The organism is Nocardia sp. 852002-51101_SCH5132738 (assembly GCF_001665695.1).
In the GTDB taxonomy this organism is placed as follows: Bacteria; Actinomycetota; Actinomycetes; order Mycobacteriales; family Mycobacteriaceae; genus Nocardia; species Nocardia nova.
The window spans coordinates 1-56582 of record NZ_LZML01000058.1 but is presented as its reverse complement, the minus strand read 5'-3'; the positions used below and the strand labels follow the sequence as shown (position 1 = coordinate 56582).

The following is a 56582-nucleotide window of genomic DNA, read 5'->3' as shown; positions in this document are numbered from 1 at the left end:
CTGCCAGAGTTCGAGCCATGTTCACTTGGTATGTCGCACTGCTCGCGATCAGTGGGATCGTCATGATCGCCATGGCGTCGGTGAAGCAGGGGCAGAGCAGCGCGTCACGATCCTTCAACGGCATCTTCGGCGGCATCTTCCTCGGCTACGCCTTCTACCTCGCCTTTCTCTTCGACGGCGGCTCGTACCTGATCTTCTTTCACGCCTTCATCGTTCCGGTGACGATGGTGGTGAACTTCTTCCGCAACCGCACGCCCCGCCCGAAGCTCACCGACACCCAGAAGGCCTGGCGCGAATTCCACCGCTGACCGAAATCGGGCCAGACTGCACGCATGGGTGAATACATCGACGCGGGCGGGTTGCGGACCTACTACGAGGTGCACGGGGACGGTGAGCCAGTGGTGTTGTTGCACGGTGGGCTCGGGACGGCCGAATCGTGGGGACAGCAGGTGGACGAGCTGGCTCGGCACTATCGGGTGTACGTGCCGGAGCGGCGCGGACACGGCAGGACCGCCGATGTGCCCGGGCCGATCACCTATGCGGCGATGGCCGAGGATACGGCCGCCTGGCTGGACGCCATGGCGCTACGCGGTGCCCATCTGATCGGGTGGAGCGACGGGGGCGCGGTAGCGGCGCTGGTTGCCATCGCGCGGCCGGAGCTGGTCGGCAAATTGGTGGTGATCGGCCAGTATTTGTCGCTGGACGGCGAGTGGCCGTCGTCGCGGGCGGCACTGGACGATCTTGCCGAGGATGCCGGCACCCGTGCCATGTTCGAAGGATTGCACGCACCGCTGTCGCCGGACGGCCCGGACCACTTCCCCGTCGTCTACGACAAGATCATGCGAATGTGGCGCGAGGAGCCGGAGATTCCCCTCGGCGACATCGCCCGCATCACCGCACCGACACTCTTCCTGCAGGGTGACGGCGATTGGGTGCGAGTCGAGCACAGCGCACTGCTCGCCCGCACGGTCGCCGATGCGCAGCTGGCCGTCGTTCCCGGCACGTCGCACGCGCTACCGCTGGAAAAGCCCGAGCTGGTGAACCGGTTGCTGCTCGACTTTCTCGCCGACGAGCAGGTCGCCCGCTTCCTGCCGGTCGGACACGAATAGCTGCTGTCCCGAAAGGTGCTGTCGAGGAAGCGATTCGAGGCCACTGGTTGGTCAGCGTCGGGCGGATACCAGGTCGGGAGCGAACGAATTCAGCCCCATCCCTTTGTATTTCGAGACCAGCTTGCGATAGCGGCGCCGGTTGCGCGCCAAGGCGGTATCGGTCACCGCGGCCGGCAGCGCGTGGTAGGCCAGGCGCAGTACCGTTGCGAGGGCGCGGAATTCGCGCTCCTGCCGCGGAGTCCACGGGTACGGCATGAGCTCGCGCACCTGGGGATGCATGATCCCGCAACCCAGCACGATGATCACGTGCCGGATGAACGGCGCGACCATCCGCCACAGCGGCTCGGCGAGCGGCGGCAGGAAGTCCGGCCGCGGCGCCGCGTCGATCGCGCCGGTGGCCGCGGTCAGCGTGGGAGTGCGCCGCAATTGCTCGGCGACCACGCGGTTGTAGTGCTCGACCATCTCGCGGTAGTCGGCGAGCGGCACGGACCGGCCGGGAAGGTGCAGCGGCGCGGTGCTCGCCCGGAAGGCGTCCCAGATCGCCTGGTCGTCGGCGGCCGTCGGCCGATCGCCGGTGACCGTCCGATACGCGTGGTACTGAACGAAGAAGGCGGAGTAGAGGATCCAGTTCCACGATTCCGGCGCCAGCGCCGAATACCGCACGCCGTCGGCGCCGACTCCCTTCACATCGCGATGCAGTCGCAAGAGCCGCTCGGCCTCGGCCAGCCGGTCGGCCTCCTCCGCCTGGTACAGGATCTGATCGGCCGCCGCGGTACGCCGCGCGCGCCCCCACGGCTCGTCGCGAACCCGGCCGGTGACCTCCAGCGCGGCCGAGACGGCGGGCAGCATGGTCTGGTCGTACAGGCCGACACCGAAGAGTCCGAGGAAAACCGACCCGGCCACCCGCTCGAACCGTCGCACCGCGGCCGCCGACGCATCGGCGTGTGCGCGAGTCGTCGCGGCATCACCGGCCGAGCGCGCCGGCTCCCGCGTCGGCGTCTCATGAGACACGGGGCAGGACATCACAGAACTCCCTTGTTCCGATTAGTGTGGTGCCACGCGGCACCACAAATGATTCTGGTGTCAGAGTGCACCAAAAGAGGGCGGTGGTCAAGATCATGAATGCGGATGCGGAGTCCCGAGGTCGCGCCGTGCGCGCCTACGGCGGGATCAGCGCGGCCGAACGCCGGGAACGGCGGCGCACCGCCCTGCTCGACGCGGCATTGGACCTGCTCGCAGAGGGCGGCGCGAATGCGGTGACCAAGCGCGCGGTCTGCGCCCGTGCCCGCCTGAACGACCGGTACTTCTACGAACATTTCGCCGATCGCGACGTCCTGGTCCAGGCCCTGGCCGGGCAGCTCACCGCCGACGGCATCGCGGCCGTGATCTCGGCCACGCTGGCCGCGGGACCGGATCTGCACGAACAGGTCCGTGCCGCCGCCGACGCCGCGCTCGGATTCCTCGCCGCGGACCCGCGACGCCAAGCGCTGGTGCTGGCATCCCATTCCGATGCCGCATTGCAGAGCGGCCGGCTCAGCACTCAGCGCGATATCGCGGCCGCCATGGCCGCGTTGGTGCGGGAACTACGCCCGCCCGACCCGGCCGCCGCCCCGCTCGACCTGGATATGACCGCCTACGCCGTCGTCAGCGGCACGCTGGAACTGGTAGCGGCGTGGATTCGTGGCGAATTCCGCGCCACCCGTACCCATCTCACCGAATTGATCGCCGCCCTGCTGCTGGCCGGCACCGCCATCACCCCGGCCGCGCCGGAGGACCGCTGACTCAGCTGTTCAATTCCTTGACCAGCGCGTCCACCACCGCGACCAGATCGCCCTGCGCGGCCGCCGCCACTCGTCGCTGCCGCTGATACGACGCCCCGCGTTCGACGATATCGGGCACCCGCGCGAGCTCGTTCTCACACTGCAGCAGTTTCGCGGTGGGCTGCAACCGATCCAGCAGATCCATCAGATCGTCGGTGACCAGCCGCTCGTTGCTGTCGGAGTCGGTGATGATGATCGCGTCCAGGCCGTACCGCGCTGCGCGCCACTTGTTCTCCTGCACATGCCACGGCGGCAGGGTGGGCATGGTCTCCCCCGCCTCCACCCTGCGATCCAGATCCACGATCAGGCAGTGGATCAGGGCGACGAGCGCGGAAAGTTCGAAGCGACTGGGGATGCCGTCGCAGACGCGGACCTCGATGGTCCCCCATTTCGGCGCGGGGCGGATATCCCAGTGCATCCCGCCGAGTTGTTCGAACACACCGGTTTTCATCTGGTCGTGCACGAAAGACTCGAACTGCGACCAGTTCTCGAACTGGAACGGCAAGCCGGCGGTCGGCAGCTGCTGGAACATCAGCGCGCGATTGCTCGCGTACCCGGTATCGATGCCGGCCCACATCGGTGAGGACGCCGACAGCGCCAGCAGATGCGGATACGAGAGCAGCAGCGTGTTGAGAATCGGAAAGACCTTCTCCGGGTGCGAGACTCCCACGTGCACGTGCACGCCCCAGATCAGCATCTGGCGGCCCCACCACTGGGTGCGGCTGATCAGCTCGTCGTAATGCTCGGAGCGAGTCAGCTGTTGCGTCGACCACTGGGCGAACGGATGGGTGCCCGCGCAGAACAGGTCCACACCGACGCGGTCGGCGGCCGCGCGCACGGTGTCCATCGTGGCGTGCATCTCGTCGACCACCTCGCCGACGGTGTCGTGGACACCGCTGACGAGTTCGACCGTATTCTTCAGCAGTTCCTTGGTGACATGCGGCGGGCCGTTGGGCGCCCGCAGATCACCGACCTGATCGAAGACCGCGGCGGCCGTATTGGAGAGATTGCGCGTCTGCTTGTCGACGAGCGCGATCTCCCATTCGACGCCCAGCGTCGGGCGGGGCGAGCCGTTCCAGGGAACCGTTCGAGAGCCAGCCCAACCCATGACGAATCCGCTCTTACCCGATGACGCCGCAGGCGACCCGGCCGCCCGCGTCGCCGGTTGCCAGAGTCTCGGCATCGGGTCCGGGCGCGCCACCGTTGGCCTGCAGGTAGCGGTTCGGGATGTTGCCGAAGTTGTCGGCGCCGGCGTGGATCATCAGCGCCTTGCCCTTGACCTGGTCCAGCGTCACGGAGTCGGTGGTGGTCACCAGCTTCGCGGTGCCGTCCTTACCGACCTCGAGCGAGGTCAGATCGCCGCTGGAGGGATGGGCGTTCGACTCGCCCACCTGGAGGTGGCCACCGGCGGAGAGGAAGTTGCCCGGCGCGCCGCCGGACGGGGCGGTGGAGTTGGGCTCGCACTTGCCGTTCTGGTGGATGTGCAGGCCGTGGAAGCCCGGCTGCAGGCCGTGCGCGTCGACGGTGATCTGCAGCTTGTCGCCGGACTTGGCGATGGTGGCGGTGCCGACCTGCGCGCCGGAGGGGTCCTTCAACTGCACCGAGACCGAATCGCCGGAGGGCGGGTTCTGCTCGGCGCCGGTGCCGGAGTTCTCCGCCGGACCGGCGCTACCGGTCCATACCGGCGGGGTGGTCCCCTTGACGTCGCTCGACTCCTGGCTGTTGCTGCACGCGACCAGGCCGAAAGCCGCGATCGCCAGCATCGGGGTCACAGTCCGCCAGGAGGGGCGACGGGTTGCGGAGGGGGCCATCGGAGAACTCCTTTACGAGTACCGAGTTTACGAGTAGTGCTGGTTGAACAGATTCCTTACCGGACAAGATCTTGCCAGAGCCGTTATGCACCGCACTGGTGGGGCTCGGTTGGGTTCTAGTTACCGGTGACGATGACGATGACGCCCGGCGGCGAGTCCGCGATTCCGGCGAAACGCGGCTCGGCCGATACTCCCAGTTCATTCGCGATCGCCTGGGCGGTTTCCCGTTCGTGCGGGGAATTTCCGTAATAGACAGTTGTTTTCGCGATCACACCGCCGGGATAGTTGCCGGTCTCGGTGACGTCGAAGCCCGACGCGGTGAGCTGGCTCCCGGTGCGGGAGGCCAGGCCGGCGACGGTGCTGTTGTTCAGCACCCGGACCGGGACGGTCTTGTCCACACCGGCCGTCGTGCTGGTCGCCGCCGCGGTGGTCGTGGTGAGCGTGCTCGTCGGCGCCGCGGTGGTCGTGGCCGCCGTCGTGGTGGCGGCGGCGCGGGTGGTGGTGACCGGCGCGGCCGTCGTTTCGGTGTCCGACGAGGTCTCCGCAGCAGCGGAATCGGAACTCGAGTTCGACAGCGCCATCGCGCCGAGGCCCGCGAAGACGATGGCCAGCGCGATCAGCACCATCGCGAGTGCTCGCAGCGGCGGTCCACCGGAGGGCGGATTCGGGTTGCTCACGGTGTCGACCCTAGTCGCAGGGATGAGCGTGCGCGCGCATCGGACATCGGCCGATCAGACCTGAAAGCCCAGCCGCCGCGCCGCCCGCGATTTCTGCCGGCTGGCCCGCAACCGGCGCAGCCGTTTCACCAGCATCGGATCGGCGGCCAGCGCCTCGGGCTTGTCGACGACGGCGTTGAGGACCTGGTAGTAACGGGTGGCGGACATGGCGAACAGCTCCCGGATGGCTTCTTCCTTGGCACCGGCGTACTTCCACCACTTGCGCTCGAAATCGAGGATGTCGAGTTCGCGACGGGTGAGACCGTCGACCGCGGCCCCCTCGGGGGCGCCCTCGACCACCGCGCCGGAGGCGCCTTCGACCGCCGCGCCGGAGGCGCCTTCGACCACTGCCACGATCTCTTCGCTCGCGGAGCTGTCCTCGCTTGCGGATAGATTCCGGGCCGCTGCGCTGTCCATATCGCTCCCTCGCCGAATCAACAACGGACGACAGTCGTCGTCATTCAACCACGCGGCACACCCGTTCACCGAGGCGTCGTACGGCGTGTCGGGCCGTACACGCGGCGCCGCGTAAAGTGTGCCACCATGGCGATTCTCCCGATCCGCATCGTCGGCGATCCGGTGCTGCACAACCCGACCCGGCAGGTGTCGCAGTCGCCGGACGAGCTCGCCGGCCTGATCGCGGACATGTACGAAACCCTCGATGCCGCCAACGGAGTCGGGCTGGCCGCCAATCAGGTCGGTGAATCGCTGCGCCTGTTCGTCTACGACTGCCCCGACGTGCAGCCCGACGGTTCGGTGCAGCGGCGGCGCGGCGCGGTGATCAACCCGGTGCTGGAAACCTCCGAGATCCCCGAAACCATGCCCGATCCCGACGACGACGAGGAGGGCTGCCTCTCCGTTCCGGGTGAGCAGTTCCCCACCGGCCGCGCCGACTGGGCGCGGGTCACCGGCACCGACGAACACGGCGAGCCGGTCACCATCGAGGGCAAGGGTTTCTTCGCCCGCATGCTCCAGCACGAGGTCGGCCACCTCGACGGCTTCCTCTATGTGGATGTGCTGATCGGCCGCAACGCCCGCGCCGCGAAGAAGGCGATCAAGCGCAACGGCTGGGGCACACCGGGTCTGAGCTGGGTGCCGGGCGAGGTGCCGGATCCGTTCGGGCATGACGACTGACCGTCCCGATATCCCGCTCGGGCGCCGCGTGGTGGTGCGGTACCGCCTGCCCGAGGGTTATCCGCAGCAGTTCACGGATGTGATCGGCGAACTCGTCGCACCGGATCCGGTGCGGGTCCGCACCGCCGACGGCACCACGGTAACCATCGCACCCGATCGGGTGGTGGCGATGAAAGCATTGGGGCCGCGCCCGATCCGGATCGGTGAGATCCGCGCGCTGGAAGCGGCGGCGATCGACGGGTGGCCCGGACTCGAGCGGGCCTGGTTCGACGGCTGGTTGTGCAGTGCCGGCAACGGATACAGCCATCGCGCGAATTCCGCTGTGCCACTGGGCGAATCCGGTCGCAACGCCGCCCTCGACATGCGCACGCTGCAACGCATCGGCGAGTGGTACACCGAACACGGTCTGCCGCTGCAGCTTCGGCTCCCCGACCGCCTGGCGCCGGTGCCGCCGGGCTGGCGCACCTGGGGCGAGACGAGGGTGCTCGGCATCGATATCGCCACTTTCGTACTGCCGCAGGGTCCGTCGATGGTCCGCATCGACGAGCGGCCGCACCCGGCCTGGCTGGAACTGCACCGGCACCGCGGGGAGGACACCGTCGACGTGGCCGCGCCGCTGCCCGATACCGACGTGCTCACCGCGGTCCGCGACGGTGAACTCGGTTTCGCCGCGCTGGGCCTGCCGACTCCGCTGGCGATCGGCCGCGGCGCCCTGACCACCGCCCCCGACGGCCGACACTGGATCGGCCTGAGTTGTCTCGCGGTCGCCGCACCCCACCGCCGCCACGGCCTGGGCACCCTCGTCTGCGCCGAACTGATCAACTGGGGCTACAAACGCGGCGCCACCCACGCCTACGTCCAGGTGGAGGTGAACAACGACGCCGCCCTCGCGATGTACCGGGAGATGGGCTTCGTCGACCATCACACCTACCGCTACGCCGCTCCGGACCCCGACGCGGGCCGCCACCGCCGCGAGTGAACCCGCCGACTAACCTCGTTTCATGCGGTTGGCCACCTGGAATGTGAATTCGATTCGATCCCGAGTGGATCGGGTCGTGTCGTGGCTGGACCGCGCCGATATCGATGTGCTGGCCATCCAGGAAACCAAATGCCGCGACGACCAGTTCCCGGCCGAGCGGTTCGAAGAGGCCGGCTACGAGGTCGTGCACACCGGCTTCAGTCAGTGGAACGGGGTGGCGATCGCCTCCCGGGTGGGCATCGACGAGGTCGAGGTCACCTTCCCCGGCCAGCCCGGATTCGACAAGGACGCCGGGGCCTCGCTGATCAGCGCGCCGGTGGTGGAGGCACGGGCGATCGGCGCCACCTGCGGTGGCGTCCGGGTGTGGAGTTTGTACGTACCCAACGGGCGCACACTGACCGATCCGCACTACACCTACAAGCTGGAATGGCTTGCGGCCCTGCGTGATTCCGGCGCGGCCTGGTTGGGGGCCGACCCGTCGGCGCAGATCGCGCTGTGCGGCGACTGGAATATCGCACCCACCGACGACGACGTGTGGTCGCCGGAATTCTTCGCGCACAAGACGCACACCTCGGCGCCGGAGCGAGCCGCGTTCGACGCCGTCGTGGCGGCGGGATTCACCGATGTGATGCGCCCGTTCGCCCCCGGTCCAGGTGTCTACACCTACTGGGACTACACCCAGCTGCGCTTTCCGCGCAAGGAGGGCATGCGCATCGATTTCGTCCTCGCCTCACCCGCGCTGAGCGCCCGCGCCGTCGATGCCGGGGTCGATCGCGAGGAACGAAAGGGTAAGGGCGCCAGCGATCATGCGCCCGTGGTGGTCGAATTCTCGGACTCTCCGGCGCTTTCGGAGCGGCCGGGACCGGAGGTCAGCTCTGCCGGGTCTTGATGGCGTCGTGGGAGATGTAGACGTCGTAACTGCCGGGCATCGCGATCACCGCGTTGCCGTAGGCCGAGCGGATGAACGGTTCGGTGTACCAGCTGTGCTCGCGCATATCGGTGAAGAAGTCTCCGTCGCCGCCATTGAGCATGGTCTGGTGCTGACTCACCGCGGCACCGTCGAGCCGCTGACCGTAGAGCCGGGTCACCTTGTAGCCGGAATGGAATCCGAGCGCGTTGACCCACGGCTCCAATTCCACGATATCGGCCTGTAGCACCCACAGATCACCCTCGATCCGATAGGTCTGATGCGTCTCGTCGTGATGGCCGTCGCCGTAGAGGGTGAGCTCGATATCGAGGGTATGGTCTTTGCCCGCAACGCTTTTCGCGACGACGTGCGCGGCCTTCACCTCACCGGTCAGCCCGAGGTAGGTCTGCAGCAGGGTCACCGCCCACAGCAGGACGACCGCCACCAGCAGCACCACCAGCCCACTCGCGCCGCGCCCGATATGGCTGCGCCAGCCCGCCTTCCGGGCGCGCAGGACGGCCGTGACCAGCATCGCGATCGCGACGACGAAGAGCACCGCCAGCAATGCCTGGATCCAGCCGAAGGCCATCGGGAACACCATGCCGACAGTTGTACCCGCATTCGGGTACCGCACGCGGGCGAGTCGGACACGAATACGCCACGGCCGGCCGGGATTTCCCGGCCGGCCGTGTGCGCGGTGTGGGCTTCGAGCCTAGAAGGCGCCCTCCTCCAGCTGCATGATGTCGGTATCGAGGTTTTCCACCACGGCCCGCACACCACTCAGCAGCGGTAGCTGGTTCTTGGCGAACCACGATGCGACGCCGACCTTTCCGGCGTAGAACAGCCGATCCTTCTCCGCCGGCTGTCCCGCCAGCGCGGCCTGCGCGACCTGCGCCTGGGCCAGCAGCCGCCAGCCGATGACGAGATCGCCCACGGCGTGCAGGAAGCGCACGGAACCGAGTCCGACCTTGTAGATCTCCTCCGGCGTCTGCGCCGCGGCCACCAGATAGCCGGTGAGCGCGGTCGCCATCGCCTGCACATCCGCGAGCGCGGCGCCCAGCAGCGTCTTCTCCGCCTTCAGGGTGTCGGGCTCGCTCTCGACGAACTGCTGCACCAGTCCGGCGACATGGGCGAGCGCCACGCCCTTGTCGCGAACGATCTTGCGGAAGAAGAAGTCCTGCGCCTGGATCGCGGTCGTACCCTCGTACAGCGAGTCGATCTTCACGTCGCGGATGTACTGCTCGATCGGGTAGTCCTGCAGATATCCCGAGCCACCGAAGGTCTGCAGCGACTCGGTGAGGGTTTCGTACGCCCGTTCCGAGGCGACGCCCTTGACGATCGGCAGCAGCAGGTCGTTGACCCGCGCCGCGGTATCGGGGTCGGCGCCGAAATTCGCCTGTGCCACATCGTCGTTCTGATACGACGCGCAATACAGATACAGCGCCCGCAGGCCCTCGGCATAGGACTTCTGCAGCGCCAGGCTGCGCCGGACGTCCGGGTGGTGGGTGATGGTGACGCGCGGAGCGGTCTTGTCGGCCATCTGGGTCAGATCGGCGCCCTGCACGCGAGACTTCGCGTACTCCAGCGCGTTCAGGTATCCGGTGGACAGGGTTCCCGCCGACAGCACGCCGACCATCATGCGAGCGTTCTCGATGACCTTGAACATCTGGGCGATGCCGTTGTGCACGTCGCCGACCAGGTAACCGATCGCGGGCTTGTCGCCACCGTAGGTCAGCTCACAGGTCGGCGAGGACTTGATGCCCATCTTGTGTTCGAGGTTGGTCACCAGCACGCCGTTGCGCTCGCCCAATTCCATTGTCTGCGAATCGAACAGGTACTTCGGCACCACGAACAGCGACAGGCCCTTGGTACCCGGGCCGGCGCCCTCGGGCCGCGCCAGGGTGAGGTGGAAGATGTTGTCGGCGGTGTCGCCGACGTCACCACCGGAGATGAAGCGCTTCACCCCTTCGATGTGCCAGGTCCCGTCGGGCTGCGAAACGGCCTTGGTGCGGCCCATGCCGACATCGGATCCGGCGTCGGGTTCGGTGAGGACCATCGTTCCGCCCCAGCGGTTTTCCCAGGCGTGCTCGGCCCACCGCCGCTGTTCCTCGGTGCCCTCGCGGTACAGCACCTGGTGCATGAGCGGGCCCATATTGAAGAAGCTGGCCGAATTGTTCGCCGCCACAAGCATTTCCTGGATGGCCCAGATCAGCGGCGACGGGGCGTCGACACCGCCCATGTCCTCGGGCATACCCAGTCCGGACCAGCCGGCCTCGTTGACCGCCGCGACCGTCTTGCGCAGCGGGTCCGGCACTATGACCTCGTGCTCGGCCGCGTCGAACGAGATCGGATTGCGATCGGCGTCGACGAACGACTCGGCTACCGGCCCCTCCGCCAACCGCTGCACCTCGGTGAGCATTCCGCGTGCGGTTTCGGTATCCAGATCGCCGTACGCGCCGGCCTCCAGCAGCGCACCGATTCCCAACACCTCGAACAAGTTGAACTCGATATCCCGAAGGTTCGCCTTGTAGTGCGACACGCTCAGGGCCTCCTCGCCATCGTCGATTGTTCTCCGTCGGAGGTTGCCGTACCCGCGTTCACTTACGCAACCGTAACCGGCCGAGACTAGAGAATTCGGGGTAACTTATGCGGGCGGACCAGTCCATCCGCGATTCACTTTTCCCAATCGCGCCCCGCCTCGCGGCAATTTGCTCGGAATGTGCTCGCATTCGATATCTCGATCGGCATCCCCGATCGGCGGAGACCCGCCCGCGCGGCTGCCCTCCGCCGGTGCGATGCGACCGGCATAACCGCCCTCTACCACTGCTATCTTGTTCGCCATGGCTTCGGAATCCGCGGTACGACCGCGTCAACGGGCCCAGCATCTCGGCCCCGAACGCCGCCGCCCGCAGGTTCTGGATGCGGCGCTGCGCATCGCGGCGGACGAGGGGATCGCGGCCGTCACCATCGCCGCCGTGGCCGAACGCCTGACCGTGACCCGGCCGGTGGTCTACGCCTGCTTCGCCGATCGCGTCGAACTCATCAACGCCCTCATCCAGCGTGAGGAGGGGCTGCTGCTGGCCGGCATCATGGACGCCCTGCCGCCGCGCCGGGTGGAGGCCGACGAAGAGGTCTTCGTCGAGGGGTTCCGCGCCCTGCTGGAGACGGTCTCCAAACGCCCCGACACCTGGAAACTGCTGCACGGCAATCCCGATCCGGCGGTGGCGAGTTCGTTCGGACGTGGGCGCAGCTTCGCGGTCGAGCGCTGCACCCGCCGGTTGCGGCCCACGCTGGAGGCGTGGGGAACCGTCGACGCGGAACGCAAACTGCCCGCACTGGTCGAGTTGTGGGTTTCGGCCGGTGAGGGCGCGGTGCGAACGCTGGTGACCGAGGGCGACAAGTGGACCCCGCAGGATCTGGGCGCCTTCGTGGGCGCGGCGGTCTACCGGGCGCTGCGCTCGGCCTGAGAGCTGTCGCGAAACCGCCGCTCGACTGGTATTTCTGCCGGCCGAAGTTCGCACTCTCCGGCAATCGGTCTAGCTAAAATGGAAATCGGCGTCCATTCGACCAGCGACCCGGCGGGAGAGCGGTATGGCGTTCTATCGGCAACTGGGATTCCTACCGGCGAAGCGGCACACCCAGCATCGTGACGAACGGGGGCAGCTGCTCTACGAGGAGCTGATGGGCGAGGAAGGCTTCTCCGGCGACTCGTCGCTGCTGTATCACCGCGGCCTGCCGCCGGCGATCGTCGACTCCTCGGTCTGGCGGCCGCCGAATCCCCGGACCGTGCCGAACCATCCGCTGCGGCACCGGCACCTGCGGCTGCACGAACTGTTCCCCGAGTCCGTACTCGCGCAGACCGACGTCGTGACGGGCCGCCGCCTGATCCTCGGCAACGACGACGTGCGCATCTCCTATGTGGCGGCGCTGCGCGAATCCCCCTTGTACCGCAACGCGATCGGTGACGAGCTGGTCTACGTCGAATCCGGATCGGGCGTGGTGGATACCGTTTTCGGGCGGCTGCCGGTGCACGCCGGCGATCACGTGCTGCTGCCGCGGGCGACCACGCATCGCTGGCGGCCGCAGGGCCCGGAACCGCTGCGCGGCTACATCATCGAGGCGACCGGACATATCACCGCACCGAAGCGGTATCTGTCCGCAAGCGGCCAGTTCCTGGAGAATTCGCCGTACTGCGAGCGGGATCTGCACGGTCCCGCCGAGCCGCTCCAGGAGTCCGGCACCGAGGTCGAGGTTCTGGTGAAACATCGGCCCGGCGCCGAAATACTCGGCACCCGAATGGTGTACGCCCATCATCCGTTCGACGTGGTGGGCTGGGACGGCTGCCTGTACCCGTACACCTTCGATATCGCCGATTTCGAGCCGATCACCGGCCGGATTCATCAGCCGCCACCGGTGCACCAGGCCTTCGCGGGGACGAACTTCGTGATCTGCGATTTCGTACCCCGCAAGGTCGACTACCACCCGCTGTCGATTCCGGTGCCCTACTACCACTCCAACGTCGACTCCGACGAGATCCTGTTCTACTGCGGCGGAAACTACGAGGCGCGGCGCGGTTCCGGTATCGGACCGGGATCGGTCTCGGTGCATCCGGGCGGATATGCGCACGGTCCGCAGCCGGGCGCCTACGAGCGCAGTATCGGCGTGGACTATTTCGACGAGCTGGCGGTGATGGTCGACACCTTCCGCCCGCTGGGGCTCGGCGAGGGCGCCCTGGCCTGCGAGGACCCGGATTACGCGTGGACCTGGTCGGGCCGCGGGCCGAGTTCGGAGCGGGCGTGAACGCCACGGTCCGGCTGGAGGTGTCCGACGATGCCCCGTTCGGGCCGGACAACCTGCCCTACGGGGTGTTCGCGCCGCCCGGCGGCGATTTCCGAGTCGGCGCCCGGATCGGCTCGGATGTCGTGGATCTTTCTGTGTTGCTGGATGATTCGACGTTCGCGCGACCCGATCTGAACGCTTTCCTGGCCCAGGGGCCACGGCGTTGGCACACGGTGCGCGAACGGCTGCGGGAGGCGGTGCGCGGGCCACTGCCCGCGGCGGTGATCCATCCGCTCGCGTCGGTGCGATCGAAGCTCCCGATCGCGATCGGCGACTATGTGGACTTCTACGCGAGTATCGACCACGCCACCCGGCTCGGGCGGTTCCTGCGTCCCGGCGGCGAACCGCTGCTGCCGAATTGGCGACACCTGCCGGTGGGTTATCACGGGCGCGCGGGCAGCGTGGTGGTCTCGGGCACCCCGGTGATCCGGCCCTGCGGACAGCGCCGGACCAGCTCGGGCGCAACGGAATTCGCGCCGTCCGCACGGCTGGACATCGAGGCGGAACTCGGCTTCGTCGTCGGCGCCGGTTCCGAGCTCGGGACATCGATCGCGGTGGACGCGTTCCCCGATCATGTTTTCGGCGTGGCGCTGGTCAACGACTGGTCGGCCCGCGACATACAGGCCTGGGAGGGACAGCCGCTCGGCCCGTTCCTCGGCAAATCGTTCGCCACCTCGCTGGCGGCGTGGATCACGCCGCTCGCCGCGCTGGAATCCGCCCGGATCGCGCTGCCGGAACAAACCCCGGAACCGCTTCCCTATCTACGGGGACAACAGGATTGGGGATTCGACATCGACGTGCGCGTGCACTGGAACGGCGTCCCGGTGAGTGCGCCGCCGTATCGGGCGATGTACTGGTCGGGGGCGCAGATGCTGGCCCATCTGACGGCCAACGGCGCCGGCACCCGGCCCGGCGACCTGTTCGCCTCCGGCACCATCTCGGGTCCCCGCCGGGATCAGAGCGGATCGTTCATCGAACTCTCCGGCAACGGCGCCGAACCCGTCGACGTCGGCGGCTCCGAGCGGACCTTCCTCGCCGACGGGGATACGGTCCTGCTGACCGCGACGGCCCCTGGCCCCGGCGGCTCACCTATGGCGTTGGGTGAGGTCAGCGGCCGGATCCTGCCCTCTCGCCGCTGATCGGCGGGGTGTCACCCTCCTGGCAGACACAACCGATAATTGTGCAGCGCGACTACAATGTGAGAGACGTCACAGCACGGAGCGCGTCTTCCCCAACCGTTCGGTGCGGTGAACACCATCGGCAGCGTGGCTTACGAGGAGCAGCTATGCGCGAATACAGCCTGCCGGCCCTACAGGAAGTTCCCCCCGGCGCCACCCTCGGCGACCTTGTTCACCGCAACGCCGAAAAGTATCCCGACGTCGCGGTCATCGCTCGAAAACGCGACTCCCGATGGGAGGATCTGACCGCGGTCGAATTCCTCGCCGAGGTGCGAGCGGCGGCCAAGGGCCTGATCGCCAGTGGTATCGAGCCGGGCGATCGGGTGGCGATCATGTCCCGCACCCGGTACGAGTGGACACTGCTCGATTTCGCCATCTGGTGCGCCGCGGCCGTCACCGTTCCGGTGTACGAGACGTCCTCCGCCGAACAGGTGCAATGGATACTCTCCGATTCCGGAGCCGTCGCGGTGATCACGGAAACCGCCGCGCACACGGCCGTCGTGGGCAAGGTGCAGGAACAGGTGCCCGATCTCGCGCACATCTGGGAGATCGAGGCGGACGCCGTCGCCACCCTCGTGCGAACCGGCGCCGATGTCACCGACGCCGCGCTGGACGAACGGCGCTCCGCGATCGCCGGGGACTCTCTCGCGACCATCGTCTACACCTCCGGCACCACCGGCCGGCCCAAGGGATGCCGGATCACCCACGGCAACTTCCTCGGCGAACTGAGCAACGCGACCGCCCGCCTGCCGCAACTGTTCCGCACGGGCGAGTCGTCGGTCCTGCTGTTTCTGCCGCTGGCCCATGTGTTCGGGCGGATCGTCGAGGTGGCCGCCGCGCTCGTGCCGATCAAGATCGGTCATGTCGGCGACGTCAAGAACGTCACCGACGAGCTGGGCACCTTCCGGCCGACGCTGATTCTCGGCGTACCGCGGGTGTTCGAGAAGGTCTTCAACACGGCGCGCACGCAGGCGCAGTTGACGCATCGGGGCCGGATCTTCGACATCGCCGCGGATACGGCGATCGCCTACAGCCGCGCCTTGGATGCCGACCACGTCCCGCTGGGGCTGCGATTACGCCATCAGCTGTTCGACCGTTTGGTGTATCGCAAGCTGCGAGCCGCGCTCGGTGGCCGGGCCACGCACGCCCTCTCCGGCGGTGCTCCACTCGGCGAACGCCTGGGGCACTTCTTCCGCGGCGTCGGCTTCACGGTGCTGGAGGGTTACGGGCTCACCGAAACCTCCGGAATCGCCACCTTCAACCCGGACGACCGGCCGAAGATCGGAACCGTCGGCCAGCCGGTGCCGGGCACGACGGTTCGCATAGATGAAGACGGCGAGATCCTGCTGCGAGGTCCCCAGATGTTCCCCGGCTACTGGAACAACCCCGTGGCCACCGCGAACACCTTCCGCGACGACTGGTTCGCCACCGGCGACATCGGCTCACTCGACGACGAGGGCTACCTGGCCATCACCGGCCGCAAGAAAGAACTCATCGTGACGGCCGGCGGCAAGAACGTCGCCCCGGCGGTGATCGAAGACCGCATTCGAGCCCACGCCATCGTCGGCGAAGTCGTGGTCGTCGGCGACGCCAAACCTTTCGTCACCTGTCTGGTCACCGTCGACAGCGAGCACTTCCCGATCTGGAAGCAGCTGCACGGCAAACCCTCCGAGGCCACCCTCGAAGACCTCGATTCCGACCCGGAGCTGCTGAGCGCGATCCAGGCCGCCGTCGACGACGGCAACGCGGCCGTATCCCGAGCCGAGGCGGTCCGGAAGTTCAGGCTGCTGCGCACCGAATTCACCGAGGCCAACGGCTATCTCACCCCGTCCCTCAAACTCAAGCGCAACGTGGTCCTACGCGACTTCGCCGACGAAATCGAGGCACTGTATTCGACGTAGCAGGGCCGGTTCGACTACCGAGTCCGATTCAGGGGCCGATCGCGGGGGCAGTGACGCGCCCCACGGTCGCGCGGTACCCTCGGCCGGGTACCACATCGTGCCAACGGGGGCTCGCACCAGCGGGCTGAGAGGACGGCTAGCCCATTCGGGCGGATCGAGGGCCGTCGACCGTACGAACCTGACCGGGTAATGCCGGCGTAGGGAGGATTGAGCTCACATGTCGTCGAACCATGTCACCACCGGCCCCATTGCGGGCAGCGCAAAGCACTACGAGCAGATCGACGCCGACGGGACGACGTTGCGCATCCCGGTCCGCCGGATCAACCTGACCAACGGCGAACACTTCGACGTCTACGACACCTCCGGGCCGTACACCGACGATTCGGCGACGATCGACCTGGAGGCCGGACTTCCGAAGCTCCGCGCCGGCTGGACCGAACCGGACGTGCCGGGCCCGCGCACCCAGCTGGCCTGGGCCAGAGCCGGCGCGATCACCGCCGAGATGCGGTATATCGCTGCGCGCGAAGGTGTTTCGCCGGAATTGGTTCGCGACGAGGTGGCCGCCGGCCGGGCCGTGATCCCCGCCAACCACAACCATCCCGAATGCGAGCCGATGATCATCGGCAAGAAGTTCGCGGTGAAGATCAACGCCAACATCGGCAACTCCGCGGTCACCTCCTCGATCGCCGAAGAGGTGGAGAAGATGGTGTGGGCCACCCGCTGGGGCGCCGATACCATCATGGACCTGTCCACCGGTAAGAACATCCACGAGACCCGCGAGTGGATCCTGCGGAATTCGCCGGTACCGGTCGGCACCGTGCCGATCTATCAGGCGCTGGAGAAGGTGAACGGCGATCCGACCGAGCTGACCTGGGAAATCTATCGCGACACCGTGATCGAGCAGGCCGAGCAGGGCGTGGACTACATGACCGTGCACGCCGGGGTGCTGCTGCGGTACGTACCGCTGACCGCCAAGCGCGTCACCGGCATCGTCTCGCGCGGCGGTTCGATCATGGCGGCGTGGTGTCTGGCCCACCACCAGGAATCGTTCCTGTACACGAACTTCGCGGAGCTGTGCGAGATCCTCGCGAAATACGACATCACCTTCTCGCTCGGCGACGGACTGCGGCCCGGTTCCATCGCGGATGCCAACGACGAGGCGCAGTTCGCCGAACTGCGCACCCTCGGCGAGCTGACCAAGATCGCGAAATCCCATGGCGTGCAGGTGATGATCGAGGGCCCGGGCCACGTCCCGATGCACAAGATCGTGGAGAACGTGCGGCTCGAGGAGGAGCTGTGCGAGGAGGCGCCGTTCTACACCCTGGGCCCGCTCGCCACCGACATCGCACCGGCCTACGACCACATCACCTCGGCGATCGGCGCGGCGATCATCGCCCAGGCCGGCACCGCGATGCTCTGCTACGTCACCCCGAAGGAACATCTGGGGCTGCCCAACCGCGACGATGTGAAGACCGGCGTGATCACCTACAAGATCGCCGCGCATTCCGCCGATCTCGCCAAGGGGCATCCGCGGGCGCAGGAACGCGACGACGCATTGTCCAAGGCGCGCTTCGAATTCCGCTGGCACGACCAGTTCGCGCTCTCGCTGGACCCCGACACCGCGCGGGAGTACCACGACGAAACGCTGCCCGCCGAACCCGCCAAGACCGCTCACTTCTGCTCGATGTGCGGCCCGAAGTTCTGCTCGATGCGGATCTCCGCCGATGTGCGCGAGTACGCGGAGAAGCAGGGACTCACCGACGTGGAGGCGATCGAGGCCGGTATGGCCGAGAAGTCGGCCGAATTCGCCGAGGCCGGTGGAAAGGTCTATCTGCCGGTCGTGTCCTGACAGCGAAAGCTGTTGTGCCGTAACGGTCCGGCCGTTACGCTGCGCGCGCCGACGCCCGCTCGCCGCCAGGGCGTGCGTCGGCGCCGCAGATGTGCCGCACGCCCGCGACTCATCACTCGATGTTCGCGAGCGTCCGGATTCCGGTGAGGATCACGCGGACGCCGTGGTCGAATTCGTCGTTCGGATCGATCGAGGACAGCGTGGTGACCAAGTGGGCCGTACGCGGATAGCGATCGGGGTCCACCGCCCGGTCGAGGTGGGCGTAGGGATTGTCGGCACCGTAGTCCGCGCCCGTACGCGCCTGCTCCTCGATCACGAAGCCGACCGTGTAATGCAGGACGATCGGGAAGACCCACCCGGCCTGATCGGCGGAGAAGCCCGCGTCCTCCAGTGTGCGTAGCGTCAATTCCATTGTGCGCCACATCGATTCGTCGCTGACGTAGGTACCGGCGAGCAGTCTGCCGCCATCGCGGTGGCGCAGCATCGAACGCCGCAGCCGCCCGGCCAGTTCGGCGATCCAGTCCTGCCAGCTCTCGCCCCGGCGCGGCCCCTCCACGCGGTCGACCGCGGCGGTGAAGACCGCGCGCGCCATCACATCGAGCAGTTCCTGCTTGTTCTTGACATGCCAGTACAGCGCCGGCGCCTGCACGTTCAGCGCCGACGCCACCTTGCGCATGGTCAGCCCGTCGAGCCCGGTCTCGTCCAGCAGCTCCAGCGCGGCCGCGCCGATGACGTTGGCGTCGAGTTTCATCGCACCTCCCAGTCGATTGCTTGACAGCTTAACAACGTTCCGGTCTCCTTAACGACGTTAAGGCTTTAACAACGTTAAGGAGCGGGTCGTGCACACAACCGAGGTGGTCGTCGCAGGTGGCGGGCCTACCGGCCTGATGCTGGCGTACGAATTGCGGCTGGCCGGGGTCGAAGTGGAACTGCTGGACGCGCTGCCGGCCCGCACCGGCGAATCCCGGGCCGGAGGTATTCACGCGCGCACCATGGAGATCCTCGACCAGCGCGGCCTGCTCGACGAGCTGCTGCGTCAGGGACGCACTCTGCCGCGGGGGCATTTCGGCGGACTTCCGCTCGACTTCAGCGACTTCCACACCCGCTTCCCGTACACGCTCGCGGTGTTGCAGTCGGTGATCGAGCGCGAGTTGGACCGTCACGCGACGGCGGCCGGCGCGCCCGTTCAGTGGGATTCGCCGGTCACGGGATTTCGTCAGGACGATTCCGGGGTGGAGGTCGAGGTCGGCGGGGCCCACCCCCGCCGGATCCGCGCCGCTTACCTGGTCGGCTGCGACGGCGGGCGCAGTGCGGTGCGCAAGCTCGCGGGCATCGGCTTCGACGGTACCGACGCGACGGTGACGGGAATGATCGCCGATGTCGAACTCGCCGCTCCCCCTGCCGAGTTGTTCTTCGGCGCCCGGGGCGCTACCGGCGACTATTCCGTGATCCAGTTCGAGCCAGGGTGGTACCGGCTGATCGCCCAGTGCCACGACCGGGTGCGCGAGCGGGGCAGCGAGTTGACCTTCGACGAATTTCGCGGCGCATTCACCGAACTCGCCGGCACCGATTTCGGTATGCACAGCCCGCGGTGGGTCACCCACTACGGCGATGCCGCCCGGCAGGCCGATCGCTACCGCGTCGGCCGGGTGTTCCTGGCCGGCGATGCCGCGCACATCCATTTCCCGGCCGGTGGCCAAGGCCAGAATCTGGGTCTGCAGGATGCGGCCAACCTGGGCTGGAAGCTGGCCGCCGTCCTGCGCGGCAATGCCTCCGACGCGCTGCTGGACACCTACGAGTCCGAACGCCGGCCGATCGCCGCACGGGTACTGCAGAACACACGCGCCCAGACGGCGCTGTCACGACCTGGCGCACACGTGGACGCGTTGCGCGACAGCATGTCCGACCTCCTCGCGATCGACGAGGTCCGTCATCGCCTCGGACTCATGATCACCGCGCTCGACATCCGCTACGACTGCGATGACCACCATCCGCTGTGCGGCCGGCGTGTTCCGGATTCCGACATCGTGACTGCCGACGGCCCCGCCCGCGTCCATGAACTGCTGCGCCCGGGGCGGCCGATCGTGTTGGTGCGCAACGCAGCCGAGGTGCCCGATATCAGCGACTGGAAGGATCGGGTGGACATCGTGTGCGCACAGGATCGGGGCGCCGAATGGACCGTTCCGGGCCTCGGGCCCGTTCCGGCACCCACGCATACCCTCATCCGCCCGGACGGCTATATCGCCTGGGCCGCAGTCGATTCCAGCACCGAGGGGTTGAACGCGGCGCTCACCACCTGGGTCGGCGCGAATACCGCACTGCGGTGAATTCGACAGCTACTTCCGGGGCTGCCAGCGCGCGGTGAAATCGTCGGGTTGCGGTGCGGGGCCAGGGAGTTCGCCCGGGGTGCGCAGACCGTCGAGCAGCAGGGCGAGCATGCGATGACGCAGTTGCGTGGTCCGGGTGGGATCGGGGAGGACGATCGCCGCGCACGCCTCCAGCACCAGGCTCAGGTCGGCGACCGTCACCCCGTCGCGCACGCCGCCGGAAACCGTTGCCCGGCGCAGTATCTCCTCGTTCAATTCCGCCGAGCGCCGCACCTGAGGGGCGAAGGATTCGTCCGGCGTGAAGGTGCCGGCCAGTCGCACGGTCAGCGAATGCACATCGGCGTCGACCACCCGGCGCAGGAATTCCGCCAGCACGTCCGCATCCGCCGGCAACTCCAGCGCGGCCTCGCCCTCGGCGTTGTAGCGGCACAGCCCCTGGTAGCAGAGCGTGCGCAGCAGCGCCTCCTTACTCGGATAGCGGCGATACAGCGCGCTGATCCCCACCCCGGCCCGTTCGGCGACGGCCGAGATCGGCGCGGTCGCATCGGCGAGGAAGACCGCGCGGGCGGCGTCGAGGATGATCCCGTCGTTGCGCGCGGCCTGCGCCTTGCGGCCGGGAAGCGCCTGGTGAGCTGGGGGGTCGGCTGATTTCGGCATGATCGCAGCGTAGCACTTGAAACGGAATGATCCGTTCTGATACGGTCTGAACAGAACGAAACATTCCGTTCCAGAGGGAGACGATCATGACCATCCGCCCGTTCCACATCGACATCCCGCAGGACCGCCTCGACGACCTCGCCGATCGGCTGCGCCGGGCGCTGTGGCCGAACGAACTGCCCGGTGTCGGTGACGCCTACGGTGTGCCGGGCGATCGGGTGCGCGCGCTCGCCGAGTACTGGCTGAACGAATTCGACTGGCGCGCAACGGAAGCCCGGCTGAACGCCTATCCCCAGTTCCGCGCGGAGATCGACGGCGAGGACATCCACTTCCTGCATGTCCGCTCGTCGCGGCCGGATGCCCTGCCGGTGATCCTCACCCACGGCTGGCCCGGTTCGGTACTGGAGTACCTGGACGTGATCGAGGCGCTCACCGAACCGGAATCCCCCGACCATCCGGCCTTCCACGTGGTCGTGCCGTCGCTGCCGGGTTTCGGCTTCTCCGGCCCGACCCGCAGCACCGGCTGGGACACCCAGCGCACCGCCCGGGCCTGGGTGGAGCTGATGGATCGGCTCGGCTACCAGCGCTTCGGCGCGATCGGCAACGACGGCGGGTCGATGATCTCCCCGGAGATCGGCCGGCTGGCCGGTGATCGCGTGGTGGGGGTCCACGTGACACAGTTGTTCTCCTTCCCCTCCGGCGATCCGGCGGAATTCGAGGGCTTGTCCGAACAGGACCTGGGGGCGCTGGCGCACCTGCAGTGGTTCCATGACAACAAGATGGCGTTCAACATCCTGTGCAGCCAGCAACCGCAGACACTGGCCTACGCGCTCAGCGACTCCCCGCTGGGGCTCTTGGGCTGGAACGCACAGCTTTTCGGTGAAAGCCTCGATCCGGAATTCGTGATCGGCAATATCGCGCTGTACTGGCTCACCGGCACCGCGGCCTCCTCGATCCGGTTCTACTACGAGAACGCCCACGCCACCGCGCATCCGGACGGGCCGACCACCACCCCGACCGCGCTGGCCATGTTCGCCGGCGATTTCCGCTCGATCCGCCGCTTCGCCGAGCGCGACCACAAGAACATCGTGAGCTGGAATTCCTACGACGTGGGATCGGTGACCGGCGGACCCAACGACGCGGCCGGACACTACGCCGCGCACGAGGCACCGGAGGTGCTGGTCGGCGACATCCGGACGTTCTTCGCCCGGGTCCGGTGAATCCCCGCGGCTGAGCAGTCGGTACGACTGCTCAGCCGGGGCGCCCTACCGCTGCTTCTTCCCCGCGACCGTCGTCTCGACACCCGATGAGGTGACGCCCTTGGCCTTCTTCTCCGCTCGCTTCTCCTTCAGCGACTTGCCGGACTTCTTGGACATGGTGCTGCGCGGAGATTTATCGGACATGAGGGTCCTTCGTTTGGCAGGATCCGAATGATCCTGTTGGCTCGACCGTACGCGCCCGGACTCTCGCATCGGCGTAATGCGCCATCAGCACGGCCGCGTGGATGACCACGCTGCGGCCGCGTGCCGGCGCGTCGTAGGGTCTGTCTCGTGAAACTGCTGCCGTTGCCGGAACCGGGTGCTACGCCGGTCCGGGTGCTGACGATCGCCGGAACCGACTCCGGGGGCGGGGCCGGAATTCAGGCCGATTCGCGGACCATGGCGCTGCTGGGGGTGCACGCCTGCGTGGCGGTGGCCGCGGTGACGGTGCAGAACTCGGTGGGGGTCAGCGGCTTCCACGAGATCCCACCGCAGACCGTCGCCGATCAGGTGCGGGTGGTGACGGGCGATATCGGGGTCGCGGCCGCCAAGACGGGCATGCTGGCCTCGACCGCCATCATCGAGGCGGTGGCGCAGGTCTGCGACGAGGTCGGCATCGGACGCGACGGCACCGTGCCGCTGGTGGTCGATCCGGTGGCGGCCTCGATGCACGGCGACCCACTGCTGCATGCGGAAGCCCTGGACGCACTGCGCTCGGTTCTCATTCCGCGCGCCACGCTGGTGACCCCGAATCTGGACGAGGTGCGGCTGCTCACCGGCATCGCCGTCACCGACGATCGCACCGCCCGCAAGGCCGCCGAGGAGCTGATCGCACTCGGCCCGCGCTGGGCCGTCGTCAAGGGCGGCCACCTGCGCTCCTCCGAATTCAGCACCGATCTGCTGTTCGACGGCGAGCGCTTCCACGAGCTCACCGCGCCCCGCATCACGACCGGTAACGATCACGGCGGCGGCGACACCCTGGCCGCCGCCTCCGCCTGCGCCCTGGCACACGGCTACCGGGTACCGGAGGCGGTGGCCTTCGCCAAGGAGTGGACCACGCGCTGCCTGAAGGACGCCTACGACCTCGGCGCCGGCCACGGTCCGGTGTCGCCGCTGTGGCGGCTGCGCGAGAACTGAATTCGCTCCACGACCAGGCCGGACGAACCGGCGCGCTCCCAGGAAGCTCACAGGTCGGACGCAGCGCTGCCCAAGGCTGATCCCCGAGATTGGGATCATGACCGAGACAGCGATGGCGTTCCAGGCGGCCACCACCCCCGACTCGACGCGCACACCGGTGCTTGAGGTCGTGATCCCGGTGTACAACGAGGAGCGCGATCTCGCCGGATGTGTCCGCCGGCTGCACGCTTTCCTGCGTGACGGATTTCCGTTCTCGACCCGAATCACGGTGGCGGACAATGCCTCCACCGATTCCACGCTCGCCGTGGCGCGCGCACTCGCCGAGGAGCTGCCCGAGGTCGAGGTCGTCCACCTCGACCGCAAGGGCCGCGGGCGCGCGCTGCGTGCGGTGTGGGAGGCCTCGAAGGCACAGGTCGTCGCATATATGGACGTCGACCTGTCCACCGACCTCAACGCCCTGCTGCCGCTGGTGGCCCCGCTGGTCTCCGGACATTCCGATCTGGCGATCGGCACCCGGCTGGCGAAATCCTCGCGGGTGGTGCGCGGCCCCAAACGTGAGATCATCTCCCGCTGCTACAACCTGATTCTGCGAGCCTCGCTGCAGGCCCGGTTCTCCGACGCCCAGTGCGGATTCAAGGCGATGCGCACCGATGTGGCGCGCCGGATCCTGCCGCTGGTCGAGGACGGGGAATGGTTCTTCGACACCGAACTGCTGGTGATCGCCGAACGCGCCGGGCTGCGCATCCACGAGGTGCCGGTGGACTGGATCGACGATCCGGACAGCCGCGTGGACATCGTCGACACCGCCCGCAAGGATCTGCTCGGCGTGTGGCGGGTGGGCCGCGGCCTGGCCACCGGCGCGCTGCCGATCAACGAGCTGCGCGCCGCCATCGGGCGGGAACCGCTGGTGGACGGGGTGCCGCTGGGCATGGTCGGGCAGCTGGTGCGCTTCGGCATCATCGGTGTGCTCTCCACCCTGGCCTACATGCTCCTGTACGTGATGTTGCAGGCCGTGGTGGGCGCCCAGCCCGCGAACTTCGCCGCCCTGCTGATCACCGCGGTCGCCAACACCGCGGCGAACCGCGCCTTCACCTTCGGCGTGCGCGGCTCGGGCAATGCGGTCTCCCATCACTTCCAGGGCCTGCTGATCTTCACCTTCGCCTGGGTGCTGACCAGTGGTTCGCTGTTCGCCCTGCACCGGTGGGCGCCGGACGCGTCCGTGCACGTGGAACTGCTGGTACTGGTGGTCGCGAACCTGGTGGCGACGCTGACCCGATTCGTGGGACTGCGCTGGGTTTTCCGCAACGCGGTCGCCGGCAGCGCCGTCGAGGACATCGCCGTCGAGGACATCGCGGTCGAGGACATCCCGACGGCACAGGCCCCGACGGAACCGCGGTGACCACCCTCATCCGGCCGATGTCCCCGGACGCGTCGGCCGCCCCGCCGTCGCCGGCTACGGACCGGCCACGGTGGGAGCGGCCGGCGCTGACCGCGCTCCTGCTCACGACAGCCGTCGCCTACCTGTGCAACCTGAGTGCCAACGGGTGGGCGAATTCCTTCTATGCGGCTGCGGCACAAGCGGGTTCGGTGTCGTGGAAGGCGTTCCTCTTCGGTTCCTCGGATGCCGCGAACGCGATCACCGTGGACAAGACCCCGGCCGCCCTGTGGCCGATGGATCTGGCGGTGCGGGCGTTCGGGCTGTCCAGTTGGAGCCTGCTGGCGCCGCAGGTGCTGATGGGCGTGGGCGCGGTCGCGCTGCTGTGGGCGACGGTGCGCCGGCCTTTCGGGCCGGTGGCCGGTCTGCTCGCGGGCGCGGCGCTCGCCGTGACACCGGTGGCGGCGCTGATGTTCCGGTTCGACAATCCGGATGCGCTGCTGGTCCTGCTGATGGTGGCGGCATGCTGGGCCATGACGCGCGGGCTCGAGGACGGGCGGCTGCGATGGCTGGTGCTGTGCGGCGCCATCATCGGATTCGGCTTCCTGGCAAAGCAATTGCAGGTGCTGCTGGTGGTCCCCGCCCTCGCGATCACCTACCTGATCGCCGGCCCGCCACGTCTGGGCAAGCGGATCGCGCATCTGGGCGCCGCGGCGGCGGCCATGGTCGCCGCCGCCGGCTGGTGGATTCTGCTCGCCGAGCTGTGGCCGGCCGATTCCCGACCGTATTTCGGTGGTTCCCAACACAATTCGGTGCTGGAGCTGACCTTCGGATACAACGGCCTGGGCCGGCTCGACGGCGACGAGGTCGGCAGCCTCGGCTCACACGGCGGCGGATTCTGGGGCGAGAGCGGGATGACCCGGCTGTTCCAGCCCGCCCAGGGCGGTCAGATCGCCTGGCTGCTTCCGGCCGCGCTGATCCTGCTCGTCGCGGCGATCGTTCTGCGCGGCAGAGCATCCCGCACCGACCATCAGCGCGCCGCGCTCGTGATGTGGGGCGGCTGGCTGCTCGTGACCGCCCTGGTGTTCAGCTTCATGCGGGGCATCTTCCACCAGTACTACACGGTGGCGCTGGCCCCGGCGATCGCGGCACTCGTCGGTGCGGGGACGACGCTGCTGTGGCGGCGCCGGGAACGGCCGTGGGTCCGAGCGGTCGCCGCGGTGACGATGGCGACGACGACCGCCACCGCGTGGATGTTGTTGTCGCGCAACATCGAATTCGTACCGTGGCTGCGATGGCTGGTGCTGGTCGGCGGGATCGCGGTCACCGTCGCGCTGCTGTCGCCTGCGCCGCGGCGGATCGCTGCCGCGCTGGCGATCGCCGCGGGCCTGGTCGGCGCCGCGGGTCCGCTCGCCTATACCGTCGACACCCTCGCGACCGCGCATACCGGGCCGATTCCCAGTGCCGGGCCCCGGATGCCGATGCACGTTCGTGCGGGTACGCGGATGCCGTGGGGGCAGAACTCCGGCGCCGAGGGTTTCGGACCGGGTACGCATGGTGGCCGGGCGGGCGGTCCCGCCGCGGGCCCCCGGGGACGCGACAACCCCGGCGGCAACGCGATGCAGGTCAGCACACCGAGCGAGAAGTTGACCGCCCTGCTGGACCGCGACGGCGAGGCCTACGAATGGGTCGCGGCCACGGTGAGCTCGAACCGGGCGGCCGGATACCAGCTCGCCACCGAACTGCCGGTCATGGCGATCGGCGGGTTCAACGGCAGCGATCCCGCCCCGACCCTGAACCAGTTCCGCGACCACGTGGCGGCGCTGGATATCCACTACTTCGTCGACGGTGCTGATCGCGGGCCGGGCGACGATGCGGCGGATTCGACGGCGGCGCGGATCACCGCCTGGGTGCGGCACCATTTCACCGCACAGAACGTGGACGGGGTGACGATCTACGACCTGACGGCGCCGCGATGAGCGAGCCGACCCGCGAACGACATGTGCTCCCGGAAACGACAATGCCCGCCCTCGAAAGAGGGCGGGCATTGCGTTGTTGTAGCCCCGACGGGATTTGAACCCGCGCTACCGCCTTGAGAGGGCGGCGTCCTAGGCCGCTAGACGACGGGGCCGAGAACTTCGCTCCGGGAACCGGAGCCCGGTCAGCTTATCGGTCCCGGGCGGCGGCACCAAATCCGGTGTTCACATACCGTCGATCTCAGAACGGCTTGCCCTGGATGAGCCCGAAGATTCCGGCGATGAAGAACAACGGGATGAACAGCGCGGTCGCCACCGGGTCGCCGTTGAGATATCCCTGCCGAATACCTTCCAGAGCTGCCGCAGAACCCGAATCCATGATCGATTCCCCTCGCTCGATATCCGATGAATTTGTCCGGCTACGGTAGCGTGGCGCGGCGCTGTTCCCACCGGCGGGCATGGGTCAGTGCGGGGTGTGCAACCCCATGTGCAGGGTCGCCGCCCATTGATGCACGATCTGTTTGCGCCGGACCGAGTCGTCGGTCAGAACGTCGGCCAAGCCGAGGCCGCGTGCCATGTCGAGGGTGGCCTGCACGAGGTGGTGGGCGACCGGGTCGGAATCGTCGACGCCGAGGGCCTCGACGGCCAGGCGATGCGAGATGCGGCCGAAGTGGGCCTCCAGGGGCACGATGCGTTCGCGCAACACCGGATCCGCCGCGGCGTGGGTCCACACCTGCAGCGCCGCCTTGAACAGCGGAGTCGTATAGGACTCGACCAGCTGCGCCACCACGGCCTCGGTGCGGCCGACGCCCTGCGCCACCTCGGTCACGACCGCCGCCTCGGCCTTGGACTGCGCCATCCGGGTGTCGAACATGTACTCGAGGGCGGCGGTGATCAAATCCTCCCGGGTGGGGAAATGATGTTGGGCCGCCCCGCGCGAGACCCCGGCCCGTTCGGCGACCACCGCGACAGTGGCCGCCGCCCAGCCCATTTCGGCCAGACAGTCGATGGTCGCCTCGAGCAATCGCTGACGGGTGGCCCGGCTGCGGTCCTGCTTGGGTTCGTGCGATGCGGTCATGATCGGTTCATTCTGCCCAGCTGGGTGGGCGACGCTGGAAGAAGGCCGTCATCCCCTCGATCACCTCGGGTGTGCCGAAGAAACTGCCGGAACGTTTGGCCAGCTCATCGGCGGTGCGATCGAATTCCGCGACGATGGACGCATTCACCAGCCGCTTACTTTCGGCCAACCCCTGCGGGGACCCCTTGCGCAGTTCGCCGCACAGGCGGGCCACCTCGGCAGCGGCATCGGCGGCCGCGACGGTGATCAATCCGATCCGCTCGGCCTCGGCCGCGTCGAAGGTCTCTCCGGTCTGGTAGTAGCGGGCGGCGGCCCGGGAGGTCAGCCGCGGCAGCAGTGTGAGCGAGATCATGAACGGCGCCAGGCCCAGCCGCGCCTCGGTGAGCGCGAAACTGCTCGACGGTCCGGCGACGGCGATATCGCAGGCGCCGACGATGCCCATCCCACCCGCACGCACATTGCCGTCGACCTGCGCGACCACCGGTTTGTGCAGTTCGACGATGCCGCGCAGCACGTCGATCATCCATCCGGTGCGGATATCGGCGGCCGCGGCCGGATCGGCGTCGAGCGCCTCCTTGAGATCCGCGCCGGCGCAGAACGTATTACCGGTGTGGGTGAGGATCACCCCGCGGGCCTGCTCGTCGGCGCCGGCCTTGCGCAGTCCGTCGAGCAGCTCCCGAACCAGCTTCGAGGACAACGCATTCCGATTGTGCGGTGAATCCAGCGTGAGCACCGCGAAGCCGTCGCGCACCTCGTATCGCACGAAAGGCGTTTCGGTGCCGCCCGTTTCGGTGATCTCGGTGCCGGTTTCGGTGCCGGGGGTTTCGCTCACGTGCATTCCTCCTCGTCCGGTTCGGGTGGGTGTGCTCGGCCGGGCCGCGCAGGGGCGGCCCGGCCGGGTCACCGCTCAGTACGACTTCGGCAGACCCAGCGAATGCTGGGAGACGAAGTTCAGGATCATTTCCCGGCTCACCGGTGCCACCCGCGCGATCCGGGCCGCGCCGAGCATGCCCGCGAGACCGATATCCGCGGTCAGGCCCGAACCACCGTGCGTCTGGATGGACTGATCCAGGGCCTTGATACTCGCCTCCGCCGCGGCGTATTTCGCCATGTTGGCAGCCTCCGCGGCACCGAAGTCGTCGCCGGAATCGTAGAGGACCGCGGCCTTCTGCATCATCAGCTTGGCCAGTTCGAGTTCGATCTTCACTTGGGCCAGCGGATGCGAAATGCCCTGGTGCGCCGCGATCGGCGTCTTCCAGACCTGCCGCTCCCGGGCGTATTCGACGGCTCGGTCGATGGCGTAGCGGCCCATGCCGACCGCCATCGCCGCACCCATGATGCGCTCGGGATTCAGACCGGCGAACAGCTGCGCGATGGCGGCGTCCTCCTGGCCCACCAGCGCGCTGCCGGGCAGCCGCACATCGTCGAGGAACAGCGTGAACTGGTTGTCCGGCTCGATGATGTCCATCTCCTGGCGGTTCTTCTGGAAGCCGGGAGTATCGGTCGGGACGATGAACAGGGCCGGCTTCAACTTGCCGGTCTTGGAATCCTCGGTGCGCGAGACGATCAGCACCGCCTCGGCCTGATCCACACCGGAGATGAAGATCTTGCGGCCGTTCAGGATCCAGTCACCGCCGTCGCGCCGCGCGGTGGTGGTGATGTTGTGCGAGTTGGAGCCGGCATCGGGTTCGGTGATGCCGAACACCATCTTCGACGAGCCGTCGGCCAGCTTGGTCAGCCAGTACTGCTTCTGCTCCTCGGTGCCGTACTTGGTGATGATGGTGCCGCAGATCGCGGGCGAGACCACCATCAGCAGCAGGCCGGCGCCCTGGGCGGCCAGTTCCTCCATCACCAGCGCCAGCTCGTAGATTCCGGCGCCACCGCCGCCGTACTCCTCCGGCAGGTTCACGCCGAGGAAGCCGAGTTTGCCGGCCTCGTCCCACAATTCGTCCAGTGGTTCGTTGCGGCGCGCCTTCGCGGAGACGTAGTCGCGGTAGTTGTACTTCGCGGCGAGCTTGGCGACGGCCGCCCGCAACTGCTTCTGTTCGTCGGATTCGATGAAACTCATGGAAATTCTCCTGTTGTGGGCGGCTATCCGGCGGTGACTTCGGCCGGTGCGGAGGTGGTTTCGGCGTGGACGACCGCCAGCACGGCGCCGACGTCGACCTGTTGTCCGGCAACCACATTCAGTTCGGTGAGCACACCGGCCGCCGGGGCGGCGATGGTGTGTTCCATCTTCATGGCCTCGAGCCAGAGAATCGGCTGTCCCTTCTCGACGGCGGCGCCGACCTCGGCACCCAGCCGGATCACCGAACCCGGCATCGGCGCAAGCAACGACCCCTCGGCGACCTGGTCGGCCGGGTCCGAGAAGCGCGGGAGCCGGCGCACCGCGACCGGGCCGAGCGGCGAATCGACGGCCACCAGGTCGCCGTAGCGAGCGACCTCGAACCGCCGCCGCACCGAGCCACGCTCGCCGGGCACACCCAGGACCACCACATCCGGTGTGGCCTCGATCAGTTCGAGTCCCGCATGGCCCTCGACCTCGAGCCCGGAGCGGGTCAGGCGGTAGCGCACCTCGTGTGTCCCCGACACCCGGCTCTCGTAGGACTTGCTCTGCGCCTGCGAGGGCAGATTGCGCCATCCGCTCGGCAGCGCCGCGCCGACGCGCGCTCGCGCCCGGTTGGCGGCCGCGTCCGCCAGCGCCGCCGCGACGATGGACAGCGCCTCGTCGTCCGCCGAAACCAGCGGCGCGGCGAGATTTTCCAGTCCGTGCGTGGCGAAGAACGCGGTATCGGTATCACCGGCGAGGAAGGCCGGATGCCGCAGTACCCGGACCAGCAGGTCGCGGTTGGTGACCAGACCGTGAATGCGGGCCCGCTGCAACGCGGCCGCCAGCAGATGCGCGGCTTCCTCGCGGGTGTCGGCATAGGAGATGACCTTGGCCAGCATCGGGTCGTAGAACACCCCGACCGCCGAACCGTCCACCACACCGGAGTCCAGCCGCAGACCCGGCTCGGTCAGCACGGCGAATTCGGCTGTGCCCGGCGCGAATTCGATGCGATACACCGCACCGCTCTGCGGCTGCCAGTCGTGCGCCGGATCCTCCGCGTACAGCCGCACCTCGATGGAGTGGCCGCGCAGGGGCGGCGGCTCCTGCGGCAGCCGGTAGCCCTGCGCCACCTGCAGCTGCAGCCGGACCAGATCCAGGCCGGTGGTGCATTCGGTGACCGGATGTTCCACCTGCAGGCGGGTGTTCATCTCCAGGAAGAAGAAATCGCCCTGCTCGTCGGCGAGGAATTCGGCCGTGCCCGCACCCTCGTAGCCGATCGCCTCGGCGGCGAGGCGAGCCGCCTCGAACAGCCGCTCCCGCATCCCCTCGACCCGCTCCACCAGCGGCGACGGCGCTTCCTCGACGACCTTCTGATGCCGCCGCTGAATGGAACATTCGCGCTCGCCCACCGCCCAGACCCGGCCGTGGGTATCAGCCATCACCTGCACCTCGATATGGCGGCCGGTTTCCAGGTAGCGCTCGCAGAACACCGTCGGATCGCCGAAGGCCGATTCGGCCTCGCGCCGGGCGGTCTCGAGCTGTTCCGGCAGGTCCGCCAGCGAGCGGACCACACGCATACCGCGCCCGCCACCTCCGGCCGACGCCTTGATCAGCACGGGCAGCATGTCCGCGGTGACCTCGGCCGGATCGAGTTCGGCCAGCACCGGAACGCCCGCGGCATCCATCATCTTCTTGGATTCGACCTTCGAACCCATCTGCTCGATGGCCGCGACCGGCGGCCCCACCCATGCCAGGCCCGCATCGATCACCTGCCGCGCGAAATCCGCGTTCTCGGAGAGGAAGCCGTAGCCGGGATGGATCGCGTCGGCGCCCGCGGCACGGGCGGCCTCGATGATCAGATCGCCGCGCAGATAGGTCTCGGCGGGGGTGTTGCCGGGCAGCCGGATCGCCGCATCGGCCTCGGCCACATGCGGTGCGTTCGCATCCGCGTCGGAATACACCGCGGTCGTGGCGACGCCCATGCGCCGGCAGGTCGCGAACACCCGACGGGCGATCTCCCCGCGGTTGGCGACCAGGACGTTCGTGATCGGCCCTACTGTCATCTCAGACCTCACATCCGGAAGACACCGAAGCCCTCGGCGCCCTTGATCGGGGCATTGTGGATGGCCGACAACGCCATTCCCAATACCGTGCGGGTGTCGCGGGGGTCGATGACACCGTCGTCGTAGAGCCGGCCCGACATGAACATCGGCAGCGATTCGGCCTCGATCTGGGCCTCGATCATCGCGCGCATGCCCTTGTCGGCCTCCTCGTCGAATGCCTGGCCGCGTGCTTCGGCGGCGGCCCGGCCCACGATGGAGATCACGCCCGCCAGCTGCGCACCGCCCATGACGGCGGATTTCGCACTGGGCCAGGCGAAGACGAAGCGCGGATCGTAGGCGCGCCCGCACATGCCGTAGTGCCCGGCACCGTAGGAGGCGCCCATCAGCAGCGAGATATGCGGCACCTTCGAATTGGAGACGGCGTTGATCATCATCGCGCCGTGTTTGATGATGCCCCTCTGCTCGTATTCCTTACCCACCATGTAGCCGGTGGTGTTGTGCAGGAACAGCAGTGGGGTGTTCGACTGATTCGCCAGCTGGATGAACTGCGCGGCCTTCTGCGCCTCCTCGGAGAACAGCACGCCGCGGGCGTTGGCGAGAATGCCGACCGGATAGCCGTGCAGCTCCGCCCAGCCGGTCACCAGGCTGGAACCGTAGAGCGGTTTGAACTCGTCGAAATCGGATCCGTCCACCACCCGGGCGATGACCTCGCGCGGGTCGAACGGAATCTTCAGGTCGGTGGGCACGATGCCGAGCAGTTCCTCGGAATCGTAGAGCGGTTCGATCACCTCGGCGCGCGGGCGCGGGGCGGGTCCGGTCTTGCGCCAGTTCAGCCGTCGCACGATGGAACGGCCGATCCGGATGGCGTCCTGTTCGTCGGCGGCGAGATAGTCGGCCAGACCCGAGGTGCGGGCGTGCATCTCGGCTCCGCCGAGCGATTCGTCGTCGGACTCCTCACCGGTCGCCATCTTGACCAGCGGTGGACCGCCGAGGAACACCTTGGAGCGTTCCTTGATCATGACGGTGTAGTCGGACATGCCGGGAATGTAGGCGCCGCCGGCGGTGGAGTTGCCGAAAACCAGTGCGATGGTGGGGATTCCGGCTGCGGAGAGCCGGGTGAGGTCGCGGAACATGCGACCGCCCGGAACGAAAACCTCTTTCTGCGTCGGCAGATCGGCGCCGCCGGATTCCACCAGGCCGATCACCGGAAGCCGGTTCTCCAGCGCGATGTCGTTCATGCGCAGGTTCTTCCGCAGCGTCCACGGATTCGACGTGCCGCCGCGCACGGTCGGATCCGGGGCCACGATCATGCATTCGACGCCCTCCACGATGCCGATTCCGGCGATCACCGAGGCGCCCACGTGGAATTCGCTGCCCCAGGCGGCCAGCGGCGCCAGTTCCAGGAACGGCGAATCCTCGTCGATGAGCAGTTCGATGCGCTCGCGCGCGGTGAGCTTGCCGCGCTTGCGGTGGCGCGCCATCTTGTCCGGGCCACCGCCCGCGATGTTCTTGGCGTATTCGGCTTCGACCTCGGCCAATTTCTCGGTCATGGCGTCGGCGGCGGCGCGGTAGTCCGCCGAATTCGGGTCGATGGCTGTACGGAGAGTGCTCAAGATTGGTACCCCAATCGCTTGGCCGCGAGGCTGGTCAGGATTTCGTTGGTGCCGCCGCCGATGCCGAGGATGCGCACATCGCGGTAGTGGCGCTCCACCTCGGATTCGCGCATGTATCCCAGGCCGCCGAACAACTGAACCGCTTGGTGGGCAACCCATTCCGCGGTCTCCACCGCGGTGTTCTTGGCGAAGCACACCTCGGCGATCAGATCGGTTTCCCCGTCCGCCGCGCGTTCGGCCACATGCCGGGTGTAGACGCGGGCGACCTCGATGCGGCGCGCCATCTCCGACAGCGTGTTCTGCACGGCCTGCCGGCTGATGAGCGGGCGGCCGAAGGTCTCGCGGTCGCGGCACCACTGCAGGGTCAGATCCAGGCAGCGCTGCGCATGCCCATAGGCCTGCACCGCCAGCCCCACCCGCTCGCTGACGAAAGCCTGTGCGATCTGGGCGAATCCGGAGTTCTCCGCGCCCACCAGATTCGACACCGGCACGCGCACGTCGACATAGGACAGTTCGGCGGTATCGGAGGCCAGCCAGCCCATCTTCTCCAGTTTGCGGCTGACGGTGAAGCCGGGCCGGTCCTTCTCCACCAGCAGCAGCGAGACACCGGAGGCGCCGGGCCCGCCCGTGCGCACGGCCGTCACGACGTAGTCGGCGCGCACGCCGGAGGTGATGAAGGTCTTCGACCCGTTGACCACGTACTCGTCGCCGTCGCGCACCGCGCTGGTGGTGAGGTGGCCGACGTCGGAACCGCCACCGGGTTCGGTGATGGCCAGTGAGCCGATCTTCTCCCCCGCCAGGGTGGGCTTCACCCAGCGTCCGATCAGTTCGGCGTTGCCGGACGCGGCCATGTGCGGCACCGCGATACCGCAGGTGAACAGGGACGCGAACAGTCCGCCCGAGCAGCCGGCGTAGTGCATCTCCTCGGCCACGATCGCGGCGTCGATGCCGTCGCCGCCCGCGCCGCCGACCGCCTCCGGAAACTGGATCCCGAGCAGTCCGAGCGCGCCCGCCTTCTTGTGCAGTTCGCGGGGGATCTCGCCGGCCCGCTCCCACTCGTCCAGGAAGGGCAGCACCTCGCGCTCGGCGAAACCTCGTACGGTAGCGCGTAATTCACGCCGCTCGGGCGTCTCCCAGACACTGGTCACGGTAGTAACTCCACAGGTATGTCGAGGTGGCGGGACCGCAGCCATTCGCCGAGGCCCTTGGCTTGCGGATCGAATCGGGCCTGGTAGGCGACGCCGAGGCCGAGCAGGTCCTCGACGATGAAGTTCACCGCTCGCAGATTCGGCAGGACGTGCCGGGTGACGGTGAGCTTCGCGGTCTCCGGCAGCAGCGCCCGCAGTGTGTCGACGGTGAGGGTGTGCACCAGCCAGCGCCACTGGTCGTCGGTGCGTACCCAGACCCCGATATTGGCGTTTCCGCCCTTGTCACCGCTGCGGGCGAGAGCGATGGAACCCAGTGGGACCCGGCGGGTTTCACCGGGCGGCAGGGGCTGCGGCAGCTCGGGTTCGGCCACCTCGTCCAGTTCCCGGGTCTGCGCGGGCGGGGCGATTGCCACGCGCGAGCCGTCGGGAAGGACCGCGGTGTGCGCGACCTCGCCCGCGTCGACATAGCCCGCGGTGTAGACGCCGTAGGGCGCACCGTTTCCGGGCGGTGTGGTCATCGTGAAGCCGGGATAGCTGGCCAGTGCCAATTCGACTGCGACGCTGGAGAACGCGCGTCCCACCTTGTTCGGGTCGGGATCGCGGACCACGCAGCGCAGCAGCGCGCTGGCCTGTTCCTCGGTCTCGGCGTCGGGACGGTCCAGCCGCGCCAGCGACCAGTCGAGTTCGGCCGGACGCACCGGCAGCCAGCTTTCCAACTGCCGTTGCGCCAGTGCGGCTTTGGCCTCGATATCGAGTCCGGTCAGCACGAAGGTCATCTCGTTGCGGAAGCCGCCCAGGGTGTTCAGCGAGACCTTCAGCCGCGGCGGCGGCGCCTCACCGGTCACGCCGCCGATCAGCACGCGGTCGTCACCGTCGGCGGCGAGCCGGATGCTGTCGAGGCGGGCGGTGACGTCGGGTCCGGCGTAGCGCGCGCTCTGGATCTCGTACATCAGCTGCGCTTCGACGGTGTCGACGGTGACCGCGCCACCGGTGTTCGCGTGTTTGGTGATGACGCTGCTGCCGTCGCGGCGTACCTCGGCGATCGGGAAGCCGGGCCGGTCGAGATTCTCGATCTCGGTGAAGAACGCGAAGTTGCCGCCGGTGGCCTGGGTGCCGCATTCGATGACGTGTCCGGCGACCACCGCACCGGCGAGGGCGTCGAAATCATCTCGGGCCCAGCCGAAGTGGGCGGCCGCCGGTCCGACGACCACGGAGGCGTCGGTGACCCGGCCGGTGACGACGATATCGGCCCCGGCGTTCAGCGCCTCGGCGATACCCCACGCGCCGAGGTAGGCGTTGGCGGTGAGCGGTGCGCCCAAGCCCAGTTCCTGGGCGCGCGGCAACAAGTCGTCACCTTCGACGTAGGCGATCTTCGGGGTGAGGCCGAGCTTGCCGGCCACCTCGGCGACCCGCTGCGCCGATCCGGCCGGATTGAGTCCGCCCGCGTTCGCGACGATGCGCACGCCGCGTTCGAGAGCCAGGCCCATGCAGTCCTCGAGTTGCCGCACGAAGGTCTTGGCATAGCCGAGTGCCGGATCCTTCATCCGGTCGCGGCCGAGGATCAGCATGGTCAGTTCGGCGAGATAGTCACCGGTGAGCACGTCGAGTTGCCCACCCTCGAGCATCTCGCGCATCGCGCTCAACCGGTCGCCGTAGAAGCCGGAACAGTTGCCGATCCGGAGGACCTCCGGGTCGGCGCCGAGACTCGTCATCTGCGCGGCGCCTCCTCATGCGACGTGCCTGCCGCAGCGCCTTCGCTGCGTCGGGTTCAAGGGTCACATCGGGTATGGAAAAAATCAAGCCTGCGTGCTTGTTAATTGCGGAAACCGCAGGTAAACACGGTGCGGCGCCGCGCGACCGGTCCGAACGTGGCCCGATCGGGTACACCGCGAACCGGACCGCCGGCTCGCCCGGCGGCTACCGCGAACCGGCGGAACCGGCCGGTGTCCGAGGTCCGCGAGCCGCCGGGCAAGATGGCAGGGTGTCCAATTCCGTGATCGTCGTACTCCTGCTGGCCGTGGCCGGATTCCTGGTCGGCGGCGCCTTCACCATGTGGAAGAACTCTCGGGTGCTGTCGGTGATGCTGGGCGTCTGCGCGGTCCTCGCGGTCGTCGGCGTGGTCACCTGGTGGTAGACCGTCCGGCGTCTAGTCTCCGGCGAGCCGGAAGATGCGCATCCCCTCCGGAACGCCGTTGAGCGGTGCGGCGAACATGCTGCGCCGATAGGGCTTGGCCGCGACCTCGAGTTCCTCGAGTGTGCTCGGCTCCAGCGCTTCGAGCGTGGTCTCCGAGATCATCGTGTTTCCGTTGCCGCCGGCTTCCATCACTCGCGCGGCGATGGTGACGTCCACGCCCAGCCAGTCGCCGCCGATCTCGCGCGGCGTCCCGGTGTGCAGGCCCGCCCGCATGCGCGGCCGATATCCCGCCACCTCGACCCGATCCAGATTCTTCTTCGCGGTCAGCACCGCCCGCACGGCACTGTCGGGGGAGGCGAAGACCGCCATCACCCCGTCGCCCATGCGCTTGACGACCTGACCGCCCCGATCGACGATCGGCGGTTCGATGGCCCTCGCCACCCGCCGCAACAGCTCCAGCGTCGCCTCGTCACCGGCCGACAGCGACCAACGGGAGAACGCCACGAGGTCGGTGAAGACCACCGTGATCTCCGCATTGCCCTTACCGCGGCCGACACGCTCCAGCATCGCCTGCCAGACCTGCAGCGCGCCCAGACCCAGCTCCTTGGCCGCGCTGGGATTGTCACCCACGATCTTGTCGGCCGCGCGAGCCACCGCCCGCGCGCCGCCGGGGCCGGACAGCGACAGCGGGTCGCCGAATGCGGGATCGCCGGGCAGGCTCTCACGCGCCTTGCGAATCACGCCGATGACGTCGGCCCGCTGATTGGCCGCGGCCATCAACGAGGACAGCTGACCGGTTCGACGCCGGCCGAACGACCGCAGCCGAGATTCCGCCTCGTCGGCCGGTGTGAGCGGAATCACGATCTCGACATCCGAGTCGTCGTCGAATTCGACACCGGCCTCGGGCGCGTCGACCGGCAGCACAGTGTCGCCATCGGAACCCAGCCCCCTTTTGCCCCGCCGACCGGCGGTGCCGTTGCGACGCGAACCATCCGTGCGGTTTCGCGCATCTCCGGGACGGACTGCGCGGGACGCGTTTTCGCCGTCGCCGGAAGGTCTTTCGCTCACATCCCGAGCGTAGCCAATGATCGCCACCTGCCACCTCTCTATCGGACGGAGCGGGCACAGCGCTGGGTCCGCCGATGGATAACGTGCTGGTTGCCCGGCCGATGTTACCCATCGGCTCTTCCACACGGAAGGTCCGGCGGCGCTGTTTAACGAAGGCTTTGCACACAGCACACCGGCCCGATGCACAGCGCGAAACGGCTGCACATCGGGCCGGTGATCGTCACATTCGCCGGGCAGTGGCGGCTGTGACCGGGATAGCAGTCCCCCGACAGGACCGCCCTCCCGTTCCCGGGCTTCGCGAGGGTGAACGCCCGGGAGCGGGCAGGTATGAGGTTGTGGATCAGGCGTCGCGGCGATCGACCACGATCAGCGCGGCACCGAAGACGACCAGCACGAAGACGACGAAGTAGACCAGTCCGCCCCACGGCCCCCAGTGCCAGTGCGCCGCGGAGGAGGTGTCCTCGCCGAGGAACCGGTTGATGTTGGCGAAGGGCAGGAACGGCTGCACGGTGCGGCCGAAGCTGCCGAAACTACCCAGCAGCGTCTCGATCAGCAAGGGCCACAACACGATCAGCGAGATCGCCGCGGCCGACTGCCGCACCAGCGCGCCGATGCCGACCGACAGGACCACCGCCAGGAAGGCATAGATCGCCAGTCCGTAGAGCGCGCGCCAATCGGCGTCCGAGCTCAGACTCATCTGCCGCCCCGCATCGCCGGCCAGCGGTTTCGCGATGAGATAGGCCAGCAGGCCCAGCACGAAGGTCAGCACCGCCGCGTAGGCGCCGGTCAGCAGGGCCTTGGTGGTGAGGACCAGCGATCGGTTCGGGGTCGCCTGGAACGTGGTCCGGATGATGCCGAAACGGTATTCACTGGTCACGGTGAGGGCGGCCATGATCATCAGGACCATGACGCCGAATCCGGAGACACCGACCGTAGCGCCGGCGGTGGTCAGCGTGGTTTCGTTCTCGTGGCCCATACTCGCCCGCGATACGGCCGCGAACAGAGCGGCCATGCCCAGGCCCAGCGCCACGACGATCGCCGAACACCACCACGGCGACCGGGTCGAGGTGAGTTTGATCCGCTCCGCGGTGACGACACCCATCAGAGCGCACCTCCCATCGCCTGCTCGATGCCCTCACCGTGGTACTGCACCGCACCTCCGGTCATTCGCATGAACGCCTCCTCGAGCGAAGCCTGTTGCGGCGCAAGCTCATACAGGGTGATGCTGTTCGCGCCCGCCAATTTGCCGATGGCGTCGCTGGTTTCCCCGACCACCACCAGGGCGGGGGCGGTGTCGATCGCCCCTTCCCGGTCGGCCGCACTGCCGTCCTCGCGCACGGTCATCCCGTTCGAGGTGAGCAGGCTGCGCAGCTCGTCCAGCTGCGGACTGCGCACCCGCACGGTCGATTCCGACGACTTCGCGATGAAATCCTTGGTGTCGGTGTCGGCGATCAGCCTGCCGCGCCCGATAACGACCAGATGGTCGGCGGTCTGTGCCATTTCCGACAGCAGATGGCTCGACACCAGCACGGTGCGCCCCTCGGCGGCCAGCCGCTGCATGAACCGCCGAATCCACAGAATGCCCTCGGGGTCCAAGCCGTTGACCGGTTCGTCGAACAGCAGTACCGGCGGATCGCCGAGCAGCGCCCCGGCCAGGCCGAGCCGCTGCGACATGCCGAGCGAGAAGCCACCGGCCTTCTTGTTGGCGACCTCGGTCAGGCCCACCAGCCGCAGCACCTCTTCGACCCGGCCGGCCGGAATGTCGTTGGTGGCGGCCATCCAGCGCAGATGCGAGCGAGCCGACCGGTTCGGATGGACCCACTTGGCATCCAGCAGGGCACCGACCGTGCGCAACGGATGATCCAGCTCGCGGTAGCGCTTGCCCTGGATGAACGCCGTCCCGGCGGTGGGCTGATCCAGGCCGAGGATCATCCGCATGGTGGTCGACTTACCGGCGCCGTTCGGGCCGAGGAACCCGGTCACCTTGCCGGGGGTGACGGTGAACGACAGGTTCTCGACGGCAACGGTCGCACCGAAGCGCTTGGTAAGACCTCTGCATTCGATCATGGGCACAGTCTTCCCGAGAAAACGGCACGCGACCATCGCTCACAGGTCGCGAGTCCGGTCATCCTCGAGGATGAGGGGTACCCCTAGGGTCCCGGTGGGCTCACCCAGCCGCGACCTGGGGACATCCCCGTGGTCACACCGCGGGTGAGGACGCCTGGGCCCAGAACCGCTTGGGGATACGCCCGGCGTGGCGCGCCAGATGACCGGCCTGCACCGCGGCGGCCATCGCCCTCGCCATCCGAGCCGGATGCCGGGCCCGGGTGACGGCGGTCGCGAGCAACACCGCCGAACAGCCGAGTTCCATCGCCAGCGCCGCGTCACTCGCCGTGCCGATTCCCGCGTCGAGCACGACCGGAACCCCGGCGGCCTCGACGATCATCTCGATATTGTGCGGATTGCCGATACCGAGGCCGGTGCCGATCGGCGAACCGAGCGGCATGACCGCGGCGCAGCCGGCATCCTCCAGTCGTCGCGCGAGCACCGGATCGTCGGTGGTGTAGGGCAGCACCACGAAGCCGTCGTCGACCAATTGCTCTGCGGCCGAGACCAATTCGATGGCGTCGGGCAGCAGCGTGCGTTCGTCGGCGATGACCTCGAGTTTCACCCAGTGGGTCTCCAGCGCCTCGCGCGCCAGCTGTGCGGTGAGCACCGCCTCGGCCGCGGTACGGCAGCCGGCGGTATTGGGCAGCGGGGCGATGTCGAGGCGTTTGAGCAGGTCGAGCACGCCCGTTCCGCCCGCGGCGTCGATGCGGCGCATGGCGACCGTGGTCAATTCGGTGCCGGAGGCAACCAGCGCCTCCTCGAGCACCGCCAGATTCTCCGCACCGCCGGTTCCCATGATCAGCCGGGAGCCGAATTCCCGATCCGCGATCCGCAGTGGCTCGGCCGGTAGCGGTTCGGTACCCGACATGTCAGCCACCCTGCACCGCCGTCAGGACCTCGATCTCCCAGCCGCGGCCGACCGGCTCGTCCCACCGCGACTTCGGGAACAGCGCACCGTCGACCGCCAGGGCGACGCCGCGGCACGGCAGTTCGAGCCGCTCGAGCAGTTCCCGGACGGTGAGCGGCTCCGCGAAGGCGTGTTCGGTGCCGTTCACCGTGACGCCGATGGGGATCGATGTGGACGCGGAACTCGGTTGCGCGGTCACTGGTTACCTCCTGATGATGATGCGGGAGTAGCGGTTTCGGCGGCAGCGAAGCGGTGCGGATCGGCGGCCTTCGCCTCGGCGAGGACGTCTCCGGCCAGCAGCGCCGCCACCGCGTCGACGGTGATCGGTACGCCGAGGATGCCGTTGCGGCCGTGGCCGGTGGCAGCGATCACCCGATCCGAGAGCCATCCGATCAGCGGCAGGTTGTCGGGCGTACCGGGACGTCCGCCCGCGGCGGCCTCCGCCAGTTCGTATTCGCCGAGGGCCGGCCACACGGACTCCGCGTCGGCGATCAGATCGCGGACCCCCGCGACGGTCACGGTGGTGTCGAATCCGGCCTCGTACTGGGTGGCGCCGACCACCAGGCCGTCGGCGCGCGGGACCAGATAGACCGGCCGGCCGTGCACCCGCGCGCGGATCACCGAGGACGGCGGCGGCGGGGTGCCCGGACGCCGGCGCAGCCGCAGGATCTCGCCCTTGACCGGCCGCACCGGCAGATCCCACAGCCGGGCGCTGGCCGAACCCGCGGCCAGCACGATCCGGTCGTGGTCGAGTTCGTCCACCGCCGCCACCGACACGGGCTCGATGTGCACACCGGCCTGTGCGCAACCCCGGCGGAGGGCGTCGAGGAGCAGGCGGTTGTCCACCGCCGGTTCGTCCACCGCGAGCAGGCCGGCCCGGACGGTGCGCGACAGACCGGCCTCGGTCGCGCGGACCCCGGCCCGGTCGAGCACGCGCATCGGATATCCGTGGGTGCCGCAGAAGTCGGCGATCGTGCGCAGGTCGGCGGCATCGGCCGCGTCCAGCGCGAGGGTGAGGGTCTGTCCGGCCACGAAGACGTCGACCCCGGTGGCCTCACGCAGCCGCGCGCCGAATTCCGGCCACCGCCGCAGCGAGGCCGCACCGAATTCGAGCAGATCGTCCTCGCCGGGCCAGCCCTCCGAGAGCGGGGCAAGCATGCCGCCCGCGACCCAGGACGCGCCGGACCCCACGCCGGGATCGAGAATCGTCACCGACCAGCCCTGTTCGGCGGCCCGCCAGGCCACCGCCAGACCGATCACACCCCCACCGACGACGGCCAGACTTCGCATCACTCCACCTCGCTCGGGTCCCGGACTCGCACGCACCGCGCCGTGCACGGCCGACACCGGGAAATCGGCGTTCCCGCGCGGCCGCCATCGCTGCGGGAATGCCCTCTTGTTTCGCCTCTCCACGGTAGCGCGGCTACGGTCGAAGCCGTGCAACCGTCCCAACCGCAACGCCCGATGGCACCGCGCGAACGCCTGGCCTCGGCCCGGCTCTACCTGTGCACCGACGCCCGGCGCGATACCGGTGATCTGGCCGCGTTCGCCGAGGCGGCGCTCTCCGGCGGCGTCGACATCATCCAGCTGCGTGACAAGGGTTCGGCCGGCGAGGCGAAGTTCGGGCCGCTCGAGGCCGGTGCCGAACTCGGTGCGCTGGCCGAACTGAAGGCCGCCGCCCGCCGCCACGGCGCGCTGGTCGCCGTCAACGATCGCGCCGATATCGCGCTGGCCGCCGGCGCCGACGTGCTGCATCTGGGCCAGGGCGACCTGCCGCCCTGGTACGCCCGCCGGATCGTCGGGCCCGATGTGGTGATCGGCCGGTCCACCCACAATCGCAATCAGGCCGGACTCGCGGTCGTCGACGAGCACATCGACTACTTCTGCACCGGGCCGGTGTGGAACACACCGACCAAACCGGGCCGCACCGCGGCGGGTATCGAGCTGGTGCGGTCGACCGCGGAGTCGCATCCGACCCGGCCGTGGTTCGCGATCGGCGGTATCGATCGCGACCGCCTGCCGGAGGTGCTCGCGGCCGGCGCCGACCGGGTGGTCGTGGTGCGTGCCATCACCGCGGCGCGCGATCCTCAGGCCGCCGCCCGCGAACTCAAACAGCGGCTGCTGGAGAACGCGGCGAACTGATCCACAGCCGTACACATGGGGAGGACACGGCTATTCACACACGGCGTTCAGCCCAGCACCTGGTCCAGGGTCAGGACCAGCGTTTCCTCGTACCGCACGAATCCGCCGGATCCGTTCTCGCGCTGCGCGATCCGGGCGGTCGGCGCGGCGGAGTCGTGGGCGTCCAGCCACAGGAATCCGCGATCGGCGAGGTCGACCGTGCGCGGCAGCGCCGCCGCGATGGCGGCCGCCTCGGCGAGGCCGTCGAGTTCGAGCCGGGCAGCGGCCGCCCGCAATCCGGGCCATGCGGCGGCGAATCCGGGATGCAGCGGCCGGGCGTCGACCTCCTCCTCGGGAACCCACGCCAGCTCCGCACTTTCGCGATTTGCCGTGGTAGCCAAGGTTTCCGACACATCGGCCACCACGGTGGTGTAGGTCCAGCCGGAGTCCGCGGTACTCGTCACCCGGCTGCCGCGCACCCGCACCGCATCCGGATCGATTCCGGCTTCTTCCTGCGCCTCGCGCACCGCAGCGTGCACGCTGGTCTCATGACTGTCGCGTGCACCACCGGGCAGCGCCCACGTTCCGCCCTGATGGCTCCACGGCGCCCGATGTTGCAGCAGCACCAGTGCGCCGCCGCCCTGCCGGGGTGCCCGCAGCAGCAGTCCGGCGGCCCCGAACAGGCCCCACTGCCGCGTCCCATCGGGGCTTTCCAAGAAGCCGTCTCCGTCACCGCGCATGCTCCGCCTCGTCCCGATCCGCGCCGGCGTCCTGATCGCCGGCCTCCGGGTACCGCCGTCGTGACCGACACATATCGGGCGGTACCGGTACGACCACAATAAGCTCAGTCCGCACAATGCAACCCGCTGAACGAACGGAGGTGGGCATGGCTCGAATCGGGCATTCGCAGCTCGACGAGCTGTCCCCGCGGGCCGCGGCGGCCGCCGTGCGCAGCCGGCTCGACGCGACCGATGTCCGGGCGTTCGCGCGCTCGTCCCCCGCCCGGCTGATCGCGCTGGGCCTGCTGCTGCTCGGGCTGTGCCTGGTCGCGGGCGCCGTGACCTCGGGCGAGGTGGGCAACCGCCAGCACGCCCTGGACTATCTGCTCGACGAGGCCGAACCCGACGCCAATTCCGCCCAGCATCTTTACACCTCGCTCTCGGTAGCCGACGCGGCCGCCGGCACCGCCTTCATCTCGGGCGGGCTGGAGCCGAAACCGGTGCGCGATCGCTACGACCAGGCGGTCGGTGAGGCCGCGGCCGAACTGGTGGCCCAGTCCGACAACGCCGGGACGCCCGGCTCGGCCACGCCCGACGCCGACACCCGCCTGCGCACCGGTGTGGCCACCGAACTGCCGGTCTACACCGGGCTGATCGAGACTGCACGCGCCAACAATCGCGAAGGCCATCCCGTCGGCGCCGCCTATCTGAGTGAGGCGTCGAATCTCATGCAGACCACCATGCTTCCGACCGCACAGGAGTTGCAGGAGCACCGGTCCGCGGCGATCGCGGCGACCCAGCGCCGGCACGTGCGGCCGCCGTGGGCGGCGATCGTGCTGCCGATCCTGACCCTCGCCGCACTGGTGGCGGCGCAGTTCTATCTGGCCCGGCGCTGGCATCGGGTGCTCAATCCGGGGCTGCTGGTGGCCTCGGGCATTCTGCTGATCCTGCTGGCCTGGACGGTGATCGCCGGATCGTTCTCGGCGGTGGCGACCAGCTCGGGACGCGACGACGGCGCGGTCCCGGGCGCACAGCTGACCGAGAGCCGAATCCTCGCCCAGCAGGCGCGCGCGGCGGAGACGCTGAAACTGGTGCGCCGCGATGCCAGCGGCGACTACGACCACACCTACGACACGGCCACCGCGCGGCTCGACGATCTGCTCACCCACTATCCCGGCGACGCACCGGGGGCCGACGATGTGCGCAATGCGCATGCGGCACTGGGCCGTTGGCGCTCGGCACATCAGCGGATGAACGACGCGCTGGGCCGCGGCGATTTCCCGGCGGCCACCGTGGTGGCGATCGGCGCGGACCCGGCGCAGGCCAGCGCCGCCGTCGACACCCTCGACACCGCGCTCGCCGCCGGCATGGGGGAAACCCGAAATACGTTGCGCGGGGAGATATCCGATGCCGCGCGTGCGCTGGATTTCCTGGCGCCGGGCGCACTCACGCTGGCCGCGCTGGCGGCGGTGTTCGTGGTGGCCGGGTTGTGGCCGCGTTTGAGGGAGTACCGATGAGGGCGAGGCGGGTCGCGGCAGCGGCATTGGCGGCATCGGCTCTGCTGGCCGGGGGCTGCGGCGGTGCGCCGGCCACCCCGCGCACCGGCGGCAGCGGCAATTACACCGAACCGCCACTGCCCGCCAATGCCGTTGTGACACAACCGCAGTCGGCCCCCGCATCCGATCTCGAACCACAATGCGGCAATCCCACCGCCAGCCTGCGTCCCGGCGCCGACCACGGACCGGCCCTCGACGCCGTCCGCGCGCGCGGGCGCCTGCTGGTCGGCCTTGACCCGGGCAGCAATCTGTTCAGCTTCCGCGATCCGATCAGCGGCACCCTGGCCGGATTCGACGTCGACGTCGCCGCCGAGATCGCGCGCGATCTGTTCGGCGATCCGCGCCGCATCGAATACCGGATCCTCGGCTCGGCGGATCGCGAACGGGCACTGCAGGATCACAGCGTCGACGTCGTGGTGAAGACCATGACCATCACCTGCGATCGACGTCAGCGCGTGGACTTCTCCACCGCGTATCTGATGTCGCATCAGCGCGTGCTGGCCGTGAAGGGCTCCGGCATCGGCTCGATGGCGGATCTGGCCGGCAAACGCGTATGCGCGGTGGGCGGCACCACCTCCCTCGACCGGATTCGGCACATCCAGCCGACGGCCGCGATCATGACGGTCCCGACCTGGGCGGACTGCCTGGTGGTGTTGCAGCAGCGCCAGGTCGACGCGGTCAGCACCGACGACGCGCTGCTCGCCGGGCTGGCGGCGCAGGATCCCTACGCCGAGGTGGTCGGTCCCGCCCTCAGCGACGAACCCTACGGCGTCGGCGTGCCGAAGGGGAACGACGATATGGTCCGATTCGTGAATGCCACCCTGCAGCGGTTGCGCACCGACGGGACCTGGGATCGGCTCTATCAGCATTGGCTGGCGCCCGCGCTGGGTCCCGCGGCCGGACCGCCGGAACCGACCTATCGGGACTGATCGATGTCCGAACACCACGCATTCTCCGAATCCGATCCCCCGCCGACGTCGCTCACCTCCACCCCGGATACCGGCGACAATCCGACGACACCGCAGCCCCGCCGTGCCCCGGAACCGCCGCCGACCCAGCGAACTCCCGGGTCACGGCACCACCCCCGGACCCGGCACATTCCCGAGCCCCAGCGCACCCCGGCAACTCAGCACCCCCCAGGGCCGCGGAACACCCCCGGCACGCAACGCACCCCAGGGCCCGAACGCACCCCGGAAGTCCAGCGCACCACCGGGACAGAAAACATCCCCGGCACGCAGCGCGCCGACGCGTCCACGGCCGCAACGCCTTTCACCGGCCCCGACACCGCTGCCGCCGCGACCGGCACCGGAGGTCCCGACACCTCGTCGTATGCGAGCGAGCCGAGTCGCCCCACCGGGCGCAGCGGGCGCACGGTCCGCTCCCGCCCGACCGTGCGCCGCCTGGGCGCCGGCCTGGTGCCGATTCCCACTGTGCCGCAGATGGATCCGATGGTGGCCGTCCTCGCCGATCCGGTGGTGGCCGAGGGGCGGCGGTACTGCTGGCGCTGCGGCCGGCCGGTCGGGCGCACGACGCCTGCCCACGCCGCCACTGCCGTCGGAATCTGCGACAACTGCGGCGCCCCTTACGATTTCCGCCCCTATCTGCGTGCCGGCGATCGCGTCGCCGGACAGTACGAGATCCAGGGCTGTATCGCGCACGGCGGACTCGGCTGGATCTATCTCGCGATCGATCGCAATGTCAGCGACCGCTGGGTGGTGTTGAAGGGCCTGCTGCACGGCGGCGATGCCGAGGCCCAGGCGGTCGCCGTCGCCGAACGGCAATATCTGGCCGAACTGGCCCATCCGAGCATCGTCAAGATTCACAACTTCGTCGAACATCCGGGGCCCGGCGGCTCGCCGATCGGCTACATCGTCATGGAGTACGTGGGCGGACGTTCGCTGCGCGATCTGCTCGACACACATCCGCGGCCGGAGCGGATGCCGGTGCCCGAGGCGATCGCCTACATCCTGGAGATCCTGCCCGCGCTGGAATATCTGCACGCGCTCGAGCTGGCCTACAACGACCTCAAGCCCGACAACATCATGGTCACCGAGGACCAGGTGAAACTGATCGACCTGGGCGCGACGGCTCCCTTCGACTCGTATGGAAATCTCTACGGCACCAAGGGTTTCCAGGCGCCCGAGATCGCCACCACCGGCCCCACGGCGGCCACCGACATCTACACGGTCGGCCGGACCCTGGCGGTGCTGACCGTGAACATCCCGATGGTCGCCGGCCGCTACACCGACGGCATCCCGCATCCGGACATCGAACCGGTGCTGGCTCGGTACGAATTCCTGCATCGGCTGTTGCTGACCGCGACCGATCCCGATCCGGACCGCCGTTTCCCCTCGGCCCGGGTGATGACCACACAGCTCGCGGGTGTGCTGCGCGAAATCCTGGCCACCGACACCGGTACCGAACATCCGCAGCTCTCGACGCTGTTCAGCCCGCCGCGTACCAGTTTCGGCACCGACGAGCTGATCGGGCAGACCGACGTCTACGCCGACGGCGTGGTCCGCGACAAGAGTCTCGCGGCCCGCGATATCGCCGCCGCCCTGCCGGTGCCGCTGATCGATCCGGCCGATCCCTCGGCCGCGCTGCTGGCCGGGACCGTGCATTCCGAACCGGAGCATGCCCTCGACGCGGTGCGGGCCGCGCGGCGCCGAGCCGAGACCGCGCCGGGTGGCGCGCCGGACAGTTTCGCCACCGAGGCCACCCTGGCCGAGGTGCGCATCCACCTCGATCTCGACCAGCCGGCCGCGGCCCGCGAGCTGCTCGGTCACCTGGGCGTACAGGATTGGCGCACCGACTGGTTCCAGGGCCTGATCGCGTTGCGCGAGCAGGATTACGAACGCGCCTACGACTGTTTCGACGCGGTGCTGTGCGCGCTGCCCGGTGAGATCGCACCCAAACTCGCCATCGCCGCGACCGCGGAACTGGTTCTGCAACAGTGGGATTCGCCGGACCCCGCGCAGTGGCGGCACTGCGCCGAGAAGTTCTACGCGACGGTGTGGCGGACCGACCGCGGCGTGGTCAGCGCGGCCTTCGGGCTCGCCCGGCAATTGGCCGCCGACGGCCGGGTCACCGCGGCGGTGGCGGCCCTGGACGAGGTCCCCTCCGCCTCCCGCCACTACACCGAGGCGCGGCTGACCGCGGTCCTGTTACTCCTCACCGGACACCCCACCGAGCCCGGCGGCACGGAGTCCGAAGGCGGCGGCGATCGCCGGCAGGCGCACGTCGGCACCGATCGGCCGGCGGAGTCGACCCTGCACGTCGCCGCGGCGCGGTTGCAGGCGCTGCCCGCCGCGGAACGCCGGGTCGCGCAGCTGCGGGTCCTGGTGCTCGGCACCGCTCTGGCGTGGTTGCAGGCCGGGAACCGCCCTCAGGCGTCCGACCGCACCCTGCTCGGACAACCGTTCACCGAACGCGGGCTGCGGCGGGGGATCGAATCGGGCCTGCGCGCACTGGCCCGCACCGCCCCCGGCCGGACGCACCGGTACGCGCTGGTGGATCTGGCGAACGCGATTCGCGCCAAGAGCTGGTTCTGAGCCCCGTTCAGCCCACCAGCGCGACCGCCGCGCGGGCGATGGCCAGTTCCTCGTCGGTCGGCACCACCAGCACGGCCACCTCCGCGTCCCCAGGCGAAATACGGCGCGCCGTACGATCTTTCGCGGTGTTGCGCACCGGATCCACCGCGATGCCGAAGCGTTCCAGCCCGGCCAGCGCGTCGGCGCGCACCTGCGCGTTGTTCTCCCCGACTCCGGCGGTGAAGGTGATCGCGTCGACCCGGCCCAGATCCACCAGATAGGCGCCGATGTAATGGCGCAACCGATGCACGTAGACGTCATACGCCAAACGCGCCGCGGCATCGCCGGATTCGATCAGCCCGAACAACTGCCGGAAGTCGTTGACCCCGGACAACCCCTTGATGCCGGAGCGGCGGTTGAGCAGTTCGTCGATGCCGTCGATGTCCAGCCCCGCGGTCCGCGCCAAGTGCAGCGGAATACCCGGATCGATATCGCCGGACCGGGTGCCCATCACCAGTCCCTCCAGCGGCGTCAGTCCCATGCTGGTGTCCACGGCCCGGCCGCCGCGAATCGCCGAGGCCGAGGCGCCGTTGCCCAGATGCAGGACGATCTGGTTGTGCTCGGACGGGTCGCCGCCGAGCAGTTCGGACACCCGCCCGGACACGTACTCGTGCGAGGTGCCGTGAAACCCGTAGCGCCGGACACCGTGCGCGGCGGCGACACCGGCGTCGATGGCATAGGTCTTCGCGGCGTCGGGCAGTCCGTGGAAGAAGGCGGTGTCGAAGACCGCGACCTGCGGGAGATCGGGCAGCAGGGCACGCGCGGAACGGATACCGGTGACGTTGGCCGGATTGTGCAGTGGCGCCAGGGTGGAGAGTTTGTCGATGGATTCCACCACGGCATCGGTGATCAGGGTCGGTTCGTAGAAGACCTCGCCACCGTGCACGACCCGATGTCCGACCGCCGAGAGCCCCTCGCCACTCAGATCGTGACCGCTGCGGGCGAACAGGTCGAACACCACCCGCAGCCCGGCGGCGTGATCGGAGATCTGGCCGGTGTGCTCGAAATTCTTTCCGTCACTGTGATGTTCGACGGTGACCTCGTCCTCGGATACCGGCTCCCCGATGCGCGACACCAGCCCGGACGCCGCCACATGCGCCGAAACCGGGTCCAGCAGTTGATATTTGATCGACGACGACCCCGAATTGATCACCAATACCTGCATCAGCCCCGCGCCTCCTGTGTCCTGCGGGCCACCCGCACCCGGTCGGCACAGCGAGCCGCTGCGCGATGGTCGCTCACCGTGCCTCCTGCTGCTGCGCCTGAATCGCCGTAATAGCCACAGTGTTCACGATGTCGGCCACCAGGGCGCCGCGCGACAGGTCGTTGACCGGTTTGCGTAATCCCTGGAGCACCGGTCCGATCGCCACCGCGCCCGCGCTGCGCTGCACGGCCTTGTAGGTGTTGTTACCGGTATTGAGGTCCGGGAAGATGAACACCGTCGCGCGCCCGGCGACATCGGAATGCGGGAGTTTGGCGCTGGCGACCGTCGGTTCGATCGCGGCGTCGTACTGGATCGGCCCCTCCACCGGCAGCTGCGGCGCGCGCCGGTGCACGAGTTCGGTTGCGGCCCTGACCTTGTCGACATCGGCACCCGAACCGGACTCGCCCGTCGAATACGACAGCATCGCCACCCGGGGCTCGATCCCGAACTGCTGCGCGGTGCGGGCGGAGGAGATCGCGATATCGGAGAGCTGTTCGGAGGTCGGATCCGGCACCACCGCGCAGTCACCGTAGGCCAGCACCCGATCGGCCAGGCACATCAGGAACACACTCGACACCGTCGAGACGCCGGGTTCGGTCTTGATGATCTCGAACGAGGGCCGAATCGTATGCGCGGTGGTGTGCGCGGCGCCGGAGACCATGCCGTCGGCGATGCCCCGGTGCACCATCATGGTGCCGAAATACGAGATGTCGGCCATGTATTCGCGGGCCCGCTCGACCGTCATTCCCTTGTGCGCGCGCAGCCGCGCGAACTCTTCGGCGAACTCCGCGCGCAACTCGCTGGTCCGCGGATCGAGTACCTGGGCGGCCTCGATATCGACGCCGAGTTCGGCCGCACGGGCACGCACGGTGGCCTCGTCACCGAGGATGGTCAGCTCCGCGATCTTGCGTTGCAGCACGCGGCCGGCCGCCCGCAGGATGCGATCGTCGTCGCCCTCCGGCAACACGATCCGGCGCGGATCGGCACGAGCTCGTTCCACCAGCTGATATTCGAACATCTGCGGTGTGACCACCGACGGCACCGGAACTTCGATGAGATCCAGCAGCTTCCGGCTGTCCACCCGCTGCTCCATCAGCGCCAGCGCGGTGTCGACCTTGCGCATACTGCTGAGCGAGACCCGCCCGCGGGTGTGGGCGGCGGCGCTGGCGGTGTCGAATGTGCCCAGTTGCGTGGTGAGGATGGGCAGTTTCGGCTTGAGGCCCTCCATCAGGCGCGCGATCGCCGGATCCGGCAACATGCCACCGTTCATGATGATGCCCGACAGCGACGGAAATCCCTCCGCCTCGTGCGCGTTCACCAGCGACAGCAGGACGTCGGAGCGGTCGCCCGGCACGATCACCGCGACGCCGTCGCTGAGCCGCTCGAGAATGTGCTCGGCGGTCATCCCGCCGACCATCACCTTCAGCGCCTCGCGCTGCAGCAGTTCCGGATCGCCCGAGTAGACGGTGCCGTCGATGGCCTCGCAGAGTTCGTTCATGGTCGGCGCGGTCAGCAGCGGCACCTCCGGCATCGTCCACGACGGACAGGGCAGCACCCCCATCGCCTTCCGCACGTCCTCGAGCCGCTCGGGATCGCAGCGGTTGACGATGATCGCCATGAGCTGCGCGTGCTCGTGTTCGAGTTCGGCCTCGCAGACCCGGGCGACCTGCACGACCTCCTCGGGGCTGCGACCGGCCCCGCGCAGCACCAGCAGGACCGGCGCGCCGAGGTTGACCGCGATCCGGGCGTTGTAGCGCAGTTCGCTGGGCCCGGCGACATCGGTGTAGTCGCTGCCGACCACCACCACGGCGTCGCAGACCTTGGCGACCTCGTGGAAGCGCATCACGATCTCACTGATCGCGGCGTCGGGATCGGCGTGCACCTGCTCGTAGGTCACCCCGACCGCCTGGTCGTAGTCGATATCGGCGGTGCAGTGTTCGAGCAGCAGCTCGAGAATGTAGTCGCGGCCTCGGTTGGACCGGGTGATCGGCCGGAAGACGCCCACCCGCGGCGTCGTCGCCGAGAGCATCTGCAACATGCCCAGCGCCACGGTGGATTTGCCGGTGTCACCTTCCAGTGACGCGATGAACACGATGGAGGGTGCGGGTTCGGCCATGGTCCCGAGCTTAGTGAGGGGATCCGCGCCCGCGGTCGTCCGCACGGGCGGTGCCGGTGAAATCACATTCGGCTGACTGTGGACCGGTTCTGCAAGCGGGCTCGATGAGTGTTACGGACATACTCGTGCGCTTCTCGACCATTCAACGGCTCACGATCAGCCCATAGTCTCGTCTCATGCAACTCGGAACCTTCCTCCCCACCTCCACTCCCGATCCCCAGCAGCCGATCCTCGGCGATGTCGGCGCCGCGGCGCGGTTCGCCGAGGAGGCCGGGCTCGATTCGGTGTGGTCGACCGACCACCTCGTGGCCAGCGCGCCGATTCTGGAGAGTTCGGTCACGCTGGCGACCGCGGCGGCGGTGACCGAACGGATTCGGATCGGCTACGGCGTGCTGCTGCTCGCACTGCGCCCGGCCGCGTGGGCGGCCAAGCAGATCGGCGCGCTGCAGTACGTGTCCTCGGATCGGCTCCTGCTGGGTGTCGGCACCGGCAATCCCGCCCACGGCGATATCGGCTGGCGAGCGGCCGGGCTGTCGTTCGCCGACCGGGGCCGGCGCACCGACGAGAATCTGCGCGTACTGCCCGACCTGATCGCGGGCCGGCCCGCCGTCCTGCCGGACGGCACCGAGGTCACGCTCGCACCCGGTGCGAAAGTTCCGCCGATTCTGGTGGCCGGCGACGGTCCGCGTGCCCGGCGCGGGGCGGCCGAATTCGCCGACGGCTGGCTCGCGATCGGCCTCGCGCCGCAGGAAGTAGCCACTGCCACAAAGGAAGTGACCGAATTCGCCGCGGAATTCGGCCGGAACACACCGACTGTCTCAGTCGTCACGCCGCTACCCGCCGAACTCGGCGAAGCCCGAGCACTGTTCGACGCCTATGCCGAGGCGGGTGTGGAACACCTGCTCACCGCGCCGCGCGACGGCGACTGGCGCCGGGGCTACGAATTCGCGGCCGCGATCCGGCGGTAAACGCTCTCACCCGCCCTCGCGACTGCGGCCGGAGCCTTAGGATCACTGTCCATGACGGCACAGTTTCCGGATCGGCAGTGGGGTTCGCGGACCGGTCTGCTCGGACGCACCGCGAGCGCGTTCGCCGCGACGAAGTTCGGTTCGCGGGTGGTCCGCACCCTCACCCCGCTGGACCGAAAGGTGTTGCAGCGCACCGGCGCTCGCTACACCGTGCTCGGACCGATCGGCGCGCCGATCGTCCTGCTCACCACCACCGGCCGCAAGTCCGGGCAGCCCCGCACCTCCCCGCTGTTGTACGTCCACGACGGCGACACGCTGTACGTGATCGGCAGCAACTTCGGTCAGTCCAGCCATCCGGCGTGGACCGCCAACCTGCTGGCAGACCCCGAGGCGACCGTAACCCTTGCGGGACAGAGCATTCCGGTGCGCGCACAGCTGATCGAGGATCCGGAGCGTAAGCAGCGGATCTTCGACCGGTTCGTGGAGACGACCGAAGCCTATGCCGCCTACCGCAGCCGCACGACGCGCGATCTGCGCCTGTTCGCCCTGACCCGGGCGTGAGTGTTCACACGATCCGGCTGTGGGACAGATAGGCCCGCCCTGCGAAGGTCCGGATCGGGCTGCTGCCGAAGTCGAGTGACCACACCGGTTGCCGATTCGTTCCGGCCGCGACGACGGTGATGCCGCCCTGACCGCCACGCGCGACGGTGACCACCCTTGATCCATCGGTGGCCCAGGGGACCTGGTTGTCCGGCAGTACACCGCCCTCGGCCGTGTACGCGTCGAACCAGGCGTAGGCGAGCTTGTATCTGTTCTCGAGGTAGTCGGAGCCGGATTTCGTGGTGGTGTCCCAGCGAATCAGAATTTTGCTGCCGATTCCGGCGACGGACACACCGTGGCCGTAACTCGCTTCCTTCGGCAGTTGCCTGGACCAGAGCATGGACCCGGTCGCGGGATCGAAGGCGGCGAGCATGCCGCGGTTCGTCATCACCGGCAGCGCCGGGGCCGTGTCCGGTTCGGCGTAGCGCTTGTCGTTGCCGTTCGGCGCCGGATCGTCACCCTGGGTGGCATACGGCTGGCTCGCCACGACCCGCCAGCCGGGACCGGCACCGGCGCGCTTCGTTCCGTCGAGAGCGAAGAAGTCCGCACCGATCGCGAATCCGCCGGAGTACGCCAGCCAATCCGGAGCCCACACCGTATTCGGCTGAACGTGGTCCGGAGCCACCTGATACACGACCTTCCCGGTTTCGATATTCCGCAATTCGAAACCGGCCTTCGAGAACGGATCACCGGACACGGGATTCTTCTGCAGCGACAGCACACCGGAACCGTGGACCAGGCCCGGCTGAATGTCGTCGGCCTGCCAGAGCACCTTGCCGCTGACGTCCGCGGCGATGACCGAACCCGTCCCGGCCCCTTCGCGCTCGGGTTCGAACGTGGCGAAGGTTTCGCCTGCGGAGACGATTTCGGTGGCGGCCGGCAGGCGGCCGGAGATCACGCCCGCCTGCGTATCGATGAGCAGCGTCGCGTACGAATCCGAATTCACGTCCCGGGTTCCGGCGGCGCTGTCCCCGGCCTCCGTACGGCAGCCGGCGTAGCGGCCCGAGGCCGTGAACACGCACTCGGCGTAGGAGATGTAACCCACACCGACGCTGTGCAACAGCGCACCCGACTCCACATCGATGATGTCGAGTTTCTCGGTGCCGTTGTAGAGCACCACCTTGTCCGTGCCGCCGATCGGGAGCTCCGAGCCGTCGGCCGACCACCGCTTCCCGGTGGGTTCGGCACTCAGATCCGGGCTCTGCGGAGTGACCGAGATCCGGGTTAGCGCCCGGGCGGCATCGGTCGGACCGACCTCATCGGAGCCGGCCGACCGCACCACGAAAACCGTCACGATTGCGATCACGATCAGGACCGCGATACCTGCGCCCCACCGGATTCCACTCGACGGTGCACCGGTTCGCGGTAGCACCGTCGGTGATTCGGTCTGTGCTTCCGACCGGCCCCGCGACGGTACGTGCTGTCCCGCGAGCACGGTCGCGATCGCCGCCTGCGGATCGCCCGGCGGCGGGCCGGCAGTGTCGGCCCGCAAGGCCGCACCCAGCGCCGCCGCGAACTCCGACGACGAGGCGAACCGTGCCTCCGGTCGCTTCGCCATCGCCCGCGCGAGGACCGCGTCCACGTCCGGATGCAGGTGCGGACGCGCCGTCCGCACGCTCGGTGGCGTGGCCGTGGCATGCCGCGTGACGACCACGACGGGATTGGCGTCCGCGAACGGCGCGTCGCCTGTGAGCACGTGAAAGACGGTGCAGGCCAAGGAATACTGATCGCTGCGTCCGTCCAGCGGTTGCGCGCTCAGTTGCTCCGGCGACGCATAGTTCAGGGTGCCGATCATGACCCCGGTTCCGGTCAGATCGGAGGCACCCGCGGCGGCCTGCCGGGCGATGCCGAAATCGGTGAGCAGCACGTCACCGTCCCGGCTCAGCAGGATGTTCGCCGGTTTCACGTCCCGGTGCATCAAACCCTGCGCATTCGCGCGATCCAGTGCTCCCGCAACGGTTTCCGCGATCCGGATCACCTCATCGATCCCGAACGGCCCGGTGGCGGCCAGTCGCTGGGCGACATCGACGCCGTCGACCAATTCCATCGCGATCCACAGCCGGCCCTCGTACTCGCCGCGGTCGTACACCTTCACGATCGCCGGATGTGACAGACTCGCCGCCAGATCGGCCTCCCGCTCGAACCGCGCCCGGTACTCCGGGTCGGCCGCGTACTGGGCCGGTAGTACCTTCACCGCGTCCGATCGCGGTAACCGCGGGTGCCGGGCGACGTAGACCTCACCCATTCCACCAGCGCCGAGCACCCGTTCGATCCGGTAGCCCGCGAACAACTCCCCCGAATACAGCATTACTCCTCCTCGCCGTGAGCACCCTACCGAGTCCGACCGGCCTGCGAGGGACGGACGGACCAGGCGGAACGGACACACAGCGGGCGGCTCCGCACCGTACCGGCCCGGAACGTACGGATGTCACGCTCGGCCGCCCGAGCGTGACATCCGAGGGAGCGGACGCGCGGGAAGGCTCAGAGTGCGCGCAGGCGCGGGGCGAGGTCGCGTGCGAACAGATCCAGGAAACGACGCTGATCGTGGCCCGGGGCGTGGAAGA

General features: G+C 68.5%; 51 protein-coding genes, 1 tRNA gene, 1 pseudogene and 1 riboswitch. Of the genes and pseudogenes, 23 read left to right on the top strand and 30 right to left on the bottom strand.

Features of this window, described 5'->3' with window-relative positions; translation table 11 throughout:
- The first annotated feature begins 17 nt into the window (after positions 1–17).
- Entirely contained in the window at positions 18–308 is a 291-nt protein-coding gene (locus A5789_RS08625) for a hypothetical protein (RefSeq protein ID WP_030516580.1), read from the top strand.
- Positions 309–332: 24 nt separating this feature from the next.
- Entirely contained in the window at positions 333–1109 is a 777-nt protein-coding gene (locus A5789_RS08620; protein WP_063015227.1) for an alpha/beta fold hydrolase, read from the top strand.
- Positions 1110–1160: 51 nt separating this feature from the next.
- Here the strand turns inward: A5789_RS08620 and A5789_RS08615 are convergent, their stop codons facing one another.
- Positions 1161–2132: an oxygenase MpaB family protein gene (locus A5789_RS08615; RefSeq protein ID WP_064903852.1), complete on the bottom strand. Its 972-nt coding sequence runs from the start codon at positions 2130–2132 to the stop codon at positions 1161–1163.
- An 83-nt stretch (positions 2133–2215) separates the two neighbouring features.
- Here A5789_RS08615 and A5789_RS08610 point away from each other — a divergent pair, with 83 nt between their 5' ends.
- Positions 2216–2890, top strand: coding sequence for a TetR/AcrR family transcriptional regulator (locus A5789_RS08610; protein ID WP_082940557.1), 675 nt, complete (start codon positions 2216–2218; stop codon positions 2888–2890).
- A gap of 1 nt (position 2891) precedes the next feature.
- Here the strand turns inward: A5789_RS08610 and A5789_RS08605 are convergent, their stop codons facing one another.
- The 4 genes from A5789_RS08605 to A5789_RS08590 form a co-directional block, all read right to left on the bottom strand.
- Positions 2892–4037, bottom strand: a complete 1146-nt coding sequence (locus A5789_RS08605; protein WP_064903854.1) for a glutamate--cysteine ligase — start codon at positions 4035–4037, stop codon at positions 2892–2894.
- Between the two features lie 13 nt (positions 4038–4050).
- Positions 4051–4740: a superoxide dismutase family protein gene (locus tag A5789_RS08600; protein ID WP_030516585.1), complete on the bottom strand. Its 690-nt coding sequence runs from the start codon at positions 4738–4740 to the stop codon at positions 4051–4053.
- A 116-nt stretch (positions 4741–4856) separates the two neighbouring features.
- Positions 4857–5417, bottom strand: a complete 561-nt coding sequence (locus A5789_RS08595) for a LytR C-terminal domain-containing protein (protein WP_064903856.1) — start codon at positions 5415–5417, stop codon at positions 4857–4859.
- A gap of 54 nt (positions 5418–5471) precedes the next feature.
- Positions 5472–5873, bottom strand: a complete 402-nt coding sequence (locus A5789_RS08590) for a DUF3263 domain-containing protein (protein WP_064903858.1) — start codon at positions 5871–5873, stop codon at positions 5472–5474.
- Between the two features lie 126 nt (positions 5874–5999).
- Here A5789_RS08590 and A5789_RS08585 point away from each other — a divergent pair, with 126 nt between their 5' ends.
- Genes A5789_RS08585 through A5789_RS08575 form a run of 3 tightly spaced genes read left to right on the top strand, consistent with a single transcriptional unit; the run spans position 6000 to position 8458 of the window.
- A complete protein-coding gene (locus tag A5789_RS08585) occupies positions 6000–6590 on the top strand; it encodes a peptide deformylase (protein WP_063015231.1) in 591 nt (196 codons plus the stop codon).
- Positions 6580–7569 (top strand): GNAT family N-acetyltransferase, encoded by a 990-nt coding sequence (locus A5789_RS08580; protein WP_064903860.1) that lies wholly within the window; start codon positions 6580–6582, stop codon positions 7567–7569. Before A5789_RS08585 ends, A5789_RS08580 begins: the two co-directional genes overlap by 11 nt.
- Before the next feature lie 22 nt (positions 7570–7591).
- Positions 7592–8458, top strand: coding sequence for an exodeoxyribonuclease III (locus tag A5789_RS08575; RefSeq protein WP_063015233.1), 867 nt, complete (start codon positions 7592–7594; stop codon positions 8456–8458).
- Here A5789_RS08575 and A5789_RS08570 read toward each other — a convergent pair.
- Together A5789_RS08570 and A5789_RS08565 are read right to left on the bottom strand one after the other, a co-directional pair.
- Positions 8439–9077 carry a hypothetical protein gene (locus tag A5789_RS08570; protein WP_063015234.1) on the bottom strand — a complete coding sequence of 213 codons (639 nt, stop codon included), beginning with the start codon at positions 9075–9077 and terminating at the stop codon, positions 8439–8441. The two genes, A5789_RS08575 and A5789_RS08570, sit on opposite strands and share 20 nt — an antisense overlap.
- A gap of 111 nt (positions 9078–9188) precedes the next feature.
- Positions 9189–11015 carry an acyl-CoA dehydrogenase gene (locus A5789_RS08565; protein ID WP_064902973.1) on the bottom strand — a complete coding sequence of 609 codons (1827 nt, stop codon included), beginning with the start codon at positions 11013–11015 and terminating at the stop codon, positions 9189–9191.
- 301 nt (positions 11016–11316) lie between these two features.
- On the opposite strand from A5789_RS08565, the gene A5789_RS08560 reads away from it, so the two are divergent.
- The 5 genes from A5789_RS08560 to thiC all read left to right on the top strand — a co-directional run bounded on the left by A5789_RS08560 (position 11317) and on the right by thiC (position 18243).
- Complete coding sequence (locus tag A5789_RS08560) at positions 11317–11943, top strand: TetR/AcrR family transcriptional regulator (RefSeq protein WP_030516593.1); 627 nt, start codon at positions 11317–11319, stop codon at positions 11941–11943.
- Between the two features lie 124 nt (positions 11944–12067).
- Positions 12068–13276 (top strand): homogentisate 1,2-dioxygenase, encoded by a 1209-nt coding sequence (locus A5789_RS08555; protein WP_063015236.1) that lies wholly within the window; start codon positions 12068–12070, stop codon positions 13274–13276.
- Complete coding sequence (locus A5789_RS08550; protein ID WP_227463081.1) at positions 13273–14454, top strand: fumarylacetoacetate hydrolase family protein; 1182 nt, start codon at positions 13273–13275, stop codon at positions 14452–14454. Before A5789_RS08555 ends, A5789_RS08550 begins: the two co-directional genes overlap by 4 nt.
- A 146-nt stretch (positions 14455–14600) precedes the next feature.
- Positions 14601–16394, top strand: a complete 1794-nt coding sequence (locus tag A5789_RS08545) for a long-chain fatty acid--CoA ligase (RefSeq protein ID WP_064902975.1) — start codon at positions 14601–14603, stop codon at positions 16392–16394.
- 93 nt (positions 16395–16487) lie between these two features.
- A riboswitch (TPP riboswitch) is annotated at positions 16488–16615 on the top strand.
- Positions 16612–18243, top strand: a complete 1632-nt coding sequence (thiC, locus tag A5789_RS08540; RefSeq protein ID WP_030516597.1) for a phosphomethylpyrimidine synthase ThiC — start codon at positions 16612–16614, stop codon at positions 18241–18243. It overlaps the preceding riboswitch by 4 nt.
- 112 nt (positions 18244–18355) lie before the next feature.
- On the opposite strand, the gene A5789_RS08535 is transcribed toward thiC, so the two are convergent.
- The gene (locus A5789_RS08535; protein ID WP_064902977.1) at positions 18356–18994 is read right to left on the bottom strand and encodes a TetR/AcrR family transcriptional regulator C-terminal domain-containing protein; all 639 of its coding nucleotides are present in this window, start codon (positions 18992–18994) and stop codon (positions 18356–18358) included.
- Positions 18995–19082: 88 nt separating this feature from the next.
- On the opposite strand from A5789_RS08535, the gene A5789_RS08530 reads away from it, so the two are divergent.
- A complete protein-coding gene (locus A5789_RS08530) occupies positions 19083–20570 on the top strand; it encodes an FAD-dependent monooxygenase (RefSeq protein ID WP_082940555.1) in 1488 nt (495 codons plus the stop codon).
- Positions 20571–20579: 9 nt separating this feature from the next.
- Here the strand turns inward: A5789_RS08530 and A5789_RS08525 are convergent, their stop codons facing one another.
- On the bottom strand, positions 20580–21227 hold the full coding sequence (locus A5789_RS08525) for a TetR/AcrR family transcriptional regulator (protein WP_064902981.1): 648 nt from the start codon (positions 21225–21227) through the stop codon (positions 20580–20582).
- Positions 21228–21313: 86 nt separating this feature from the next.
- Between A5789_RS08525 and A5789_RS08520 the strand changes: the two genes are divergently transcribed.
- On the top strand, positions 21314–22447 hold the full coding sequence (locus A5789_RS08520) for an epoxide hydrolase family protein (protein ID WP_064902983.1): 1134 nt from the start codon (positions 21314–21316) through the stop codon (positions 22445–22447).
- Positions 22448–22492: 45 nt separating this feature from the next.
- On the opposite strand, the gene A5789_RS37265 is transcribed toward A5789_RS08520, so the two are convergent.
- Entirely contained in the window at positions 22493–22630 is a 138-nt protein-coding gene (locus tag A5789_RS37265) for a hypothetical protein (protein ID WP_169812419.1), read from the bottom strand.
- Between the two features lie 147 nt (positions 22631–22777).
- On the opposite strand from A5789_RS37265, the gene thiD reads away from it, so the two are divergent.
- The 3 genes from thiD to A5789_RS08505 all read left to right on the top strand — a co-directional run bounded on the left by thiD (position 22778) and on the right by A5789_RS08505 (position 26977).
- Entirely contained in the window at positions 22778–23623 is an 846-nt protein-coding gene (gene thiD, locus A5789_RS08515; RefSeq protein ID WP_064903778.1) for a bifunctional hydroxymethylpyrimidine kinase/phosphomethylpyrimidine kinase, read from the top strand.
- A 112-nt stretch (positions 23624–23735) separates the two neighbouring features.
- A complete protein-coding gene (locus tag A5789_RS08510) occupies positions 23736–25022 on the top strand; it encodes a bifunctional glycosyltransferase family 2/GtrA family protein (protein ID WP_227463073.1) in 1287 nt (428 codons plus the stop codon).
- Positions 25023–25039: 17 nt separating this feature from the next.
- On the top strand, positions 25040–26977 hold the full coding sequence (locus A5789_RS08505; RefSeq protein WP_064903797.1) for a glycosyltransferase family 39 protein: 1938 nt from the start codon (positions 25040–25042) through the stop codon (positions 26975–26977).
- A gap of 79 nt (positions 26978–27056) precedes the next feature.
- On the opposite strand, the gene A5789_RS08500 is transcribed toward A5789_RS08505, so the two are convergent.
- The 9 genes from A5789_RS08500 to A5789_RS08465 form a co-directional block, all read right to left on the bottom strand.
- Positions 27057–27129 (bottom strand) — tRNA-Glu (locus A5789_RS08500).
- 86 nt (positions 27130–27215) lie between these two features.
- Positions 27216–27353, bottom strand: a complete 138-nt coding sequence (locus tag A5789_RS37260) for a hypothetical protein (RefSeq protein WP_167355071.1) — start codon at positions 27351–27353, stop codon at positions 27216–27218.
- A gap of 84 nt (positions 27354–27437) precedes the next feature.
- Positions 27438–28052 (bottom strand): TetR/AcrR family transcriptional regulator, encoded by a 615-nt coding sequence (locus A5789_RS08495; protein ID WP_063015243.1) that lies wholly within the window; start codon positions 28050–28052, stop codon positions 27438–27440.
- Between the two features lie 7 nt (positions 28053–28059).
- Entirely contained in the window at positions 28060–28848 is a 789-nt protein-coding gene (locus A5789_RS08490) for an enoyl-CoA hydratase family protein (RefSeq protein ID WP_064903798.1), read from the bottom strand.
- A 111-nt stretch (positions 28849–28959) separates the two neighbouring features.
- Complete coding sequence (locus A5789_RS08485; RefSeq protein ID WP_064903780.1) at positions 28960–30120, bottom strand: acyl-CoA dehydrogenase family protein; 1161 nt, start codon at positions 30118–30120, stop codon at positions 28960–28962.
- A gap of 23 nt (positions 30121–30143) precedes the next feature.
- Positions 30144–32165 (bottom strand): biotin carboxylase N-terminal domain-containing protein, encoded by a 2022-nt coding sequence (locus A5789_RS08480; protein ID WP_064903782.1) that lies wholly within the window; start codon positions 32163–32165, stop codon positions 30144–30146.
- An 8-nt stretch (positions 32166–32173) separates the two neighbouring features.
- Positions 32174–33715 carry a carboxyl transferase domain-containing protein gene (locus A5789_RS08475; protein WP_193615617.1) on the bottom strand — a complete coding sequence of 514 codons (1542 nt, stop codon included), beginning with the start codon at positions 33713–33715 and terminating at the stop codon, positions 32174–32176.
- Positions 33716–33774: 59 nt separating this feature from the next.
- On the bottom strand, positions 33775–34971 hold the full coding sequence (locus tag A5789_RS08470) for an acyl-CoA dehydrogenase family protein (protein WP_064903785.1): 1197 nt from the start codon (positions 34969–34971) through the stop codon (positions 33775–33777).
- Positions 34923–36638, bottom strand: a complete 1716-nt coding sequence (locus A5789_RS08465) for an acyclic terpene utilization AtuA family protein (RefSeq protein WP_064903787.1) — start codon at positions 36636–36638, stop codon at positions 34923–34925. The genes A5789_RS08470 and A5789_RS08465 overlap by 49 nt, the downstream gene beginning before the upstream one ends.
- A gap of 269 nt (positions 36639–36907) precedes the next feature.
- Here A5789_RS08465 and A5789_RS37255 point away from each other — a divergent pair, with 269 nt between their 5' ends.
- Entirely contained in the window at positions 36908–37060 is a 153-nt protein-coding gene (locus A5789_RS37255) for a hypothetical protein (RefSeq protein WP_167332006.1), read from the top strand.
- 12 nt (positions 37061–37072) lie between these two features.
- Here A5789_RS37255 and A5789_RS08455 read toward each other — a convergent pair whose 3' ends face one another.
- The 6 genes from A5789_RS08455 to thiO all read right to left on the bottom strand — a co-directional run bounded on the left by A5789_RS08455 (position 37073) and on the right by thiO (position 42434).
- Positions 37073–37837 carry an adenylate/guanylate cyclase domain-containing protein gene (locus A5789_RS08455; protein WP_036525326.1) on the bottom strand — a complete coding sequence of 255 codons (765 nt, stop codon included), beginning with the start codon at positions 37835–37837 and terminating at the stop codon, positions 37073–37075.
- Between the two features lie 631 nt (positions 37838–38468).
- A complete protein-coding gene (locus tag A5789_RS08450; protein WP_030516613.1) occupies positions 38469–39230 on the bottom strand; it encodes an ABC transporter permease in 762 nt (253 codons plus the stop codon).
- Positions 39230–40195, bottom strand: a complete 966-nt coding sequence (locus A5789_RS08445; RefSeq protein ID WP_030516614.1) for an ABC transporter ATP-binding protein — start codon at positions 40193–40195, stop codon at positions 39230–39232. The genes A5789_RS08450 and A5789_RS08445 overlap by 1 nt, the downstream gene beginning before the upstream one ends.
- 133 nt (positions 40196–40328) lie before the next feature.
- Positions 40329–41105, bottom strand: a complete 777-nt coding sequence (locus A5789_RS08440) for a thiazole synthase (protein ID WP_063015250.1) — start codon at positions 41103–41105, stop codon at positions 40329–40331.
- A 1-nt stretch (position 41106) separates the two neighbouring features.
- Positions 41107–41343, bottom strand: a complete 237-nt coding sequence (gene thiS / locus A5789_RS08435) for a sulfur carrier protein ThiS (protein WP_063015251.1) — start codon at positions 41341–41343, stop codon at positions 41107–41109.
- Entirely contained in the window at positions 41340–42434 is a 1095-nt protein-coding gene (gene thiO, locus A5789_RS08430) for a glycine oxidase ThiO (protein WP_063015264.1), read from the bottom strand. Before thiO ends, thiS begins: the two co-directional genes overlap by 4 nt.
- A gap of 147 nt (positions 42435–42581) precedes the next feature.
- Between thiO and thiE the strand changes: the two genes are divergently transcribed.
- Positions 42582–43286 carry a thiamine phosphate synthase gene (gene thiE / locus A5789_RS08425; RefSeq protein ID WP_030516618.1) on the top strand — a complete coding sequence of 235 codons (705 nt, stop codon included), beginning with the start codon at positions 42582–42584 and terminating at the stop codon, positions 43284–43286.
- A gap of 47 nt (positions 43287–43333) precedes the next feature.
- Here thiE and A5789_RS08420 read toward each other — a convergent pair whose 3' ends face one another.
- Complete coding sequence (locus tag A5789_RS08420) at positions 43334–44005, bottom strand: NUDIX hydrolase (protein ID WP_082857083.1); 672 nt, start codon at positions 44003–44005, stop codon at positions 43334–43336.
- 146 nt (positions 44006–44151) lie between these two features.
- Between A5789_RS08420 and A5789_RS08415 the strand changes: the two genes are divergently transcribed.
- Genes A5789_RS08415 through A5789_RS08405 form a run of 3 tightly spaced genes read left to right on the top strand, consistent with a single transcriptional unit; the run spans position 44152 to position 49091 of the window.
- On the top strand, positions 44152–45501 hold the full coding sequence (locus tag A5789_RS08415; protein ID WP_064903791.1) for a hypothetical protein: 1350 nt from the start codon (positions 44152–44154) through the stop codon (positions 45499–45501).
- Positions 45498–46469, top strand: a complete 972-nt coding sequence (locus A5789_RS08410; RefSeq protein ID WP_063015254.1) for a glutamate ABC transporter substrate-binding protein — start codon at positions 45498–45500, stop codon at positions 46467–46469. The genes A5789_RS08415 and A5789_RS08410 overlap by 4 nt, the downstream gene beginning before the upstream one ends.
- Positions 46470–46472: 3 nt before the next feature.
- Positions 46473–49091 (top strand): serine/threonine-protein kinase, encoded by a 2619-nt coding sequence (locus A5789_RS08405; protein ID WP_082940551.1) that lies wholly within the window; start codon positions 46473–46475, stop codon positions 49089–49091.
- 7 nt (positions 49092–49098) lie between these two features.
- On the opposite strand, the gene A5789_RS08400 is transcribed toward A5789_RS08405, so the two are convergent.
- Both A5789_RS08400 and pta read right to left on the bottom strand, forming a co-directional pair.
- Entirely contained in the window at positions 49099–50295 is a 1197-nt protein-coding gene (locus A5789_RS08400) for an acetate kinase (protein ID WP_064903792.1), read from the bottom strand.
- Between the two features lie 73 nt (positions 50296–50368).
- Positions 50369–52450: a phosphate acetyltransferase gene (pta, locus tag A5789_RS08395; RefSeq protein WP_063015266.1), complete on the bottom strand. Its 2082-nt coding sequence runs from the start codon at positions 52448–52450 to the stop codon at positions 50369–50371.
- Positions 52451–52626: 176 nt separating this feature from the next.
- On the opposite strand from pta, the gene A5789_RS08390 reads away from it, so the two are divergent.
- Both A5789_RS08390 and A5789_RS08385 read left to right on the top strand, forming a co-directional pair.
- A complete protein-coding gene (locus A5789_RS08390; protein ID WP_064903794.1) occupies positions 52627–53418 on the top strand; it encodes an LLM class flavin-dependent oxidoreductase in 792 nt (263 codons plus the stop codon).
- Between the two features lie 51 nt (positions 53419–53469).
- Positions 53470–53979, top strand: coding sequence for a nitroreductase/quinone reductase family protein (locus tag A5789_RS08385; protein WP_063015257.1), 510 nt, complete (start codon positions 53470–53472; stop codon positions 53977–53979).
- A 4-nt stretch (positions 53980–53983) separates the two neighbouring features.
- On the opposite strand, the gene A5789_RS08380 is transcribed toward A5789_RS08385, so the two are convergent.
- Together A5789_RS08380 and A5789_RS35395 are read right to left on the bottom strand one after the other, a co-directional pair.
- On the bottom strand, positions 53984–56326 hold the full coding sequence (locus A5789_RS08380) for a serine/threonine-protein kinase (RefSeq protein WP_064903795.1): 2343 nt from the start codon (positions 56324–56326) through the stop codon (positions 53984–53986).
- 173 nt (positions 56327–56499) lie between these two features.
- A pseudogene (locus tag A5789_RS35395) lies at positions 56500–56582 on the bottom strand (F420-dependent glucose-6-phosphate dehydrogenase); the annotation flags it as partial.

What these genes read in the sequence shown, in the direction of transcription:
- A5789_RS08625 (WP_030516580.1), top strand. Translation starts at nt 18, where the DNA reads ATGTTCACTTGGTATGTCGCACTGCTCGCGATCAGTGGGATCGTCATG.
- A5789_RS08620 (WP_063015227.1), top strand. Translation starts at nt 333, where the DNA reads ATGGGTGAATACATCGACGCGGGCGGGTTGCGGACCTACTACGAGGTG.
- A5789_RS08615 (WP_064903852.1), bottom strand. Translation starts at nt 2,132, where the DNA reads ATGTCCTGCCCCGTGTCTCATGAGACGCCGACGCGGGAGCCGGCGCGC.
- A5789_RS08605 (WP_064903854.1), bottom strand. Translation starts at nt 4,037, where the DNA reads ATGGGTTGGGCTGGCTCTCGAACGGTTCCCTGGAACGGCTCGCCCCGC.
- A5789_RS08600 (WP_030516585.1), bottom strand. Translation starts at nt 4,740, where the DNA reads ATGGCCCCCTCCGCAACCCGTCGCCCCTCCTGGCGGACTGTGACCCCG.
- A5789_RS08590 (WP_064903858.1), bottom strand. Translation starts at nt 5,873, where the DNA reads ATGGACAGCGCAGCGGCCCGGAATCTATCCGCAAGCGAGGACAGCTCC.
- A5789_RS08585 (WP_063015231.1), top strand. Translation starts at nt 6,000, where the DNA reads ATGGCGATTCTCCCGATCCGCATCGTCGGCGATCCGGTGCTGCACAAC.
- A5789_RS08580 (WP_064903860.1), top strand. Translation starts at nt 6,580, where the DNA reads ATGACGACTGACCGTCCCGATATCCCGCTCGGGCGCCGCGTGGTGGTG.
- A5789_RS08575 (WP_063015233.1), top strand. Translation starts at nt 7,592, where the DNA reads ATGCGGTTGGCCACCTGGAATGTGAATTCGATTCGATCCCGAGTGGAT.
- A5789_RS08570 (WP_063015234.1), bottom strand. Translation starts at nt 9,077, where the DNA reads ATGGTGTTCCCGATGGCCTTCGGCTGGATCCAGGCATTGCTGGCGGTG.
- A5789_RS08560 (WP_030516593.1), top strand. Translation starts at nt 11,317, where the DNA reads ATGGCTTCGGAATCCGCGGTACGACCGCGTCAACGGGCCCAGCATCTC.
- A5789_RS08555 (WP_063015236.1), top strand. Translation starts at nt 12,068, where the DNA reads ATGGCGTTCTATCGGCAACTGGGATTCCTACCGGCGAAGCGGCACACC.
- A5789_RS08545 (WP_064902975.1), top strand. Translation starts at nt 14,601, where the DNA reads ATGCGCGAATACAGCCTGCCGGCCCTACAGGAAGTTCCCCCCGGCGCC.
- thiC (WP_030516597.1), top strand. Translation starts at nt 16,612, where the DNA reads ATGTCGTCGAACCATGTCACCACCGGCCCCATTGCGGGCAGCGCAAAG.
- A5789_RS08535 (WP_064902977.1), bottom strand. Translation starts at nt 18,994, where the DNA reads ATGAAACTCGACGCCAACGTCATCGGCGCGGCCGCGCTGGAGCTGCTG.
- A5789_RS08525 (WP_064902981.1), bottom strand. Translation starts at nt 21,227, where the DNA reads ATGCCGAAATCAGCCGACCCCCCAGCTCACCAGGCGCTTCCCGGCCGC.
- A5789_RS08520 (WP_064902983.1), top strand. Translation starts at nt 21,314, where the DNA reads ATGACCATCCGCCCGTTCCACATCGACATCCCGCAGGACCGCCTCGAC.
- A5789_RS37265 (WP_169812419.1), bottom strand. Translation starts at nt 22,630, where the DNA reads ATGTCCGATAAATCTCCGCGCAGCACCATGTCCAAGAAGTCCGGCAAG.
- A5789_RS08510 (WP_227463073.1), top strand. Translation starts at nt 23,736, where the DNA reads ATGGCGTTCCAGGCGGCCACCACCCCCGACTCGACGCGCACACCGGTG.
- A5789_RS08505 (WP_064903797.1), top strand. Translation starts at nt 25,040, where the DNA reads ATGTCCCCGGACGCGTCGGCCGCCCCGCCGTCGCCGGCTACGGACCGG.
- A5789_RS37260 (WP_167355071.1), bottom strand. Translation starts at nt 27,353, where the DNA reads ATGGATTCGGGTTCTGCGGCAGCTCTGGAAGGTATTCGGCAGGGATAT.
- A5789_RS08495 (WP_063015243.1), bottom strand. Translation starts at nt 28,052, where the DNA reads ATGACCGCATCGCACGAACCCAAGCAGGACCGCAGCCGGGCCACCCGT.
- A5789_RS08485 (WP_064903780.1), bottom strand. Translation starts at nt 30,120, where the DNA reads ATGAGTTTCATCGAATCCGACGAACAGAAGCAGTTGCGGGCGGCCGTC.
- A5789_RS08480 (WP_064903782.1), bottom strand. Translation starts at nt 32,165, where the DNA reads ATGACAGTAGGGCCGATCACGAACGTCCTGGTCGCCAACCGCGGGGAG.
- A5789_RS08475 (WP_193615617.1), bottom strand. Translation starts at nt 33,715, where the DNA reads ATGACCGAGAAATTGGCCGAGGTCGAAGCCGAATACGCCAAGAACATC.
- A5789_RS08470 (WP_064903785.1), bottom strand. Translation starts at nt 34,971, where the DNA reads ATGGCTGCGGTCCCGCCACCTCGACATACCTGTGGAGTTACTACCGTG.
- A5789_RS08465 (WP_064903787.1), bottom strand. Translation starts at nt 36,638, where the DNA reads ATGACGAGTCTCGGCGCCGACCCGGAGGTCCTCCGGATCGGCAACTGT.
- A5789_RS08455 (WP_036525326.1), bottom strand. Translation starts at nt 37,837, where the DNA reads ATGGCCGCGGCCAATCAGCGGGCCGACGTCATCGGCGTGATTCGCAAG.
- A5789_RS08450 (WP_030516613.1), bottom strand. Translation starts at nt 39,230, where the DNA reads ATGGGTGTCGTCACCGCGGAGCGGATCAAACTCACCTCGACCCGGTCG.
- A5789_RS08445 (WP_030516614.1), bottom strand. Translation starts at nt 40,195, where the DNA reads ATGATCGAATGCAGAGGTCTTACCAAGCGCTTCGGTGCGACCGTTGCC.
- A5789_RS08440 (WP_063015250.1), bottom strand. Translation starts at nt 41,105, where the DNA reads ATGTCGGGTACCGAACCGCTACCGGCCGAGCCACTGCGGATCGCGGAT.
- thiO (WP_063015264.1), bottom strand. Translation starts at nt 42,434, where the DNA reads ATGCGAAGTCTGGCCGTCGTCGGTGGGGGTGTGATCGGTCTGGCGGTG.
- A5789_RS08420 (WP_082857083.1), bottom strand. Translation starts at nt 44,005, where the DNA reads ATGCGCGGTGACGGAGACGGCTTCTTGGAAAGCCCCGATGGGACGCGG.
- A5789_RS08415 (WP_064903791.1), top strand. Translation starts at nt 44,152, where the DNA reads ATGGCTCGAATCGGGCATTCGCAGCTCGACGAGCTGTCCCCGCGGGCC.
- A5789_RS08410 (WP_063015254.1), top strand. Translation starts at nt 45,498, where the DNA reads ATGAGGGCGAGGCGGGTCGCGGCAGCGGCATTGGCGGCATCGGCTCTG.
- A5789_RS08405 (WP_082940551.1), top strand. Translation starts at nt 46,473, where the DNA reads ATGTCCGAACACCACGCATTCTCCGAATCCGATCCCCCGCCGACGTCG.
- A5789_RS08400 (WP_064903792.1), bottom strand. Translation starts at nt 50,295, where the DNA reads ATGCAGGTATTGGTGATCAATTCGGGGTCGTCGTCGATCAAATATCAA.
- pta (WP_063015266.1), bottom strand. Translation starts at nt 52,450, where the DNA reads ATGGCCGAACCCGCACCCTCCATCGTGTTCATCGCGTCACTGGAAGGT.
- A5789_RS08390 (WP_064903794.1), top strand. Translation starts at nt 52,627, where the DNA reads ATGCAACTCGGAACCTTCCTCCCCACCTCCACTCCCGATCCCCAGCAG.
- A5789_RS08385 (WP_063015257.1), top strand. Translation starts at nt 53,470, where the DNA reads ATGACGGCACAGTTTCCGGATCGGCAGTGGGGTTCGCGGACCGGTCTG.
- A5789_RS08380 (WP_064903795.1), bottom strand. Translation starts at nt 56,326, where the DNA reads ATGCTGTATTCGGGGGAGTTGTTCGCGGGCTACCGGATCGAACGGGTG.